Genomic DNA, 49,087 nt, shown 5'->3' with positions numbered 1-49,087 from the left:
GCTAGTCTCGGGGGCTCGGAGATGTGTATAAGAGGCACCCTTCGGGCTTCGCCCGAAGAAGCGAGTCGGGGCGCTCCGCGCCCCGACCGCTCCCGCTCCGCGTGAGCGGATGCGGCTCGCTCCGCTCACCGCCAGGCGGCACGCGCTCCGCGCGACCGCCAACCGCAGGGCAGGCGCCTCGCGTTGCGAGGCGCGGCCGGCCTCCGGCCAGCCGGTGGCCTCCGCTGCGCTCCAGCCACCCACGGTCGACCCGCCAACTCCCCTGCGGGCAAGGCGTGCCACGCTCCGCGCGGCCACCCACCGGGCTCACGCGCAAGCAGCAGCAAAAAGAGGGGAGGTGACGGAGGGTGCGGACCGGGACCCGGGTCAGGAGCGAGGCGATCCGTTCGGGTGACACCCCGTCCTATCTAGTGCTTCATTTTTAAGCACTAGATAGAGTCTGGAACTAGCAGGCCGCACCGCGCACGAGCAAAAGGGAGGCCCCTCACATTTTCGGATGCCGCTTTCTTGGGAAAACCCAGAATATGGGGCTTGAGAATCTGACCTATGAACTGACCCTAGCCACAGAAAGGAACCGCGGATATGGGAAACTCGAAATTCGGCGTGCGGAGGTACCGGAGCCGAACGGCCTCCAGGCCGGGCGGCGAAACCGAGTTCCGACCTCAGCCACGCCTTGCTGCTGCTTGTTCGTCACAGGCCGGCACCACCGAGACTCAGAGCCGCTGGTGCCGCCTACGGTCCGCAGCTGGCAGACGGAGCCGCACGCGAAGCCGCCTCAGCCACGACGGTGCCCGGCCCGCAGGTTCTCGTGCGACATCAGATAGGAGCAGAGCCCGCGTTTCTGCTGGTCACAGCGTTGCGCGTGGGGTGCTTGTGACTCCTCAGCAGTGACACAGGGCCCCTGATATGTCCCTTGTGGGTAGACACATCGCCCTTGAAAGGTCGGCAGTTCTGACGTTGCCACGCGCGGAAGGTCAGGAATCCCGACCTGTTGGCGCGCGGAAGGTCAGCGGTGCTGACTTTCCGCGCCGGAAGCCGAGTCCGCTGTGGCGCCCCCATACATGCCCGGCGCGCGGGAGTTCGTGCAGGAGTTGTGTCACCCCTGGGGGGACACAACACGCGCCGGAAGTCAGTAATGCCGACCTAGAGGTCAGAAGTACTGACCTTCTGCTACGTTGCTGCACGCCCGGGATCTTGGAACTTTGGAGAGCTGCTCGTGTCCGAGTCACAGCCCCGTCGGCGTGCCGCCAGACCCGCGCCCAACCCCGGCCTGGCGCCGGACGATCCGCTGCGGGTCTTCAGTGAGCGGCTCCGGAAGATCGATGGCCTGGACGATCTGGCGCGGGCGTACCCCGGCCGGGAGATCAGCATCGGTCGTCAGCGCCAGCAGCTGGAGTTCTACTCCGACCCGGACCGGCCCAACGCCTTCGCGATGGTGGCGCTGGAGTTCTTCCTCGTGATCGCCCAGTACTACCGCGAGGCGCTGCCGCTGCGGCTGATCCTGCTGCTGATCGCCGGGCAGAGGGCCGGCGGGCGGATCCCACTCACTCAGGACGACATGGCGCAGATCCTGGATGTGCCGCGCCAGAAGGTGAACGAGTCGCTGCGCGAGATCATGAGCCACGGCATCGTGATCAAAATCGGGCGCGGCGTCTACCAGTTCAACCCGCCGTACTCCTACGTCGCGGCCGAACTGGTCCGGCTGTCCGACGGGACTACCGAGTATGTTCAGGTGGACCAGGCTGACGCGCTCGCGGAGCTGCGGGCCGCGGCGCTCCCGGACCTGGTCCGGTTCCCCTCGCTGCAGCACATGCGCGAGGCGATCGAAGAGTTCCGCAAGGAGCGGGCCCGGCAACGCCGGGAACGGCGGGAGCGGTTCGAGGCGATGACGACGCAGAAGGAGGGCGATCGGTGAGCAGGGGCATGTTGGTCACACCGGTCAACGCGGAAGGCGTCGTCGCGGCCCTGGACCTGCCGGGGCCGGCCTACCGCGTCCTGTTCACCCTGCGCTCCCGCAGCGAGCCCGGCGGGCGTGTGGAGATGGGACAGAGCCAGATCGCCGCCCTGCTGGGGCTGAGCCGCCCCAGCGTCACCTCCGGCCTGCGCGAACTGATACTCGCCCGCCTGGTGAAGAAGCAGCGCAACGGTGTGTACCGGATCAACGCGATGCTTGCCGCCTACGAGACACCCGCCGACGCCCGGGCAGCCATCGACGCCATGGACCCCGCGGACCGGATGGACGACCCGCACTTCGTCGCCCGCTACCACCAGGCCGTCGAGGACTACCGCGAGCAGCTCGCCCGCGAACGGCGCAAGAAGCTACGCGTCGCCTGACCTCAGCCCCGGCCGGCACCACGGCGCTGCACCCTGCGGTGCGGCGCCGTTCGTGTGTCTGAGTGTCGGCGTCGACACCAAAGATCCCTGCCAGCGTGGGCAAAGGTCCCCGCGTACGGGGACAACCCGCGCGCTGCGCCCGTGTCGCCGTTACCCGCGCCCGCTGGTCGTGCTGGAGGGCTCCTCGAGGACCAGGCGGTGCGCGCCGCGGCTTCGGAATGTCATCGCTCTCCGGCCGGCCGCATCGGCGGCATCGGCGGCACGGTCACCACAGCCGCCCTCTTCTACCCGCTCGCAACGCAGCAGCGCCCCGGACAAGGGCGGAGCCCGGGGCGCTGCTGCGGGGTTCTCGGGAGGCCCTACGCCTCCACGTACGCGACGATCGTGATCGACCCCAGGGCCGTCACGTAGTAGATCACCCGCACGCCGTCGATGTCGTCGACCTAGTCGCGCAGCAGGGTGCCGGGCACCTCGGTGCCGAGCGCGGGGTTGACGCTGATCGCGACGATCGCGCGGTCCAGGCGGTGCGTCTCGTTGGCGGTGAGCTTCGCCAGCTGGGTGAGCGCGGGCTCCACCAGGATGACCCGGGAGCGCCGCGCGCCGTGCTCAGGCGACACGGGGCTCCCCGTCGGCGAGACGGGCGAGGTGGGCGTCGCGGGCGACCTCCCACGGCACACCGGACTCCGGCGAGGGGTAGCCGTTCTCTGCGATGTCCTCCAGGACGGAGGCGAGGACGTCGACCCGCGCGCGCTGGTCGACGTCCGTACTTGCGAACCGATTCGGCGGCGGATTCGTCGAGCGGCTGGCGGTCGGGCGCGGCGGCCGGCTCCTGGCTCATCGAGGGCTCCCGGGGCGTCATCTGGCGTGTGCTCTCACGGTATCGCCGGGGCGAGGCGCCGGTCTGCGGTACGGACGAAACCCGCCCGATGACACAGATCGGCGCCGATGACACAAACCCCGCGGCCCCGGCTGGACCCAGGACCCAGCAGGCCTACTAGCGGGTCTGACGCTCCTGCCGACTCAGCGGAGGCATCTGGACGACCTGGAGGAACTCCCACACCTCGCCGTTCTCGTCGACGCACTGCACGAGCAGCTCCAGGGGCTCGGCGGATCGCCCGTTGATGCGCACGGGTACCCCGATCGTCTGCCATCGGCGCAGTTGTCGCAGGACAACGCTGTTGCCGGAGCTCGGGTACTCGAAGCTGACGCGACGTGTCTCGCAGGTCAGCCTGCAGTGGGCGAGGTGGCTGGGTTCCAGCAGGCGCAGCCTCAGCCGCCAGGGGAACGCGCCGTTGAGAGGCGGGCCGGGCGCCATTTCCAGCTCGACCTGGGGCGTGCGCTCGTGCCGGTGCCGGGACATCTCGATGCGGGTCATCGTGCGGGCGCTGTCCGCTTGGCGCCGGGCGTACCAGGCGGCGCCCACCGCGACGAACAGGGCGAGCGAGGCGACGACGAGGCTGGCGAGCTCCACCGGTCGAATCTAGCCGAGGCCGGGTGGGCTGGGCAGAGCCCCAGCGAACGCGCGCGACGTTGCCGCCGGAGGCGACGAGGCACCGGCCGCGGGCCCCTAGTAGGGTGCGTGGCTGCCTGAGAAAGCACCGGACCCAGGACCCAGGTTCGTACGGGCAGCTGGGTCCCGGCGGGCGGGTCAGGCCGGGGTCATTGGCCGGCCTTTGAGAGGCCTTCCGCGAGCTGGGTGACGACGTCCAGAATCGACTTCCCGAACGCGGTCGGCGCGATCAGCACCCCGAACGTGAGGCAGATGACCACGGTCATCTTCTCGTCGAACCGGCTCCGGGAGTGGGTAGGGCGGCGCAGCTGCACGACGATGATGATGATGGCGAGCAGCACCGCCACGTTGATGGTCACGATCACGTGCCCGGACCTCCCGTAAGTCCACGACTGCCTTGTGAGCACCGCACGTTCACTCCGGTGTTCTTGTGTAGCGCGAAAGGACCAAGACCGCGCCCGGGTTGACGGGGGTTGGCGGCAAAGCGGCCCTCTTGGCTTGATTGCGCAGGTCAGGGACGCGGCAGGTGCGGGTGAGCGAGGCCTGCGGGAGGGGGTACGGACCGTGAACGGCGCAGCCGGCGCACTTCATACAGAACTGCTTCGGGACGCGCGGGCAGTGGCAGATGGGGTTGTGGTCGGGGTCGTCCTCGCCCTCGAACCATGGTTCGCCCAGCGGGGGCCGGTAGTCGACGTGGACCTCGCCGTCGGCCGTCAGGTCTTCGTACCGGGTGCCGCCGCCGGTCGACGTCACCCACGTGGCCGCGGTCGATGTGCTGCTGCAGCCAGGCGTCCTCGAGCGCGGCCGCGGCCTCCGCGGCGGTCATGCCGGTGGCGCGCCGGCGGACCCAGCCGCGGCCGACCTTCGCCCGGTCGACCGGCTGGCGGGGCGCGGCCGCGCCGGGCGCGGGGACGTCGGCGGAATCGGGGAACAGGGGTGCTCACACGAGCCTCCCAATCGTTGCGGAAACGGTGACGGGAAATCCGGCCCGCGCGGTGGGCGCGGCAGCCGTAGTGTGCCGAGGCACGGCAGTTGTCACCGGCAGAGCTGCTTGAGCTGGTGTAGGAGACCGGTCGAAGCAGCCTGATTGTCACCAGTGAGGCGCGCGGCTTGTCACAGGTCCTCGTTGAGGACCACCGTGACCGACCAGAAACGGCCTCTCAGTATCCCCAGCCGGCGTAGATGGTGACGTTCTCGCCGTTGTTCCTGGCTCCGACGCACACGTCACGCCAGTCGAGCAGCCAGCCGCTGGAGCGGCAGCTCTCCTGCTGGAGGCCCAGTTCGCGGATGATCTCCGGGCGGGACAGGCCGTCCCCGCTGGTGACCGTCGCAACGCGCCAGCAGCCGCCGGAACCGCAGCTGGTGCCTTCGTTGACCATGCTGATGCCTGGCGGCAATGAGGGGAGGGCCTTGGACGGCGGGGCGTCCGAGCCTTCGCTGATCATCAGCGCATACAGGAGGCCGGCCACGAGGGTGAGGGCGAACTGCATCCCCAGGAAGCCGATCGCTCCGTTGCGGCGGGGAATCCATTCCGGGGGAGGGGAGTCCTCGTGCCGGCCTTCCAGTCCCGCACCGCAGGCGATGAGCAGAGGCGCCAGGGCCGTGAACACGAGATGGGCGTCGGGCCCGGGGGCGTGGATCCAGCCCTGCTGGACACTGATCAGCAGACCGGCTCCGGCGAGCAGCGCGCCGCCGATCGCGAAGCCGACAGGGCGGGTGCGGGCGATCGTCGCCCAGACGGCGGCGGGCGCGACGGCGAAGAGTATCCCCAGGACGATCAGCATGCACGGGAGGACGTGCGGCCTCGAGCGCCCGGTTCCACACGGCCGGGGCTCACCTCAGGCCCGCAGGCCGGTCGTTCATGCCGTGTAGTACGGCGAAGTCGTCGTTGCCAAAGTCTCACCCGTGCGCACCTACGGCCTTGCCGGTGACAACGAGCCTGCCTATGTGACAACTATCGCGCTTCGGCTCACGTAGACAGGTTTATAGCAGCCCTGAATTCGGCGTGCCTAAAACTTGATATCGAGCCACTCCACGTCCGCGAATTGCACCTCCAGGCTCGCGCGCCTGCCACCGCCCTGGCGGAAATAGGCGTCCGCTATGGCTTCCGCAACCAGTGCATGCAGATCCTTGTCCGTCGCTCCGGACTCCTGTGCCGCCAGGATGGCGGAGGCGTGGGAGGGCGAGACAGCCACCATGAGGTCCCGCACCCGGCCCGCATCCGAGGTTCCCTCGGGGCCGAATCCGAAGTAGGCGCGGCAGGAGATGACGAACCCGCCAGAGGTGCCCGCGCGCTGCCTCGCCTGTGCCCTGACCTGCGGTTGCCGGTGTGACTCGGTCTCCTGCATCAGAGCCTCCTGGAGGCGCTTCTGCGGCGTCTTGGCTGCACCAGAGCGGTAGCGCTCCACGGTGCGGCGGGAGACGCCCAAGCGCTCGGCTACTGCTTTGGTGGAGCCCTTCGCGCGCGTGAGGAGGAATTTCATCCGGGCTTGCGCTGACTTCGGCGTCGGACGGGTGAACAGGGTCCGTTCCTCGCGTCCGAGGCCGTCGAAGGGCTTGTGCCGGAGCAGGGCCGACACCCTGGCGTGCTGCTGATCATCCATACCGAGCAGCGTCGGGCCCTACCCCTGTGGACAGAGGCCAGCGGCTGAACGAACTCTCGCTGCACGTCGGAGGGTTGACGCCGCAGGTCAATGGGTCTTGGGTGCCACAAGCTGTGATGCGCATCACTGAGCGTTTTCAGCGTTGACGCTCCAAGGTAAGGACGGCAGCGGCGATGACCGTCATGCGGTTGGGGCTGCAGCGGGCTCTGCGGAAGACGCGCCAGGACTTGAGTCTCGCGACGCTTCGTTCGACCGGTGCTCGTGCCGCTGACAGGGCCCGGTTGATCGTCCGTTGGGTCGCGGTGAGGTCCTGGTGCGGAAGACGTCTGATCGGCGTGGTCACCCAGGAGCCGGCCCCGATGTAGGCGCGGTCGGCGAGGATGGGCACGCCCTGGCGTTCACAGATCCGGATGATGCGGTGGGGGCGGGCCGCGGTCAGGTCGTGGGTGCGGCCAGGCAGGGCGGGCGAGATCCACAGCAGCTTGCCCGCAGGGTCGGCAACGACCTGCACGTTCACGCTGTGGCGGCGGTGCTTCTGGGAGAAGTCGGCCCGGCTGTCACCGACCCGGTCGCATTCGGCGAGCGTTCCGTCGAGCAGGACGTGATCGGGATCCGTTTCCCGCAGGACCCGCAGTAGTCCGGGCGCCCGGCGGGACAGATGGCCGACGACGGCGGTGACGTAGGCGTGGGCAGTGCCGACGGATATGCCGAAACCGGCGGCGATCTGGGCGAGGGTGTCGTGCCGGCGAAGGCAGACCAGGCCGACGAGAGCACGCTGGTGAGGCGGGAGCTTGCAGCGGCGGTCACCCTCACGGGTGACGATGAGCATGGTTACCCACTCGACCAGGGCGTGCGGGAGGTCGAGTGCGGCAGGATAGGGAACCAACGAGGTCCCTGCGCTGATGAGTCGAGACGTCGAACACCTCTCTCAACGGCACAGGGGCCTCGTGCGTTGCGGGAGGCCACCTCGTCACCCGACCGGTGGCCACTCTGAAAACGCTCACTCTTTTCCGGAAGCACATCGGCTAAACCCGTTAAACCAACTCCTCAAGGCGGAATCACTGTCGCACGCGTGTTTCTTCCCGCTGTTCCTGTTCCCGCCAGTGAGGTTCGGTGAGGGGAAGTGAGTCTGGCCGAGGCGTGACGGGCTTGAACTCGTCCTTCGTCCGGGCCCACCTGGTCCTCGCGGGAATGCGCACCGCCTCGCCTCCGGCAGCCTCAATGCCGGGGACGAGGCGTCTGCGCCGATCGGGCCTACAGCTCGATGTCGAGCCGTTCCACGTCGGTGAATTCCACGCCCAGCCCGTGCGCGCGGCTGTTGTTGGCGCGGAAGTACATCTGCGCGAGGCCGTCGGCGGCGATCTGCTGGAGCTGCTGCTCGTTGGCGCCCTGCTCGCGGGCGGTGAACAGGCGGTCGGCCCACTGAGGCGGCAGGGCCTGGGTGATGTCGCGGATCCGGGCGTCGTCGGTCGTACCACCGGCGGCTTCGAAGCCGAAACGGGCGCGGGTGGAGACGACCAGTCCACCCGTGGACGCCGCCTTCTTCCTCGCCTTCGCCCGGATCTGCGGCTGCCACCGCTTCTTGACCTCACGCTCTATGCGATCCCGGAGGTCGCGGCGGGGGCGCTTGAGCTTGCCCGCGACGTATCGTTCCACGGTGCGCTGGGAGATCCCGAGCGCCTGGGCGGCGGCCTTGGTGCCCTTGAGCTGCTTGACCAGGTACTTCATCTGCGCCTGGGCGCTCTGCGGGATGCGGCGGGTGAACGCCCCCTCCAGCGCGCGGTCCAGGCTCTCCCCGACCGAGTCGACCATGGGTTACTCCCCTTCTCCGGCGCTCTGGTCGGTCTTGATGAGGTTGGCGATGTTGAACACGCCGCCGCGCTCCTCGAACTGCGATTCCGCCCACAGGACGGTTTGGGTGCCCTGGTGCTTGACCATCCCTGGCGAGACCCCGAGCCGGAACGTGCCCGGCACCGGCTTGCCCTCGTCGGTGAGCGGCAGGATGTCCAGCGGGGACGGGCCGGGCGAGGGGTAGACGATCGCGTCGGTGCCGATCGCGACCGGGTACAGGTCGGCGGCGGCCGCCGTCTTCATCAGCTTGCGGTGCAGGCCGATCCGCTGGCTCGCCAGCACGGCGGCCCGGATGTCGGGACGCCACGTCTCCCGCTCCAGCGCCGGGTAGGGCTCGTAGTACGGCACCTGGCCCCGGCTGCGCTGGCGCAGCTTGCCGATGCCGCCCTTCGCCGTCGCCTTGATCGCGGTCTCCAGCAGCGCCATCGTCGGGTCGACCTGCTTGCGCCGCGCCATCGCGTCCAGGAACTCCTGGCCCCCGAGGCCGGTGGTGACGCCCATGTCGGCCATCGTCGCCACGTACGCGTCGCGCAGCCGCTTGTACCAGGCGTCCAGGTAGCGGCCGGTCTGGGTGCGCACGTACGCCTCGATCGGCGCGACGTCGAAGCCGAGCTCCATTGCGTAGCCGACGGTGGGCGTGGCGTACCAGGCCGGACCCTTAGGCCGTTCACCCTTCGGCGTGAACGGGCTCGGGAGCCGGTCACCGTCGACGGTGCGGCCGTTGATCCGGACGCGGGACAGGTCGACGTGGGACAGGTCGACCAGCCACGAGCCGGGCAGCGACGCGTCGAACTGCGGGTTGCCGGTCAGGTGGGTCGGCCCGTTCAGCCCGACCGTGAGCCCGTTCGCGGCCGCGGCGAACGACATGTTGATGTCGACCGTGACCAGGTACTGGTTCGCGCACTCCTCATCGGTCAGCGGCCGGCACCAGTCATAGGGCTCCTCCATCAGCATCTGGGCCGGGGTGCGCATGTGGTGCCGGGCGAACCTGTCCTTGAGGACCGGGTGTTCGTCGGGAACCTCGCACTCCACCACGGGATACAGGGCGGTGAGTGCGTCGTCGTTGAAGGCCCGCTTGAACTCGCCGGTGGCCTCGTCCTTCTCCGCCCGGGTCGGCGGGCGCAGCGCGACCATCAGCTCGAGGCCGGTCGTCGCGGTGGTGCCACGTGGCGTCATCACCCGCGCCGCGTACAGGCCGAGGTAGCGGGCGAGGTCGGCCGGGTGCATCGTCGGCAGCTGCGGGTCGTCCTTCTTGTCCCACTCCCGGGCGTCCAGCGCGTTCCACGGCAGGATGCACAGCTGGACGCAGCGCCGCTTGGATCCCTCGGGCTCGCGGTAGACGCGCGCCCACGGCCCGAAGCCGCGCTGGGTGAGCTGGAGGCCGGCCCGCTTGATCTGCTTGACCACCTTGTGGCTGTCCGCGATCCGTCCGTGGCGCCGCTCCTCCTCCGACAGGGCGGCGGGCAGGCCATAGCACTCCAGCGCGGACGCGGTGAGGACGAGGATCGGGTCGGCGTCGCGGCCGTTGCGGTGCAGCCGGGCCTGACCGAGCAGGGCTTCGGTCAGCGTCCAGTCGACCAGCGCCGGAATCGTCTTGGTGGGCACGTCCAGGACCAGGCCGCCGACGCAGTACGCCGACACCTGCCCGTCCTGGTCGGCGTCGATGACCGCGAGCGGGCCGTTCTCGAAGCGCGGGTCGACGGCGGCCGCCGTGGTCTTCTTCGCCACCGCCTTCTTCGCACCCGGGCGCCGCGACGACGGGGCGGGCCTGGCGGTGCTGCTCGCCTCCGCCTTCGGGCGGGACGGCGGCGCGGCGGCGGGCGCCGGGGTCGGCTCCGGGGCCGGGCCGGTGAACGCCTGCGGAACCACGGGTGCCGGGGCAGCGGCGGGCGCGTCGGCGGCCGGGGCGGGGAAGCGGGCGGCGAGGCCCTCGAGGAGCCGGGCGTACGCGGCGCGCTTCGGCGGCCGCGGTTCGGTCCGGCCGGTCTCCCAGTTCCCCACGGCCTCCCGGCGGGCGTCCAGCACCTTGGCGATCTGCGCCTGGCTCAGGCCGGCCGCCTCCCGCAGACGCTTACGCTCCGCGGGGACCGGCAGATCGTCCTGCGCGACTTGCTCCAGCAGCGCATCAACGGCGCTGAACAGCTCGTTCTCAGTGGACACAGAGGTCACCTCCGATAAGACATCCTATCCCAATCGCGCATTGTTTCGCGCATTGTTTCGCGCATTGTTTCGCGCGTTAATCGCTCATGAATCGCGCACAGGGGGAGTGCAACACATGCTCCGTACGAGTAGGACAACATCCGTCTGGCGATTCAAGCGAACAGTGCTGCGAGGGCCGCGGTCACGGTCGCGGCGAGAGTGAAGACCGCTGTGAAGGCGGCGGCCCGGGTGAATGCGGTGGGGTACGTGGCGCCCTCCATGCGGGCGAGTTTGCCCGCGGGGGCGGCGGCCAACAGTGCGACCACGATCACGAGCGCGGTGGTCAGAAGGACGACGGCCACGAGGACTCCCGGTAAGTGATGGGGCGTGGCGAGCGTCAAAAACCGTAGATGAAGCTGCTTCTCCAGGGCCGTCAGGCCCACCGGTGGCGTGGTCACGCCGCACATCGTGACGGTTCCCGCCGCGTAGTCGACACGGCGCCCGTCGGCGTAGGTGCGCGTTGGTGCCGGTCTTCTTGACGCCCCAGTCCCATTCCCCGCCCACGGTCCTCGCAACTCCCACAGATCGCGGGTGTTGCGAGGACCGTTAGAACCCAAGGAACCGTCCGGGGCCCTGTGGGTGTCAGCCCGCGCTGCATCACCGTGGTGGTCTTCCCGGCGCTCTTGCTCCCGTAGCGTCAGCATTGCAGGCCGGGCCACGGCCCTCAGCTGAGCAGATCGTCACCTTCCAGGTGCCGCATGGCATGCCCGATCTCTTCTGGGTGGCGATGCAGCCGAGCCATCGCCCCAGCCGTACCTGCATCCATGCCGGGTCTTTGAGTACAACCCACTGCGCGGCCGCCCCTTCTTGTCCGGCTTCGGTGCGGGCTACGTCGCCCCCTCATCCCACCTGATCGTTCCCAAGGGCAGCCCTCTCGGTCTGTACTACATGGGCATCGCCCACGTCGGGAACGACTTCGCCAAGGAACGCGGGGACCTCTTCGAGCAGTACGCGGGACGCCAGCTTGGCCAACTTGCCGATGCCGAGATCCACCCCGAGATCATCTACCGGGACGAGCGACGCAGCGTCGACCGGATCGTCGTCTTCGACGACCTGGTCCTGCTCGTAGAAGTAAAGTCCACGCGCCCTCCCCCCCCCAACAGCTACGTCTTGGCGTGCTGGACCGTACCAGCGCAGCCCTGCGCCAGATCAAGCACGCCTACAAGCAGCTGGAAACCACAGCAGCACTGATCACCGACCGGGAGCCGGGCGAGTGATTACGCCGTAATCACTGCCGGTGGATGCCCTGCTGTGGGTGAGGTGATTACGGCGTAATCAACCGGAGGCCGCCAGCCCCTGCCCACGGCGTCTCAGCGATGGGTGGTCGACCCGACGTCGTCCAGGCCAAGGGCCGGGCAGGACGGCTGCCGAGACTCGAGGGTGGTGTCTGGCGGACATCAGGTGCATTGCCAGGTGAACATCGCCCGGTCAAAGCGTCGATCGACCAGGTCCTGCGGACGGATCAGCCAGTACAACGCACCGCAGTCACCCCACATCATGCCCGCGGCATCCTCACTGTCGAACTGCGCCAGCAGCACCCGGCTGCCCGCCTCGTCCGACAGCCGGGGATCCTCCCAGGGCAGCCTCCCTTCCAGCACAGCTTCTGCGATCTCAATCTCCACCGGATTCTGAACCGAGTGCGCATAGCCGCCGACCTGATGGCCCACTGTGTCGTCGAACTCCCACAGCGCGTCGAGGGACTCCTGAGTGCATACGGGATGGTCGTAGCGCTGCCCGAGCGGAGCACCCGGTGCGAACGTCTCCCGGATATGCGGATGCCAGGGCTCAGCCGCCGTCATCTCCACGCGCGCTGTCAGCGGCACGAGCGGATACGGCTGGAGCTCCCCCGGCGTTTCCCGATCCGGCATATCTGCGCCTTCCGGTACATCTGCGCCTTCCGGTACGTAGAGCACGCGAGCGCCTGCCCAGCTGTTTGCCGAGCTTCTTGATGTCGACGTGCACCAGTTCGCCGGGACGTTCACGTTCGTAGCGGCGTATGACGCGGCCGGTAGCCCGGCCCAGGTGCGTGAGGCGGGCCAGGCCGCAGCGGGTCAGCACACGGTGAACGGTCGAGGGCACCAGCCGCAGCAGGTGCGCGATGCGGGCCGGTCCCCAACGGCGCAGGACACGGGCCTTGATGATGCGCCGCTCGGTGCGGGTCGGCGTTCTGCGCGGGCTGGTGCGCGGGCGGCTGGAGAGGTCGCTCATGCCTGCTTCGTCGAACGTCCGGTAGCGGTCGGCCCAGCGCTGGGCGGTGGTAGGCGAGACCTGGAAGCGTTCGGCAGCCCGGCGCAGGGGCCAGTCGTCCTCAACCACGCAGCGGGCCAGGCGCAGTCGTCCGGTCTCGGTCAGGGGCGCATTACGGTGGGGCACGAGGGCCTTTCGGTCGGTGTCGACGTCGCAATCCACACCGAACTCGAAAGGCCCTCACCTGTTCAAGATCCCTCAGCCGAGACCTGCCTCACCCGTCCACAACCTCTCGGGACAGAACAACTAGCCCGAGTCGTACAGACGGTCGCAACAGCTCCAACCACCTCTCGGCTATGCCGGGAGGCTGGTGTTCGGAGGCGAGGGAGCGCAGAGCATCGGGAGAGCCGTGAATCATGCGTCTGATCATGCAAGACACCACTGCCAGGTACCTTCGCGGCCGTCGGGCGAAGCTCATCAAGTTGGTCTAACTAACGTGTCGATGGTGTAGATGATCTACGACGTTAGTATGGTGTCCTTCATGAGTTCGCCAGCCACCTCCAACGACCGCGAGAAGGTCGTCTCCAAGCTGCCGGGATGGCTCCGGCAGAACCTCAAAATCAGAGCCGCCCAGCACGGCATCGAGATCCAGGCCGCCGTCGAACAAGGCATCACCGACTGGTGCAGCCTTGCCTCCACCCCCGACACCATCGATACCGCCGGCGCCGACTCCTTCTCCACCTTCCTGCCCCCAGGGCAGTGGGAGGAGTTCCGGCAGATCGCCGCCGACCGGCGTGTCTCCCTCATTCAGGGTCTGGCCCAGTCCGTCCAGTTGTGGCTCGACGCCAACCCAGCCCCGGACATCGAGCGCCCCGCGATCACCCGGCGCATCGTCGTCTGCAACCAGAAGGGCGGAGTCGGCAAGACCGCTATCACCGCTGGACTTGGCGAGGCCCTGGCCGAAGACCCCAACAAGCTGCACCCCGTACGCGTCGCCAAAGCCCTCACCAAGGCCCTGCGCGCGAGCGAGACACACACCGACGAACCGGAAGCGGGAGCCGACCCACTCGACATCGAGAACCTGCCCGGCCTCGGACTCCGGGTGCTCCTCGTCGACTTCGACCCGCAGTGCCACCTCACCAACCAGCTGGGCGCCAGCCCGCTGCCGTTGAACGGTGACAGCCTCACCAACCACATGGCCGGTGACCCCAAGGGCGACCTGCGCGACCTCATCGTGTCCGTCGACGACGACGCGTTCGGCGGCCGCCTCCACCTCCTGCCCGCCTGCAACGACGCCTTCCTGCTCGACGTACGGCTGTCCGCCGTCCGGGCCCGGGAAGCCGGACTCGAGAGGGCCCTTGCCCCACTCGAAGCTGATTACGACGTAATCATCGTCGACTGCCCGCCCAGCCTCGGCCTCAGCATGGACGCCGCCGCCTACTACGGCCGCCGACGTGACGGCGAAACGCCCGGCCAGTCCGGAGCCCTCATCGTCGTCCAAGCCGAGGACAGCTCCGCCGACGCCTACGAACTGCTCACCACTCAGATCGACGACCTGCGCGGCGACCTCCAAGTCGACATCGACTACCTCGGCATCGTCGTCAACCTCTACGACTCCCGCCGCGGATACATCGCAACCTCCTCCCTCCAGGGATGGGTGGACATAAAGGATCCGAGGGTGGTGGGCCTCATCGGCGACCTCAAGGAACAGAAGGAAGCCGTCCGTGTGAAGAAACCCCTGTTGTCCTACGCGCCCAAGTCACAGCAGGCCGTCGGCATGCGCGCCTTGGCAAGGGAGGTCTCGTGAGCAAGGCCGACCAACTGGGCTCCGGACGGTTCGGTGGGGGAGTGCGCACAGTCAGCGCACGCCGCCAGGCCGTCGCTGCTGCCACGGGCGTCCCCACTGAGGGCATCGCCGCGCCCTCCGAGCTCCCCGTCCACCGGGTCAGCCTCAACCCTGACAACCCCCGGTCCGACCTCGGCGACCTCACCGACCTCGCGGGCAGTCTGGAGACCCACGGCCAGAAGCAGGCCATCACGGTCATGAACCGCGACGCCTACATCAAGGCCAACCCGGAACGCGAAGCCGACCTCGAGCCGGACACCACCCACGTCGTCGTCGACGGCAGCAGCCGCCTCGCCGCTGCCCGCGAGGCCGGCCTCGCCACCGTCAAGGTCATGGTCAGCGACGACCAGGGCTCCACCCCCGAAGAACTCCTCGAATCCGCCCTGGTCGCCAACATCCACCGCCAGGACCTCGAGGAACTCGACGAAGCCCGAGCTCTCCAGCGGCTCATGGAAATTCACGGCAGCCAGCGAGCCCTCGCCAAACGCCTCCACCGCTCGCAGGGCTGGATCTCCCAGCGCTTGGCTCTACTCAACCTCAGTCCCGAACTCCAAGCCCGCATCGGCGAGGAACGCATCGACCTGCTGCGCGCGGTCGGCAACAAGCCCGCTGACCAGCAGCAAGCCGCCCTGGGAAAGCTCAAAGCGGAGCGGGCGGGGAAGGAAGAGGAGGCGCGCGCGTCGAAGCGCCACTCGCCGCAGCGGCCAGCAGACGCAGGCAAGGACGACACCGCAAACAGGTCCGCCGGTGATTACGGCGTAATCACCACCGGATCCTCGGAAGGCGGCTCAATCCCTGCCAACGGCCAGCGAGAAGCTAGGGGCCACGACGGCGAACCGGCGAACCAGGCAGCATCCGGGGCGGTTCCAGAACCCCGCGCTGACTCCTCCTCACCGGAGAGCAAGAACACCAGCGCGGAACAGCAAGCCCGCCGGGTGCCGTTCGACAGGCCCGGTGAACTCGCGATGCTGCTGGACGCGAGGGTGAAGGTCGACGACGCCTTCTTCACGCTCCTGCAACTGCTCAGCAGCAAGGCACTGGACAGGGACCCGGCGCGGCTCGGTGAACTGGCACGATCCTTCGCTGAGCAAGCCGCCGCGCGGACTGGCTGACGGGTACTCGGCCGATCCCGGCCGCCGTTCCCATCGCCGCCTTGCGCCTTCCGGCCGCCTCGATAACTGCCGTGGCCTTCCCAACCCTGAGGAAGGCGTGCCCCGAGACCTGGGTGGGCCTCACGCCTTGGTCAACGCTAAGAAGCCCGCACCCCTGCGAATACTCCAGGGGGCGGGTCTTCTTACGATTCCTGGGCCTCGCGGCGAGTAGTGAGTTCCCACAAGCGTGTGCACCACTGCTCGTTGTCCGCGGGACCGTCACGGGTCGAGGCCGCCGTCTGCAGTGCGTCGGTGACCAGGCCGGTGCGCATGTGGCCAGCGATGGACCAGCCGGCGACCTTGCGGCTGAAGCAGTCCAGCACGGTCGCGACGCAGAGGAACTCGCCGCCTGCGAGCGGGAGATACGTGATGTCGCCCCGGTACTTCCGCCCTCAGTGGCGGTGAAGTCCCGCTGGAACAGGTCCGGAACGTATGAGGCTGCCGGGCTGGCGGAGCAGCCCGCTGGGGGTCGCGCCTCAGACTGCAGTCACAGAGACCTTCTATTACGCCGTAATAGAAGGAGAGAAGGCACGGCCCGGCAGTCCGGGGGAGCGGTGCACCTCAAACGAGGACAGCGTGCCGTGCCGAGCTCGGCACGCTGGAAGAAGGACGACCGCTTCAGTTTCCATACCCTGCTGCGTACGCGGCGGACCCAGGGGCTCGACCTCCTGCCGACGCAGAAGCCGTCGGACGATGCACTGAGAGGCATGGCTGTGGCGCGTATGGAAGAACTGACTGAAGCACTGCCGGTGCGAGAAGCCGCGCGGGGACTCGGCGGAGAACCGCTCAGCGGACATTCGCCTGTGCGGCGCCGAGGGCTCGTGCTGGCCCTCAGCAGCCTGGCTGGCTTCCTGCTCACGGTGGTGTGGTCCGCCAAGTTCGTGGATCAGACGATCGGCGGCACCATCGCGGAGGGGGTCCTCGGCCACAGTGCGGAGGACGCACCACTCACCTCTGTCGCGGCGGGTATTGCGTTCGCGTTCGCCTCGGGCCTGGCCGGTACCTTCACTGCTTGCAACATCGCAGCCTTCGGCGCCGTCGCCCCGATGATGGATTCGGCCCATGGTCGATGGGAGCGCTTCGCGCAGTCGCTCAGGCCGCTGGGATGGCTCTCGCTCGGCACCGTAGCCGTCTCCGCCCTGTACGGCGTAATCGTCGGCCTGGCTGGTACATCGATGCCCCAGTTCTCGCAGGCTGAGTCGGTGCCTGGCGTTCTTTCGGGGCGCTCCGTCCAGGCAATGATCACTTTCGGGGTGATCGGCCTGGCCATGCTCTACATGGGCCTGGCCGCTCTCGGGTACGTCCGTGATCCGTTCACCCGGCTGTCCGTGAGATTCCCCCATGCGCAGTCTCTGTTCATGGGCATTCTGATCGGTGGCTTCCTCATCGGCCGTCCCTTTCCGTTGTTCCGCCAGCTCTTCAGAGACGCAGCGGAGAGCGGCAATCCCCTCTACGGTGCGGCGGCCTTCGCGCTGCAGTCCCTCGGAAACATCGTGGTCATGGCGGTCTTCTTCTTCGTCCTGACATTCGTCGCAGGTGGCCGACTGCACGCATGGCTGGCGCGGAAGCCGGGCCGGATGGCGGTCGTCACCGCGGCCGCCCTCCTGGTGGCCGGTGTCTTCACCTTGCTGTACTGGGACGTCCGCTTGCTGGCCAGGCGAGAGATCATCCCGTGGTACCCGATCGCCCCGTGGGCGCAGTAACCACCGAGGGGGCAAAGCCTCCCCCAGGGCGATGAGCTGAGCGCGCCGCTGAGGGACCTCGGCTCAGGCGGCAGCGCCAGCACATTCCGGTGGCGGTGGGACGGCCGCAACCGCCGGGCCCTGTGCCCCGGCACTGCGGGTGCACAGCGGCAACCGGATCCGCCGGCAGGGGAGAGGGGCGGCAGTCAGCGCACAGGCCCTTGCCGCCGGCCCGGTAGGGGCGTTCGCATGCGGGACATGTCTCCCGAGCAGGGGCTGGGGCCCGGTGCTCCGGGGCTCGTGGCGACGCCCGAAGATCACCGTGCGGTTCGGGTGCACGCGCTCGTTCGGGCGCAGCACGCACCGTAGTTGCCCGGCGGTCCGCGGCCGCCTCCGCGCAGGCGCGACAGCGCATACCGCTGGACCACAGCACGCCGGACTCGCAGTCGGGGTCGGCGCAGCCCCAGCGGGGGAGTGCCACTCCCAGGAGCCAACGGCCCGGGTCGCGGATGTCCTCGACGATGATCTGGGCGAGGCGCGTGGTGAGCCGGGCTCGCAGCCGCCCGGCCTCGGTGCCCTGGCGCAGCTGGCTGCCGATCTCCCGGCCGATCAGGCGTTGCACGTAGACGTTGGTGCGGGGCAGCAGCCACCGGACGGGCTCGAGTATGTCGTGTACCCGGTGGCTGTAGGTCAGCCGCGGCCCGTGATAGCCGACGCGGGAGTGTCCTGGAAGGCGCACTGATGCGAGAGGAGTGGTGTCCGCGCCATCCTGTGCCGGCCGTGCGGGCGCAGGTGCGGCCGGGGTGCCGCTGCTCGGTACTGCAGACATTCCGCCGGTGGCGCGTACGCCCTTGCGCGTTGGCGCGGTGGAGGGAGGTTCGCCTACGGCGGGTGAGCAAGGCGTGCCCCCGTCGTCAGGTCGGTCAATTCTGTGGTCTTCCTTGAACGCGAGCGATCCGTCACCGGTTGCGGAACCCGATCCCTCATCAACTGTGGGACGTGATCCGCGCGTACCGACGGATTCTGCAGCGGTGCCAACGCCTGTTTCGCTTCCTTCACGGGGGAGTGGCCACGCCCTGTCGGGAAGGCGGAAATGGTGACGTCCCTGCGGGCCGGCACGACGATCCACGACGATCCAGCGCGCCGCCTCCAAGGCGTTCACAATCCGGCTGGCGGCCCCCACGGTGATCGGACTTCCCGCCTGCCTGCCCGAGTGATGGCGCAGGCGCGCTGCCAACTCACCTATGGTCAAGGGGATGTTCCGTATCACGGCATGAGAGATCACAGCCAGGGCGCGCAGCAGGCGGGGACGCAGCTCCTCGCTCGCGTTCAGGGGCAGCCACACAAAGCGCTCCGCGGAAGTCATCGCCCGCACGCGACGGCGTGCCGTCGTCCCGTACCCACCGGGCAGCGACCGCCTTGTACTCTCGGCGAGTTCCACCACACCGTCCGGGGCTGGGTGCCGCAGCTGGGCGAGGCCCCGCTCCACCGTGGACGTGGACAACCTCAGGTACCTGGCCAGGGTGGCCGTTGACGCTGTGCAGCCCTCGGGTCTTCGGCACAGTGCTTTTACCTTCATGTAGACGCTCAGCGCAGCGTCGGAGTAGAACGCCGACTCCACGATCCGCATGGGGACCTTGACCCGGTACTGGCGCCGCGGTGTGGATGAATCGCTCTGAGAGAAGCAGCCTCTGGGGGAAGCCTGTGCGGACTGGGAGGTTTCCAGCCGTCTCCCGTGACCTGGGGCCTGGAGAACAGCAGCGCTTTGCTCCATGATCTGAACGTCTCCGTGAGGAAGGCATGGGGAGGCCGAGGTAGTGCTTCGAGGTTCAGCGGGGCCCGTTGATCGCACGGTCGGGAGGCGCCTCGAAAGGGGGCCTCCCGACCGCCGAGTTGGCCGCCCGGCGGGCTGTTTGTGACGGGTGCCTCCGTGTCGGCACGAGGGACGCACACCTTCGCCCGCTCAGGGTCCTTGCATGCTGCGCGCCCGGGTCGCGTGGTCTGGCACCGAGCCTCGCCGGGTTGCCGAAAAGTCCTGGTAGCTCCTGCCCCCACTCTCGACTCCGCTCGAGCGGGGGCACCCCCAACAGGAGGGGGGCCTTCCGGCGCCTTGCGATGCCCGGCACCAGAACACGCGACCTCATCGGGCGCTCACAGTGCAGGGACCCCTGGGGCATGTGGGTTACTTCGAGTTTCGCCCCGTCTTGGTGGACCAGTCAGGCTTCCGCTGTGGGGACAGTGGTGCCGGCTAGGCCGCCCGCTCGGTGCCACCGGAGACGTGGGCGACCGCGATCCTCGCGGTGAAGGCGGTTCCATCGCCTTGGATAGCTTGTATCCGCAGTTCCTTGTCATGTCCGTCGAGCTGCGAGGTGACCGGGTCGGCGGTGATCCAGCATGGGGTGTTGAGTTCCACGTAGCGGTGGAACGCCACTTCCATCGATACCGGCCAGCGCTCTCCTCCGGAGGGAGGAGCGGCGTGCGCGGCCTGGCGTGCCGCTTCCAGGAGGAGCATCCCGGGTATGTGATCGACGGGATGGTCGAAGAGCACCGGATGCATCGTGTCGACGCGCAGCTGCCAGCGGCGTGGCTGCTCGCACGGCGACAGGACGACGTCCTGGAGGCGGTCGCGTCCGCAGTCCGCCCCGGGCAACGGCGGCGTGGGCTGAGGCGCTTCGGCGAAGACCCGTCCGACGTCACGCCCGCCCCGCAGCCGTTTGTAGACGGCCGTGGGGTGGCAGTTGGAGACGGTGGTGGCCTCACCCAGCAGCGATGCGCCGCGCAGGATCTGGAAGTGCATGGTGAAAGCGGCCGGCAGCTCACGGCGATACCTGACGGCGCAGGTCACCTCAAGCCGCAGTTCGGCCGGGGTGAGCTCGATGCGCATCGCATCGGGATTGACCGTGTATTGGAAACGAGACCAGCTGACCTGCTGCCCGAACGGCACGCCGTATCCAGCGTGGGAGAGCAGGATGCTTGCCTGCCGGACTGTCTCGGACAGCAGCATCGGGTCGTACAGCCCATGTGCGGAGGCGTAGAAGCCGTGACAGCGAGGCCACTGGGCCGTGATCGTGAAGGTGTCCGGTGATGTCGTGGTCCAGTCGGTCAGGAAGACCTCGGCCAGAGCCGCTCTGTGGACGTACTCCTTCGGCACGGTGGTCGTCAGTGCGTTGGGAGTTGATACGGGGCGTTCCGTCGGTACGAGCATGCCTCTCCCCCTGGAGGTGTACGGAAGGGCCTCCTCACGGCCTGTCGGCCGTTGACCCAAGTCTTGAAAATAAAGTATGTTCGTTTTGTTTGTCGATAGAGAGTTCGGATTCCCCCATGGCGCACCTGAAGCAGGACCGAGCAGTGAAGACGCGGCAGACCATCATCTCCGCCGCCGCCGAGGTGTTCGACGAGTTCGGCTACAACGGCGCGAGCATGCGGCAGATCATGCAACGGGCCGGCGTGACGCTGGGGGCGGTGTACTTCCACTTCCCGAACAAGGAAGAACTCGCCCGTACGGTGATGAACTCTCAGCCCGGCACGGTCGTGCCGAGGCTGACGTCGCAAGGGCTGCAACGGGTCGTCGACATGACCCTGGTGTGGTCCTGCCAGCTCCAGCGTGACCCGATTCTGCGTGCCGGTGTCCGCCTCGGTGTGGAGCAGGTAGGGTTCGGGCTGCGCGAGACCGCGTCCTACGAGGCGTGGGAACACCTCATCGAGGACTGCTTCGTGGGCGCCCAGGAGTTTGGGGAACTGCGCGAGCACGTGGTTCCGCGCTCTCTGGCCGAGTTCGTGGTCGGCGCGTGTACGGGAGTCCAGCTCTACTCCGACCTGGTGTGCCAGCGTGCTGATCTTCCGGCGCGCATCGTCGAGATGTGGAAGGTGCTGCTTCCGGGCATCGCCGACGACAGTACGGTTCAGCGCATCGACGCCAGCGTCCAGCGGGCGACCGACTTGGTTGCCTGACCGCCGCCCATCGCCCATGTCGGAGCAAGAGGGCTTTTGCGCACCGGCCGGAGGGCTGGGAGCGGAGCCTGCCGTCGCCTCTCGGAGGTCCTGTGAACGATCCGGTTCCTGTTCGCTCCCCCCTCCCGGCAGCGCTGGCCGGGCAGAACGTTCTGATCGTCGGCGGAAGCTCGGGTATCGGACTGGCGACCGCTCGGCTGCTCGTCGATGTCCGGGCATCGCCCGTCCTCGTGGCTCGGGACACGGCTCGGCTGCAGATCGCAGCAGACTCGCTGGCGGGTGCCGTGAAGGTACGGACCGTGACGGCCGATGTCACCGACGAAGACCGGCTGCCCCGGCTCCTCGAGGGTCTGCGCCCGTTTGACCATGTGCTAGTGACGGCGGGCGCCGGCACGCGTGCTCCCCTGGCGGAGGGGGACCGGTCACGGGTGCAGGACGCTTTCGACGTACGGTTCTGGGGCGGTTACGCGGTGGCCAGAGCCGCGGTAGCCTGCCTGCCTGCGGGCGGTTCGATCACCTACATGTCCGGCATCTACGCCGCGCGCCCCATCTCCCAGGCGGCCGCAGCGGTCGCCTCGTTGGCGGCGTGCGAGGGCCTTGCCAAAGCCCTCGCGGTGGAACTGGCACCGCTGCGCATCAGGGTGAACGCGGTCCGCTCCGGTGTGGTCGACACACCGGCGCTGCGGCGTCGCCTTCTTGCGCGGGACGATGATGCCGACACCGCCCGAGCGGACGCAGCCGTCGCCGTGGCGGGGGAGACGCTACCGCTGGGACGCTACGGGACGGCCGAGGAAGCGGCGGCTGCAGCCGTGTTCTTGATGGCCAACCCCTATGTGACGGGATCCGTCCTGACGGTCGACGGGGGACAGTCGCTGGTGTGATGCCAGGGCACTCCGTCACGCTCGTTGCCGGCTTCCCGGGCGCGACGAGGAACAGATGTGATTTCAGACCCCCGAAGGCTACTCGCAAAATCTTCACATCGCTTACGCTCAGCGTGCACATCTGAGGTTCGATTCTGCACTTCCACACCATGCCAGTGGGCTGCACCTTGCCTACGGCGCAGCCGGAGGACGGGCATGAGCGTACGAGGAATGCTGGACGGCAAAGCGGTTTTCGTCACCGGAGCGTCGAGCGGTATCGGCGCGTGTGCCGCCCGACTGTTCGCAGCCGAAGGAGCAGCAGTGGTCTTGATGGCCCGCCGTGCTGATCTTCTGGAGGGGCTGGTCAAGGAGATCGCCGAGGCGGGCGGGCGCGCGACGGCCGAGCCCGGTGACGTGACCCGCCCCGAAGACGTCAAGAGAGCGGTCGCCACCGCAGTCGAGTCCTACGGGCGGCTGGACGCCGCCCTCAACAACGCAGGCTGGGGGACGGCGGGGACGCCGCTGCACGAAACCGACGACACTCTGTTCGACCAGATCATGGACGTCAACGTGCGAGGCGTCTGGAACTGCCTGAAGTACGAGGTCTCAGCCATGCTGAAGTCGGGCCGCGGTGGCTCTATCGTGAACACTGCCAGCGTTGCCGGAGTCCTTGCCACGGGAGCGGCGGCCCCCTACATCGCTGCGAAACATGCCGTGGTGGGACTGACGAAGGCCGCGGCAGACGAGTACGGGCAGCAGGGCGTGAGAGTCAACTCCCTGATCGTCGGCAGCACCCGGACCGAGCTCATGGAGCAGGCTCTCCAGGACACCCCCGCGCTGGCAGGTCCGTTCACTGCGCGTTCCGTGCAGAAGCGCATGGCCCATCCCTCAGAAGTGGCGCAGGCGGCCCTCTGGCTCTGCAGCGACCGCGCGTCCTTCGTGACGGGAGCCGGGATGGCCGTGGATGGAGGCTGGACGGCCGCATAGCGGTCCGCACAGCGGACCTGATCGTCGTACACCCGGCACCAGCGGCTCTGCTGTCGCTGGGGAGCCAGGTGCCGGTGTGCGGTTGGCGCAGCGGTGGCACCAGGTCTGGGCGGCGAGCGTTCGGGGAGGTGGGCGCCGGCGTTGCGCCGGCGCAGGTGGCGATGCAAGGCGTGGGGTCTGCGCGGAGTGTCTGCGGTGGGGGAGAGCCGGCCAGGTGCCCCCACCACCGTGCCGGTGCGGGGGTGCTCCCAGCGCCGCTTCTCCCTTGCATGGACACAACAGGTCGGCCCGTGGCCCGAGTTCAGCGATTCATTCGGGCGACAGGCCGGGTCCCGCCGCATCCGATGCTCGCAGTACGTGACCTGTTCGCCCTACGAGCGAGATCGTCAGTCCGTTGCACCCGTGGCCTGCGGCAGGACCCCGGTGCAGTTGTTGGACGGTGAGACGCCGGAGAGGACGAGCTCCCAGATGAGTTCCAGCGCTACGTCAGTGCTCGCGGACGACGCGCGGTGCCCTTCCCTGCGCTCGCGCACGTGCATCTCCGTCCCCGCGACCAGGTGCTCGACCAATGCTGTGACGTCTTCCGCGTTCCTACGCAACTGACCTGCCGCGTAGGCCTGGTGAAGCAGTATGCGTACAGGGGGCAGCCACATGCCAGACCATTGCTCGCCGCTCTGCCGCTCCCGTGCGAGACGGACCATGCACCGTACCGTGACCTCCTCCTCCAGCAGGCGGGCCAGTTCGAGGGTCAGCTCGATCACCTGTTGCAGTGCTGAACAGGCACGCTGTCCGAGCGTTGTCAGAGCATCGTGTGTCGTGGCCCGGCCGGCGGTCTCCACGGCGTCCGCCAAGTCGCCCTTGCTGGAGAAGTGGAAGGTCAAGGCGCCCAGAGATATTCCCGCCGCCTTGCTGATCTGCGCCAGCGACGTGCCCGCATAGCCATCGCGGTCGAACTGCTCGGCAGCCGCGAGCACGAGGGTGCTGCGAGTCTTCGCCGCTCTCTCTTGTTTCACCATGTTCTCTCCGGAAATGGCCAGGGGCGGATGCGTAGCGCGGTCCGCTGGACCGGCACGCTGACGCCGGGATCTGTCGCCGGACGCGGGTGGCGGCTGTTCCAGCCTGCTCCGGCCAGGAGGAACTGGGCAACGGGGAGTTGTCCAAGTAGCCGGATTCGGTTCGGTTGGCGTTCCTCCGGCGCGGGGCTCCTACATGGCGAAGTCGCAGCGGAGGCGTCAGCCGCGTACCGCGGGGAGTCCCCGCTGGTAGAAAAAAAGAAATCGTTCGCTATTCTTTTCGGTGTGACCCGGCACAGGTCGGTCCAGGGAGGGACGTGCCATGCAAGCTCACGAACCGACTCGTTCGCAGCCGCCGCTCCTCACGTTCACCGAGCGGGTCTTCAGCAGCCTGCCCCGGATCGACCAGCGGCAATGGGCTCAGGCCTACCTGACTGGTCTGCTCCGCACCGAGGGAAAGAAGTCGGTGCGCCGTCTCGCCGCCGCCGTCTCCGACTCGCCCACCGCGTCCCAGTCCATGCACCAGTTCGTCAACGCCAGTCCGTGGGAGTGGGGCCCTCCCCGAGGGGAACTGATGCGGTGGGCCGAGCAACGGCTGGACCCCAAGGCGTGGATCCTCGACGTGGCGGTGCTTCGCAAGCGGGGGGACCACTCCTGCGGCGTGCATCGCCGCTTCGTCCCGGCATCGGGCCGTTCGGTCAACTGCCAAGTGGGCATAGGGGCTTTCCTGGCGACACAGTCAGACGCGGTGCCAGTCGACTGGCGGCTGTTACTGCCTGGAGCGTGGCTCAAAGACGAACATCGACGCATGCGGGCTCGCATACCTGTCGACGTCCTCCCACGCACCATCGAGCAGCACGCCCTCGACCTCGTCGACGCGCTCACCGAGAGCACGAGCCTCAGCCCATGCCCCCTGGTCGCAGACCTGAGCGCGTACGCCGGTGTCGTCGGACTCGTCCGAGGCCTCAGCGCAAGCGGCTGCAACTTCGTCGTCGCGGTGCCCGGCCGCATGCGAGTGGTTCCGGGCGGCGCGTCGTCCGCGCAGTCCGCCTACACGCGAAACCTGCCGGCGGCCATGGACGCTCAACGGTTCTTCGAGCTGAAGCACAACAGCCACCTCAGGCTGGACACCGTGGCCGTGGGGGACGGACGCCTGGGCAACACCTCTCTGACGACCGGGCTGGTGCGCCTGCCCGACAGCAGCTTCGCCCGCCAGATGCCTTCCCCCACCTACAGGTTGTTCGCGTTGCGCCACATGGCGGGGCGCCGCTCTGACCGCATCTGGCTGACCAACATGCTGAACGGCCGCGCAGAGCAGTTGCTGGCACTGACCCGTCTACAGCAGCGGGCGCGCAGGACCGTGCAGACGCTGGAGCACGACTTCGGTCTGCTCGATTTCGAAGGCCGTTCCTTCCCTGGCTGGCACCACCACATGACCCTGGTCTCCGCCGCGCATGCCTACAGTCAGCTCCGGGCCACGATGCCCGTGGAGCCCACTCGGGCCTACCAGGTGGCCTGATCCGCGCACAGCGGTCCCTGTCTGCCTCGCTCTTGTGCTCAATCCCCCGCAGCACAAGGGCGAGGCTCTTCCATGTGCTCGCCCGCCGAGCGAGGGGCACTGTCGGGGTATCAGCAAATCCGGTCTGCGGCCGGGGCCGGGAAACCTACGACAGGACAGGGCAGCGGGACGCCGGGCGCAGTTGCCCTCTCCACCCGGCGCCGTCAAGCTGTTGCAGGACCGCTCCTCGGGGCAGTACGTGGCGGAGGCATCAGGTGGCGCTTGGCCAACAGGGCGAGGATGCCGTAACCGCCGAGGAGCAGTATGCCCGTGAAGACCCACTCGCGGGATGTTCCGGAGCTGTAGACCCGCCCCGGGCTCCCGATGTCCAGGGCCGCGATCTCCTGGCCCACCTCCAGCGAGTCGCGGCCGCTTCCGTACAGCCTGATGGACTCGCGCACGAGCATGCCGTCGGCGGAGCGGAACGAGCCAATCCACTCGCACGTCTCATGTCCCGGATGCCGTATGCAGGACAGCTCCCCAGCGGTGAACTTCCCCTTGACCCCGTCGGCTGTCGCCGCGCGCATCGCGTTACCCAGATTGGGCAGCGACATCCCCAGCAGGAGACACGCCGTCATGAGCAGCAAAAGGGACACGAAGCCCGATGGCCTCCTGGTCCTCACGCCGTTCAACGGGCCTTCACGCCGTTCATGCCCGCACCGCGCAGGTGCAGCGCGCTGCCGCGTCGTCCGTACGGGTGTGCACCACCATGGCGATCACCATGGGCAGGGTGACCAGTGCGTTGTAGAACAGGTGCAGTTCTACCCGCGGCGCGAGCAGCTGAATGATGCTCGTGGGGACGGCGCGGCCGGCCAGATACGCTCCGGAGAGCGCTTGGATGAGCAGCAGGAGGTGCTCGAAGTGGTGCCAGACCTGGACGCCGAGGGTGATGTTCCACCAGATGCGTGAGGTGCCGCTGAACCCCGGTCGCAGCAGGATGAATCCGACGAGCATGACCAGTGCGTAGCCGTAGTGCATCCACTCCGAGGTGACCAGCCAGGGGAACGGGATCCCGAGGACGCCTCTTGCCTCGGGCACCGGCCAGCCCATGGCGTAGATCTGAACTGCCTGGGTGAGGTGCTCCGCCCAGTGGGCCAGGACAATGACGAGAAAGACCCTCAAGCCGGTCTTGTGCAGCCTACTGTTGAGGCTGTCGATGCCGCCTCGGATCCGGTATGGCGCTGCCGTGCCGACTGACATTGGTAACCTCCGTAGTTCAAGTCCAGGCGCCCATCCCAGCAGTCGGCCTCCGCAGGGTCTTCTCCTTACATGCGCAGTTGAGGTTCCGGGGCAAGTGAGTCCTTTGACGCAACTCAACGGCGCCACGGTGACGGCATGTTGCCACGGACACACGAAGGACAGGACTGCAACCTCGCCCGGTCTCTCGAAGTGATCGGGGACCGCTGGACCTGCTGATCGTCCGCTCGGCGCTGCTGGGGGTCAAACGGTTCGACGGCTTCGTGAGTCATCTGAATATCGCCCGCAACGTACTCACCGTGCGGCTCAGCCGACTGGTCGAGATGGGCATCATGGAGCGGGTTTCCTACCAGGACAAGCCAGTCCGTCACGAGTACCCGCTCACCCGCACGGGCCGCGATCTGACTCGCACCGTCATTGCCTTGATGGAGTGGGGCGGCCGGAACCTGCCCACGGAACAAGGCCCTCCGCGAAGAGCCGAGCAGATGGGCTGTGACGGGCACGTGCACGTCCACCTCAGGTGCGACAGGTGCGACCGCCCCGTGCACGACGAAGAGGTCGTGGTGCGCCCGCTCCGGTGAACTGACCGGCCCTCGGCCCGCGAACACAGGCCTCCCCGAGGGACTGCGCACGACCGAAGATGCCCCTCGCTTCACCGCGCTCGGACTATGAGCCTCCGCCACCACCCCCTTGGTGGTCACGAGAGGAGGCACAGCGTGGCAACCGCATCGGGCGCTTTGCGCAGACTGCTCATGGCCCCGTCCTTGAGCGACGTCACCTTCGCTGAGCGCGGTTTCCCGGTCACCGAGACGGCGGCCACCCGGCAGCTCGAAGCCATCCCGCAGGCTGTCGTCTGTGGATTCGAGTGGGGCATCGAAGCCCGCGACCTCTGGGAGACCGAGCACAGGCTGTCCATGGTGGACGCGGAGGTGCGGGGTTTCGCCTACGAGGGCGCGACCATGGCCTGTGTCATCCGTGACGCGATGGGCCCCGGCCGCGGCAGCCGCACCGGGGAACTTCTGCAGGGAGCCGGGCGGCGGCACATCTTCCTCAACTACATCGGCATCGGCTTCGCCATGGCGCGCCTGCCCAGGCTCCTGTGGAAGAAGGTCATGCCCGACCTCGACGGCGCCAGGTACTACCCGCAGATGAGCTGGCTGGCCGTCGACGGCTACGGCTTCGACCGCGCCTACTTCGACACTGCCCGCTGGGTCGACCAGCAGCGCTTGCCCAAGCCCTACGCCTGGGAGGGGGACCCGGAGTACTTCGCGCGTGCCTTCGACCAGGGCATCGGCCGTGCCCTGTGGTTCATCCACGGCGCCCGTGTCGAGCATGTCGCCGCCGGCGTCGGCAGATTCGCTGCGCGACGCCATCCAGACCTGTGGTCCGGTGTCGGACTGGCCGCCACCTTCGCAGGCTCCTCCACCCCCGGCGATCTGGCCACGCTGCGTGTCACCGCCGGGGAGCACCGCGACCATCTGGCCCAGGGATCTGTGTTCGCGGCAAAGGCCCGCCACTTCTCGAACACCGTGCCTGACCACACCCGCGCCGCCACGCTCGCACTGGCCGGGATCACCGTCGAGTCGGCCGCCGCACTCGCCGATGACTGCGCCGATGCAGCGGTCCCCACGAGCAGCACGCCGGCCTATGAACTCTGGCGCAGGGCAGTGCGCGACCAGATGCCCGTAAAACCGCTTGAGCACTTCTGAAGTAGACGCCCCTGCAGGGCCCTTGGATAGATTCAAATTTCAGCCACGGGAAGCGCAGGGAAATTAATACGAGGGGCGGTTTATTACGTGTCCATCTTGCGTGCGCTGAGGCGCAGACTCCTCACACCCCACCTTCGGGAAACGCAGCTGGAAACACGCGGATTCCATGTGAAAGGCCCGGAGGCGAAGCAACAGCTGGAAACTGTCGGGGCGACCTTCCTCAAGGGTTACGCCTACGCGGTGGAAGCGCGCTCGGCAGCTGAGGCCGAACAGTGGCTGGAGACCGTGCCCAGCGCTTACCGGGGCTTCGCCTACGAGGGCGCCGGCATGGGCGCCGTCATGCTCGACTCGCTGACGGGCAGCACCAAGCGGCTGACTGGGCTACTCAACGGCCAGGGGCAGCACCACATCTACATGGTCTACGTCGGCATCGGCTGGGCGATGGCCCGGCTGCCGCGCTTCCTGTGGCCCGATGTCACCGGGACCGACCCGGTGCTGCGGTGGCTGATCCTGGACGGATACGGCTTCCACCAGGCGTACTTCCGCACTGACGACTATGTCCGCGATCCGCACCGCGAGCACCCCTTCACCTGGGACGGGGGCTCGGCCGCGTACAGCGCGCGGGTCATCGACCAGGGCATCGGCCGCGCATTGTGGTTCGTCGGCGGCACAGCCCCGGATGTGGTCGCCGGCCTTATCTCCGCCTACCCCGAGCATCGCCACGGCGACCTGTACGCCGGCGCGGGACTCGCCTCCACCTACGCGGGCAGCGCCGACGAGGACGAGCTTCGCCGGTTCGCCGAGCACGCAGGCAAGCACCAGCCCCAACTGGCGCAAGGCGCCGCCTTTGCCGCCGAGGCACGGGAGAAGGCCGGGACGACGACCGCCCACACCCACCTCGCGGCCCGCGTCCTGTGTGGCGGTCGCACCCCCGAAGCTGCCGCCCGGGTGTGCACAGACCTGAGGCCCGCAACCTGCGACGGGGGCGACACCCCGGCATTCGAGATCTGGCGGCAGCAGATCGCTGCCACCATCACTCCTTTCCCGCTCGTGCAGAAAGGTGCCATCGCATGACACACCCACGTACCTGGCTGCTCAAGCAGGCGCCCGGAGTTGTTGCTCTCGTTCTTATGGTGAGCACTTTCTACGCGGTAAAGCTGCCTTCGTCGTCTGCGGCTGAGAATGACCGGCTGGCGAGCAACTTCGCCTTCGAACCGATGTCCATATCCATGCCGGGCGGATTCAAGCAGCAGACCGTGCGAGACGTGAACCAGGCGTACAAGCACATCGAGGCCTGGATATCCTCGGTCGGCGCCGCTGTCGCCATGAACGACATCGACGGCGACACGCTGCCCAACGACCTGTGTGTGACGGACCCGCGCATCGACCAGGTCGCCGTCACCCCCGCCCCGGTGCCGGGCCGCCAGAGCGAGACGTACGAGCCGTTCGTGCTCGACCCCGCCCCGCTGCCGGTGAGCAAGACGATGGCCCCGATGGGCTGTGTCCCCGGCGACTACAACGAGGACGGCGCCACCGACCTCCTCGTCTACTACTGGGGCCGTACGCCCGTCATCTTCCAGGCCAAGAAGGCCGACGCGAAGAAGCCGGCCGAGCTTGGCGCCGACACCTTCGAGCCCATCGAGCTGATCGAGGGCAACGCCGGAAGCATCTACACCGGCCCGCTGTGGAACTCCAACGCCGCCGCCGTCGCCGACTTCGACGGGGACGGACACAACGACATTTTCATCGGCAACTACTTCCCCGACAGCCCCGTCCTGGATCCCGCCGAGGACGGCGGCGTCACCATGAACGACTCACTGTCGCACGCCCAGAACGGGGGCGGCGGCCACTTCTTCCGCTGGACCGAGCAGGGCTACAAGAAGGCCGAGGGCGTCCTTCCCAAGGACATCGACAACGGATGGACGCTCGGCGCCTCCGCCAATGACCTCGACGGTGACCAACGGCCCGAGATGTATCTCGCGCACGACTTCGGGACCTCCGCACTCCTCTACAACAAGTCCCGCCCCGGCAAGATCGAGTTCGCCGAGGTCAAGGCCCGGCACACCGCGACTGTCCCCAAGTCCAAGGAGATGGGCCGCAGTTCCTTCAAGGGCATGGGCGTCGACTTCGGCGATCTCGACAATGACGGCCTCTACGACGCGTTCGTCTCCAACATCACCACCTCGTTCGGCATCCAGGAGTCCAACTTCGCCTTCATCGACTCCGCCCGGGACAAGGCCGACCTGCGCGCGAAGCTCCGCGACGGCGAGGCACCCTTCAAGGACAAGAGTGCCCCGCTGAACCTCGCCTGGTCCGGCTGGGGCTGGGACGTGAAGATGGGCGACTTCGACAACAACGGCGACCAGGAGATCACCCAGGCCACCGGCTTCGTCAAGGGCAAGACCAACCGGTGGCCGCAGCTGCAGGAACTGGCCACCTCCAACGACGCACTGGTCAAGGACCCGCTGTGGTGGCCCAACATGCGAGAGGGCGATGACCTGGCGGGCGATCAGTTCCTGCGCTTCTTCGTCAAGAACGAGGACGACGCCTACAGCAACCTGTCCCAGCAGCTCGGCCTGGCCGTCCCGATCCCCACCCGGGGCATCGCCACCGGTGACGCTGACGGCGACGGCCGCTTGGACATGGCCGTGGCCCGCCAGTGGGGTGAGCCCGTCTTCTACTGCAACACGAGCAAAAAGGCCGGAGACTACCTCGGTTTGAAACTCACCGACGCGGCCGGCTCGCCCGTCATCGGAGCGCAGGCCACGGTGACGCTTTCCGACGGCAGCACCCGCCTGGGCCGTGTCGACGGCGGCGGCGGCCATTCCGGCAAGCGCAGCGCCGACGTGCACGTCGGCCTGGGCGCACAGGCCGACGGACCGGTCCAAGTCCATCTGACCTGGCGGGACCGGAACGGCAAGGTACGCAACCAGGATCTTCAGCTGAGCCCTGGCTGGCACTCGCTCCAGCTCGGCACGAACGCCAAGGAGAAGTGACCGTGACCACCAAACAGCCGCCCGGCGCCCCACGGCATGACGCGAAAGTGATCACCGCTCTTCGCCGATTCGCCATCTCGATCACGGTCCTCAACATCGCCGGCTACACGGTGCTCGGTTTCGAACAGCCCTGGCTGTGGCCATTCATCGCCGTGTTCACCGCCTACACGGTGGAAATGGGCCTCGAGGCCATCAGCGCCCAGGTGGACGGTCGCAAGCCCCGCTTCGCCGGCAACGGCGGCCGCGGAGTCATGGAGTTCCTCTACCCCGCACACATCACCGGCCTCGCGGTGAACATGCTCACCTACGTCAACGACCGCGTCTGGGTCATGGTGTTCGGAGTCATCGTCGCCGTCGGCACCAAGTGGGTACTGCGCGCCCCGCTCAAGGGCCGTATGCGGCACTTCATGAACCCGTCGAATTTCGGCATCGCGATCATCCTGGTGCTCTTCCCGTGGGCCAGCATCGCCCCGCCATACCACTTCACCGAGTACCTCTACGGCCCCGCCGACTGGGTCCTTCCGGCGATCATCATCGTCCTCGGCACGCTGCTCAACGCGAAGTTGACCGGCCGCATGTGGCTGATCGGCGCGTGGCTGATCGGCTTCGTCCTGCAGGCCGTCATCCGAGGCCTCGTGATGGGTACCGCCATCCCCGCGGCGCTCGGCATGATGACCGGTGTGGCCTTCGTGCTGTTCACGAACTACATGGTCACCGACCCCGGTACGTCGCCCTCCAAGCGCACTTCCCAGATCGCCTTCGGCGGCGGTGTCGCGGCGATGTACGGCCTGCTGACGGCCCTCGGCATCGCGTACGGCATCTTCTTCGCCACGGCGTTGGTCTGCCTGATCCGCGGCGGCTACCTGTGGGGACTGGACTACCTCCAGAAGCGGGCGGAGCAGACCGCTCAGGTGAACCCCGCACGGCCCGCCGGACCGCTGCCGGCCGTCATCGACAAGCCCGCGGGTGAGCAGCCGGCGAGTGAGAAGAAGGTGGCGGTGTCCGCATGAGCAGAATCGCCATCGTCGGCATGGCTTGCCGCTATCCCGATGCCGCCACCCCACGCGAACTGTGGGAGAACGCGGTGGCCGGAAGGCGCGCCTTCCGCCGGATCCCCGACGTGCGGATGCGCCTGGACGACTACTGGGACCCGGACCCCACGGTCCCCGACCGGTTCTACGCCCGCAACGCCGCTGTCCTGGAGGGCTACGAGTTCGACCGCATCGCGCACAGGATCGCCGGCAGCACCTACAGGTCGACCGATCTCACCCACTGGCTCGCGCTCGACACCGCTACCGCCGCGCTGGCCGACGCCGGCTTCCCGGTGGCCGAGGGCCTGCCCAGGGAACGTACCGGCGTGGTGGTGGGCAACACGCTCACCGGAGAGTTCTCCCGTGCCAATGGGATGCGGCTGCGCTGGCCCTACGTACGCAGAGTGCTGGCCGCCGCCCTCAAGGGGCAGGACTGGGAGGACGAGAAACTGGCCGACTTCCTCCAGGAGGTCGAGAGCGCCTACAAGCAGCCGTTCCCCGCGGTCGACGAGGACACCCTCGCGGGGGGCCTGTCCAACACCATCGCCGGGCGGATCTGCAACCACTTCGATCTCAACGGCGGCGGCTACACAGTCGACGGCGCCTGCTCCTCTTCGCTGCTCTCGGTCACCACCGCCGCCGGCTCGCTGCTCAGCGGCGACCTCGATGTGGCCATCGCGGGCGGTGTCGACCTGTCCATCGACCCGTTCGAGATCATCGGCTTCGCCAAGACGGGCGCGCTCGCCAAAAAGGAGATGCGCCTGTACGACCGAGGTTCCAACGGTTTCTGGCCGGGCGAAGGCTGCGGCATGATCGTGCTCATGCGCGAGGAGGACGCCCTCGCAGGCGGCCATCGCATTTACGCGAGCGTCGCCGGCTGGGGTATCGCCTCCGACGGGCAGGGCGGCATCACCCGCCCCGAGGTCAGCGGCTACCAGCTGGCTCTCAAGCGCGCCTACGAGCGGGCCGGGTTCGGTATCGAGACCGTTCCCCTCTTCGAGGGCCACGGCACCGGCACCGCCGTCGGCGACGCCACCGAGCTCAAGGCGATCATGGGTGCCCGCGCCGAGGCCGACCCCCATGCACCGGTGGCCGCCATCAGTTCCATCAAGGGAATGATCGGTCACACCAAGGCAGCCGCCGGTGTCGCCGGTCTGATCAAGGCCGCCATGGCCGTGGACTCGACGATGCTGCCGCCTGCCATCGGCTGCGTCGACCCGCACGAACTGCTCACCGACGAGCAGGCGAATCTGCGGGTGCTGCGCAAGGCCGAGCCCTGGCCGGACGACGCGCCGCTGCGTGCGGGCATCACCGCCATGGGCTTCGGCGGGATCAACACCCATGTCGTCCTCGACAAGCCCGTGGCCAAGCGGCGCAACGCACCCAGCCGGCGCGCCACCACTCTGGCCGCCTCCCTGCAGGACGTCGAACTGCTGCTCCTTGACGGTGAATCGCCCGAGGCGCTGAGCGAACGGCTCGTCCAGGTCGCTGACTTCGTTGCCCGGGTGTCCTACGCCCAGCTCGCGGACCTGGCGGCCACCCTGCAGCGTGAGCTGCGCGAGCTGCCCTACCGCGCGGCCGTGGTCGCCTCCTCGCCCGAGGACGCCGAGAGCCGCCTGCGCCATCTGACCGACGCAGTGGCCGCGGGTACCACCTCGCTGTTCGCGCCCGACGGCCGCGCTTTCCTCGGCTTGGCCGACGAGGGTGCCCGGATCGGCTTTCTCTTCCCCGGTCAGGGCTCTGGCCAGGGCACCGGCGGCGGTGCCCTGCGCCGCCGCTTCACCAAGGCCGCGGAGATCTACGACAGAGCCGGGCTGCCCGTCACCGGCGACATGGTGGCGACTGATGTGGCCCAGCCGCGCATTGTCACCGGATCGAGCGCGGGCCTGCGCGTCCTGGACTCCCTCGGCGTGGAGGCGGACCTCGCCGTCGGCCACAGCCTCGGTGAACTCTCCGCCCTGCACTGGGCCGGCGCCATGGACGCCGGCACTCTCCTTCAGGCGGCCAGGGTGCGTGGCCGCGCCATGGCAGAGCACGCCGCCTCGGGCACGATGGCCTCGCTCGCCACAGACCATCACAAGGCAGCTGCGCTGGCCGACGGACTGCCCGTCGTCATCGCCGGATACAACGGCCCCGCGCAGACCGTCGTGGCCGGACCCGTCGCCGACATAGAGGCCGTCGCGGCGAAGGCCGCCGCGGCCGGCGTCGGTTGCGCCCGCCTGGCAGTTTCCCACGCCTTTCACTCGCCACTGGTCGCTCCGGCCGCCGACACCTTCGGGGAGTGGCTCGCAGGGACCGCCTTCGCGCACGTGGACCGCCGCGTCATCTCCACGGTAACCGGAGCGGAACTCGCTGCGGACGTGGACCTGTCAAAGACGCTGCGGCAGCAGATCACCGAACCGGTGCTGTTCACGCAGGCCGTCCAGGTGGCGGCCGCCGACGTCGACCTGTTCGTCGAGGTGGGCCCTGGACGGGTACTCAGCGCTCTCACGGCCGCTGCCACCGGTGTACCGGCCCTCGCGCTCGACACCGACGACGAGTCGCTGCGCGGACTGCTCCAAGTCGTCGGCGCCGCCTATGTCATCGGGGCCCCGGTGATCCACGAGCGGCTGTTCCAGGACCGGTTGACCCGGCCGCTGGAGATCGGCGTCGAAGCCAGCTTCCTGGCCAGCCCCTGCGAGCAGGCTCCACGGGTCGACCTCCCCGCGGCGGCCGGCATACGGCCGCAGGGCACCGCCGATGCCACCGCCGCCGACGAGAGTACCGTCGCCTCGGGCGACGCAGCGGGGCAGCAGGCCATCGAGGTGCTGCGCGCGCTCATCGCCGAGCGCGCCGAACTGCCGCCCGAGCTCGTCGATGACGACAGCAACCTTCTCGACGATCTGCACATGAGCTCGATCACGGTCGGCCAGATCGTCAACCAGGCCGCCACGAAGCTCGGCCTCGCCGCAGCCCAGGTACCCACCAACTTCGCCACCGCGACGCTGCAGCAACTGGCCGAAGCCCTCCAGTCACTGGCGGAACAGGGACCGGCGGACAACAGCGCCGCGCCGGTCGTGGCGGGCGCGGCCCCCTGGGCCCGAGCCTTCGCCATCGACCTCGACGAGGTGCCGGTCGGCCCGGCCGCCGCCGGGCAGCAGAGTGGCACCTGGCAGCTCTTCGCCGACGCCGCCCATCCGTTCGCCCAGGACTTGAAGAAGGCTCTGGAAGGTGCCCAGGTCGGTTCCGGTGTCCTGGTCTGCCTGCAGCCGAACTGTCCGCAGGAGCACATCGAGCAGGCGCTGGACGGAGCCAAGGACGCCCTGGCGGGCGACCACCAGCGCCGCTTCGTGCTGGTCCAGGCCGGCCGAGGGGCGGCGGGCCTCGCCAAGACCCTCCACCTCGAGGCGCCGCACCTGAGGACGACCATCGTCCACACCCCCGTCTCGCAGGAGGCCGTCCAGCAGGTGGTGTCCGAGGTCGCCGCGACCACGCGGTTCACCGAGGCGCACTACGACGCGGGCGGCGTGCGCCGGGTACCGACCCTGCGTGCCCTGCCGGTGGACCCCCACCGCACCGACCGCGTCCTCGGCACGTCCGACGTGCTTCTCGTCACCGGCGGCGGCAAGGGCATCACCGCGGAGTGCGCCCTCGCTGTAGCCAAGGACAGCGGTACCAAGCTGGCTGTGCTCGGCCGCTCAGACCCCACCGAGGACGCCGACCTCGCCGCCAACCTCAAGCGCATGTCCGACAGCGGGGTGACCGTGCGCTACGCCGCGGCTGACGTCACCGACCCGCAGCGGGTGCGCGCCGCGGTCGCCGAACTCACCGCAGAACTCGGACCCGTCACCGCCCTGCTGCACGGGGCCGGACGCAACGAACCCGAGGCCATCCACAGCCTCGGAATGGACGCCGTCCGACGTACCTTCGCGCCCAAGGTCGACGGTCTGCGTGCTGTCCTGGACGCCGTCGGAGAGGACAGCCTCAAGCTCCTCGTCACCTTCGGCAGCATCATCGGCCGGGCCGGGCTGCGCGGCGAGGCACACTACGCGACCTCCAACGAGTGGCTGGCCCACCTCACCGAAGAGGTCGCCCGCAGGAGGCCGCAGTGCCGCACCGTGTGTATGGAGTGGTCGGTGTGGTCCGGCGTCGGCATGGGCGAGAAGCTCTCCGTCGTCGAGTCGCTGGCCCGCGAAGGCATCACCCCTGTCTCTCCCGACCAGGGCGTCGAGATCCTGCTGCGGCTGATCAACGACCCGGACGCGCCGGTGACCGCCGTCATCAGCGGTCGGACAGAAGGCATCGAGACCATACGCCGCGATCTGCCGCCGCTGCCGCTGCTGCGGTTCGCCGGCACCCCGCTCATCCGCTACCACGGCGTCGAACTGGTCACCGAGGTCGAACTGAACGCCGGCACCGACCCCTACCTTGCCGACCACCTCCTGGACGGCAACCTGCTCCTGCCCGCCGTGGTCGGCATGGAAGGGATGGCCCAGGTCGCGTTCGCCGCTACCGGCTGGCACGGCGTCCCGGTGATCGAGGGAGCCCAGTTCCTGCGGCCCATTGTGGTGCCGCCGAACGGCACCACCCGCGTCCGGGTCGCCGCAACCGTGACGGGCCCCGCCACCGTAGCCGTGACGATCCACGCCGAGGAAACCGGCTTCGTCGCCGAACACTTCAGAGCCACGCTGCGTTACACGCCCAGCGCCATCCCCGACGGGCCGCCTTCTCAGGTGCCGCCGGGGGTCCCCGAGGCCCCGCTGGACCCGGCGTCGGACCTGTACGGCGGCGTCCTGTTCCAGGGCAAGCGCTTCCAGCGTCTGCGCCGCTTCCACCGGGCCGCGGCCCGACACGTGGACGCGGATGTCGAACTCGCTGCCCCCACAGGCTGGTTCGCGCCCTACCTGCCGAGCACGCTGCTGCTTGCCGACCCCGGCATGCGCGACGCGCTGATGCACGGCAACCAGGTATGCGTACCCGATGCCACACTGCTGCCGTCCGGGATCGACCGGCTGTACCCGCTCGGTGCGGGCACCCTCCCAACGGGGGAGCTGCGCTACAGCGCAACCGAGCGCTACCGCGACGGGAACACCTACGTGTACGACATCGCGGTACGGACGGACGACGGCACCGTTGTCGAACGCTGGGAAGGCCTTACCCTGCACGCCGTGCGCAGGACGGACGGCTCCGGACCGTGGGTCCCGGCGCTGCTCGGCTCCTATCTGGAGCGGATGCTGGAGGACGTGCTCGGCACGCACTTCGATGTCGCGGTCGAACCGGACCGGCTCGCAGAGGCCGCCCCCGCCGGCCCGGCCATCGCCCATGGGAGCGTCGCCGAGCGCCGAGCGGGCACTGCCGCCGGGGTCCAGCGGGCCCTCGGCACGCCCGCCGCAGTGCGCTACCGGCCCGATGGCAGGCCTGAACTCGACAACGGCCGCCCGATGTCGGCGGCGCACGGGCTGGGCGTGACCCTCGCGGTCGTCGCTGAGGGCAAGGTCGCCTGCGACATCGAAGCCGTCAACATCCGCGGCACGGCCGAATGGCAGGGACTGCTCGGGGAACACACCCCGCTCGCGGCGCTGCTCGCCAAGGAGATGGGGGAGGCCCCGGACACCGCCGCCACACGGGTGTGGAGCGCCGTCGAGTGTCTCAAGAAGGCCGGGATCACGGCCGGGGCGCCCCTCACCCTCAGACACCACCGTGACGACAACTGGGTTGTTCTCGGGGCAGGCGACCTGCGCATCGCGACGTTCGCCACCACTCTGCGCCACGCGGTGGAACCAGCCGTCCTCGCCTTCCTGGTCGAAGGCGCCACCGACTTCGGGGGGCGGTCCTAGCGATGGGCGGCTACTTCGAGTACCGGCACACTGTCGCCTTCGCGGAGACCGACCTCAGCGGCGTCGCGGACTATGTCAACTACCTGGTCTGGCAGGGACAGTGCCGGGAGCAGTTCTTGCGCCAACGGATGCGCGAAGCTCTCACCGGCGAGGCGGACAGACCCAGCCTGTTCACGCTGAAAGTGGACTGCGACCTCCTCGCGGACGTCACGGCCCTCGACCGGCTCTCGATCAGGATGCGGGTGCTCGAAGTTCGCGCCACCCAGATCGATCTCGCCTTCGACTATGTGAAGGTGACTGATTTGGGCGAGATGCTGGTCGCCCACGGCAGCCAACGGATCGCCTGCATAAGCGGCCCGCGGCATGCCCCCGCACCCGTCCCCGACGCGTTGGCCGATGCGCTGGCACCCTATGCGGACTCTGTACGTCCCCTCGCCGGGAGGCAGTCATGAGCACACTGAGCGCGCCCGCCGCCGACCCCGTCGACGTCGGGGACCGACGTCGGCTCCGCGGCGTTCTGGGGGAGTTCCCCACCGGCGTCACCGTGGTGACGGTGGGCGGGGACGCCCCCCGGGGGATGACGGCCAATTCGTTCACATCCGTCTCCCTGGCCCCCCCGCTGCTGCTGGTCTGTGTCAACAACGACGCGGTCATGCGCCGCAGACTGGAACTCTGCGACACGTTCGCGGTGTCGGTCCTCGGGTCAGGACAGGAAGCCGTGGCACGCCATTTCGCCGACCACTCCCGCCCCGCCGGCATCGGCCAGTTCGACGCTGTCGAGTGGCGGACCGGCCCGGCCTCTGGCGCCCCTCTGATCGAAGGAGCCCTGGTACACCTCGAGTGCGCCAAGTGGCGGGTCTACGAGGCAGGAGACCACTGCGTGTTCCTGGGCGAGATACACACCGCCACGCAGTGGCCGGGACAGGATCCGCTGCTCTTCCACCGGGGCCAATTCCGGCGACTGGCGGCTGAACACCGCGAGAGCAGGCAGCCGTGATGAAGAAGAATTATCCGCCCGGACCGCCGCTGAGGGCGCTGCCGGGGCTGCTGAAGAAGCTCGCCGTCGACCGGCTCGGCCTGATGCGGGACGCGGCGGCCCTCGGGGACGCGGTCCGCGTCTCGATGGGCCCCAAGAAGCTCTACATCTTCAACCGCCCCGACTACGCCAAGCACGTCCTCGCCGACAACAGCGCCAATTACCACAAGGGCATCGGACTCGTGCAGGCCAAGCGCGCCCTCGGTGAAGGCCTTCTCACCAGCGACGGCGAGGTCTGGCGCGCCCAGCGCAAGACCCTCCAGCCCGCCTTCAAGCCGGGTCGCATCGCCGAGCAGGCGAACGCCGTGGCGGAGGAGGCCACGAAGCTGGTCTCCGTACTGCGCAACCACGAGTCGGCTGGTCCCGTGGATGTCCTGGAGCAGGTCACCGGGCTCACCCTCGGGGTGCTCGGCCGTACGCTCCTCGACAGCGATCTCGGCGCGTACGACTCGGTGGCGCATGCCTTCGAAGAAGTCCAGGACCAGGCCATGTTCGAGATGGTCACCCAGGGCATGGTGCCCAGCCTGCTTCCCCTGCCCGGCGAACTGCGCTTCCGCAGGGCCCGCAGGGAACTGCGCCGTGTGGTCGATCACTTGGTGGCGGATCGTGCCGCGCGGTTGGCCGACGACGAGGTGCCCGACGACGCGCTGGCCCGGATCATCATGGCCGCCGACCGCGAGGGCGATGTGCGCGCAGCGCGAAGGAAGCTACAGAACGAGCTGATCACGCTGCTGCTCGCCGGGCACGAGACCACGGCCAGTACCCTCGGCTGGACCTTCCACCTGCTGGCCGGGCATCCGCAGGTCCGCGACCTGGTCCGCGAGGAAGCCATGACCGTCCTGGGAGACGGCATGCCCCGGGTCGAAGACCTGCACAAGCTGACGTACACCACCAAGGTCGTCCAGGAGGCCATGCGGTTGTATCCGCCGGTGTGGGTCCTGCCCCGGATCGCCCAACAGGTGGACGAGGTAGGCGGGTACACCGTATCGGCCAAGGCTGATGTGCTGGTCTGCCCCTACGTTCTGCACCGCAACCCGGACCTGTGGGACGACCCGGAGCGCTTCGATCCGGGACGCTTCGACCCGCCGCGGGTGGCGAACCGGCCGCGGTACGCCTATCTCCCCTTCGGGGCGGGACCACGGTTCTGCGTAGGCAGCAACCTCGGCATGATGGAGGCCGTATTCGTCACCGCCATCGTCACCCGGGACCTCACCCTGCGTCCGGTACCGGGGCACGACGCGGTGGCGGAACCGATGCTGTCGCTACGGATGCGCGGTGGGCTACCGATGACCGTCCACCCGGCCGGCTGACGAACCGCCCCGCAACCCACCGTCCGTCAGACGGACGCCGGATGCTCCGCGCGCATGTCGTGCAGGGCGAGGAGCACCGGCGGATCCAGGGCGTCCCGGGGACGCAACACGATCTGCAGTGGCATGACGAGCGTGCCGGCGTGCACCGTGACCGGGCCGTGCCGTCCGACGTACAACTCGTCGGACGCGGCCACGTCCGGGCGGTCGAGCGCGGCGTCGGGGGCCGAATGCGCCAGGACGTACCAGCTGCCGGGCGGAACGTCTGCCAGCTCGAAGACGCCAGGTTCCTCCAGCCCAGTGAAACGCACCGGCCGGCCCTGCGGAACACAGCTGGGAAAGAGCCCAACGAAGATGGGGCCCGGCGCGCTTCCCGGTGTACGGACGACCCGGCCGCGCAGCGAACGGCGCTGTGCCACATCGCTGAGGCTTGCCATCGCAGCCGCTCTGGGAATCTCCCGCATGATGCCCCTGCGGTCGCGGAACTCGCTCGGGGGAATGCCGACACACTCCTTGAACCGTGAACTGAAGGTGCCGACACTGCTGTAGCCGACCTGACTGCTGATGTCGGCGACACTGAAATCGGTGCGCACCAGGAGGCGTTTGGCCTCCTGCAGCCGGAGCGCCGAGAGGAACCGACCTGGCGATATGCCTGTCGCGTCCTTGAATATCCGGGTGAAGTGAAACTTGCTGAACATCGCCGTGCGCGCCATGTCGTCGATCGTCAAGTCATTCCCGAGGTTGATGCGCATGTATTCGACAACCTTGCGGATGGCGTGCTCCGTCGTGGTCGAGTTCACGGTCTCTCCCGTGGTTGATAGGCGTCAATGTCGAGATGGCCGAGTTGCTCTCATCTCCGGGTGGACCGGCAGAGCCACGTGGCGCTTCCTGGAAAGCTCATCCGCGAACCTGCGCCAGGAGTCGGCGCATTCCTGGGCAAGCTCCGCCACTGACTCCGTGCAGTGCGGTGGAATCGTGTCCAGACGCTTTCGCCAGGCCTCGTCCATGACGAAGTGGACGTGAATCCATCGAATGAAGTCCCGGCCCGAGTCCGAGTGACGCAGGGAGGGATCAGCGGCAAGCCTGCGCAGCGCATCGAGCGCGCCGCGGGAACGGGGCGTCCTCAGCTGGTGGGCCGACGGGCGGGCGCGCGGCGTCCCCGGGGCGTCAGCGCCCGCGGGGGAACTCGCGGCTTTGGCCGGATCGCCGGTGCGGGCGCCGCCCGCACCGGCCGGACGTGCTCGGCCCGGTCGGCTCTCGGGGACTGGCCGATCTCCCCGCAGCAGCCTCTGCCGTACGTCGTGCGCGGTCCCGAGGGACAGCCCCGTCTCCTTGACGACGGTGCGCAGCGGAAGGCTGGGATCCCTGGTCAGGAGCTCGGCGGCGTGCATACGCTCCGCTGTGCGGTCGAGCGGATACACACGCCCGTCGGCACCCATCCGGGCGTTCAGCGGCGGAGAATCCGCGGCTGAACACTGACGGAGGGCCGCCACGGTCTTCGCGTCGAGGCCCACGTATCCAGCGACGGCACGGTCCGAGAGACTCGGGTGCGAATCGAGGATGCGCTGCGCGGCCGCCTTTCGGTCGGCCAGGGACAGCGGCAGTCCGTGGGACGTGTTCGCCGAGACCGACCGCAGGAAGACCTCCTCTTCGGTGCCGTCGAAGAAGTGGACCGCGACGGAGGTAAGACCGCGGAGCGCGGCGGCTCCTATGCGATGCATACCGTCCACCACGCGCATGGTGGGGCGGTGCACAAGAACCGGGGGCAGGCACGGGTAGATGTCAGCCAGCCTGTGCACATGATTCGTGTCGATTCCGTTCAAGCGCGGAGAATCCGCAGGAACCAGTGCATCGATATGGATGTGGCGAACTGGATCCGTCGATGGGGCGATGGAATGCTCAGAACCGTTCATGCTTCCCCCACACATGAAACCGATGGCACTACCGCGTACGTGCCGCCGTGCCACTGACGAAGGACAATTGCGGGTGGATCGGGAGTGCATCCGGTCGGGAGCGTAGCGATGCCCCACGATGCGGCGGGAATGAGAGGGCCGAGATACGCCGACTTAGGGGAGTCGGTTGCTCAGTAGGACCCACTCTGGAGAGTTTGTCTTCGGCCTAACGCGGTTGCCTGAACGCAGTGATGCGCCATAGCTTCCCTGTCACGCCGAAGGGCGCCCACTCCGATAGACGTCGATGGAGGACGAGTTGCAGGACGGCAAATATCTCCAGACGCCTCTTGGCGAGAACGTCACAATGACCCTTGAGGCCTATGCGGACACCATCATTCCCGGTGCCAAGCGCGGCCCCGGAGACCGGGCGATCGCCGGCGTCGCCACGGGCGGTGGCGCGGTCCAGGCCGGCGCGCTCGAGCTGCTGCAGTGGGACGCCACCGGCATCCACGACGGCCTCGAGGACTTGGCCCGGCGCGTCAACGCACACGCCGAGGCCTACGCCGCGGAACAGGCCTTGCGCCTCGACCCGACGGTGCCCCCGTTCGTGGCACTCGCCTACGAGCACCGTGCGTCGCTGATCCAGCGGTTGACGACGCCGGGGCATCCGGAGAAGGAGTTCTGGGTGCTGCTCGCACTGTTCTGCAACATGGCCTTCGACTCGGCCGCCCATCTGCACACGGCCCAGGCGCTGGCGGACGGCCACCCCGGACTCGTGGCCATGGGCATCCCGAGTCCCGACGCCGACGGCCTGTGGCGCTTCGAAGACTTCGGTTACGGCCGTGCCCTCGCCGACCCCCACCCCGACACCACGCCCACCGGGAGCCCCGCATGAGCAGCGCCGTCGAACATACGGACGTCCTGGTTGTCGGCAGTGGCTTCGGTGGTGCGATCACCGCTTACCATCTGGCGGCCGGCGGTGCCAAGGTCACCGTTCTGGAGCGGGGGCCCTGGCTTGAGAGCAGTGAATTCGAGCACGACTACAAGCTCGGTTCGTCCTACACCCGCGCCTTCGACTTCGTGGTCGGCAACGGGATGAGCGTGCTCGGCGGCAACTGCGTCGGCGGTGGCAGCGTCGTCTACTTCGCGGCCATGCCCCGGGCGCCCCGTTTCATCTTCGACCGGCACGGCTCCATCGGCCGCCGGATGTGGCCTGCGGCGATCAGCCGCGGCACCCTGGATCCCTGGTACGACCGGGTCGCCGAGTCGCTCTCCATCACCAAGCAGGAGTGGAGTGACGTCAGTTACGCGGGCGGGCTGTGGGCGGCAGCCTGCGACCACACGGGCCGCACCGCCAATCCGCTGCCCGTGGCCGTCGACAATTCCAAGTGCGTCAACTGCAACTGGATGATGGCCGGTTGTCGCTTCGAGGCCAAGCAGTCTCTTCTCGTCAATTATCTTCCGGCCGCCCTGGCCCACGGCGCCGAGATCAGGCCCCTGCACGAGGTGCAGCACATATCCCGAACCCCGGACGGCGACTACCGCGTGCACTACAACGTCGTGCACGACGAGGACTACCGCATCCACAACGGCAACGGGGTCATCGAGGCGAAGATCGTCGTCATCGCCGCGGGTGCCGCCGCCACTCCGGTCATCCTGCAGCGCAGCGAGGCGACCCTCGGCATCATGCCGAGGTCGGTCGGCCGATACTTCTCCGGCAACGGCGAGCGCCTCAACACCGCGGTCATCAACGAGGACAAGGCGGCCGAGCTGCTGGGCCTCGACCGCGGCGACGGAGTGGCCTACGCCGCCAACCACATCGGCAAGGGTCCCACCGTGGCCAACTGGGACCGGCTCGATGGGAGCTTGCCCGAGTACTCCCGCTATTCACTGGAGCAGCTTTACTTCCCGCCGGGCCTGGGCACGATCCTCGCCCAGGTACCCGACGCCACCGGGCCCTCATGGTTCGGTACCGGGAAGAAGGAGCTACTTCGGCGCTGGAAGTCCTGGCTGACGATCTTCACGATGATCGAGGACGACAACGAAGGGGTCTTCGGACCGCCGCCGGCGACGGGCAACGCCCACCGCATCTCCCAGCAGATGCTGGGCCGCGGCAACCTGAGCTACAGCCCGGCGAAGACCACGATCCGTGCCTGGGAGCAGTCCGACGCCGAGGTCAAGGAAATCCTGGAGAAGGACGGCCTGGCCGAGGTGATGCCGTGGACCAACGATCTGGTGGGTGCGTACACCGTCCACCCGCTCGCCTCCTGCAGGATGGGAGACGACCCGCACACTTCCGCCCTCGATGACCGCAACGAGCTGCGCGGCCACCCCGGGATCTTTGTCACCGACGGCTCCGCCGTCCCCGGTGCGCTGACCGTCAACCCCGCCATGACCATCGCGGCACTCGCCGAGCGCGCGGTGCCGGGCATCGTTCAGGCGGCCCGGGACAAGGGGGTCGCCGTCAGTTACGGCGCCCCGGCACCCGACGGTTCGCGCGGCGGCCGCAAGAGCGTCCTGCCCCTGCTGCCCTCCCTGGCTCGCCGGTAGGGGCGCCGCGCGGCAGGACGGCTCAGACCCGTGCCGTTCGGCACGTCAGCCGGACAAGTGAGTTGCTTCAAGAAGCCGGACCATCATCCCGACAGCTGAGAGAAGGTCGAAGAGCATGACCGACTACTTCGAGTACCGCCACACCGTCGGCTTCGAGGAGACCAACCTCGTCGGCAACGTCTACTACGTGAACTACCTGCGCTGGCAGGGGCGGTGCCGTGAGCTGTTTCTGAAGGAGAAGGCACCGGCAGTCCTTGCCGAGGTGCAGAAGGACCTCAAGCTCTTCACCCTGAAGGTGGACTGTGAGTTCTTCTCCGAGATCACCGCCTTCGACGAGCTCTCGATCCGGATGCGGCTCTCCGAACTGGGCCAGACACAACTGGAGTTCTCGTTCGACTACGTCAAGGTGGGCGAGGACGGCGGTGAGGTCCTGGTCGCCCGGGGCAGGCAGCGGGTCGCGTGCATGCGCGGGCCGAACACCGCGACTGTGCCGTCCCTGATACCGGACGCGCTGGCCCGGGCCCTCGAACCGTACTCGGCCGGCATCCGGACGCTGGCGGGACAGTCGGCGGCGTGACCGACGCTTCCATCGGGCCTGCTGAGTTGCTTCGGACAACTCCCGTGGCGCGGTCCCGTCACACACTGTGCAGTCCCTGAACACCCGTTTCGTGAGGAGCAACGTATGTCCAGCCTGAACGACGTACTCGCGGCCCTGACCGCCGACATCGACGAAGTCGCCCAACTGGTCGAAAACATCGACGACGCCGCGTGGCACACCCCGACCCCGGCCGCCGGCTGGGACGTCGCCGACCAGATCGCCCATCTGACCTTCATCTTCACGCTGGCGAAGACCGCCGCCGCGGAGCCGGAGACCTTCAAGGCCATGGCGGCAGGGGCCGCACGCGACTTCGACGGAGCCGTCAACGCGGCCCTCGCACAGTACAACGGGCTCCCGCCCCGCGAACTCATCGGCCGCTTCCGAGCCGAGGGTCAGGCCTCCGTGCGGGCGCTGGCCGGCGTGCCCGAAGGGCAGGTTGTGCCGTGGCTGGTCAACCCGCTGCCGCCGGCTGTGCTGGCCAGTGCCGGAATCATGGAGCTGTTTGCGCACGGCCAGGACATCGCCGATGCCCTCGGGGTGCCTCGCCTGCCCACCGAGCGGCTGCGCCACCTGGCCTTCTTCGCCTACCTGACGCGTGACTTCGGCTACCAGTCCCGCGGCCTGACCCCGCCCGCCGAGCCTTTCCGCTTCGAACTCACCTCACCTGCGGGGCAGGTGTGGACCATCGGGCCCGAGGAAGCCCGCCAGACGGTGAGCGGGCCTGCGCACGACTTCTGTCTGCTCGTGACCCGGCGCAGGCACCGCGACGACCTCGCACTGACCGCGACCGGTGAGGATGCCGATCGATGGCTGGACATTGCCCAGGCCTACCGCGGCCCTGCGGGCGAGGGCCGCAAGCCCGGTCAGTTCGCCCCGACCCCGGCCTGACCTCCCCCGGGCGCTGGGCGGCGGATGTGGGCCGGCGAGCCGTCCGTCGCCCCAGGCCACTAGTACCGTGAGGAGGACTCATGACCCCCAGTGCCCTGAACCGGGTCACCGTGATCGGCTGCGGCCCCGTCGGTACCTCCATAGCGCTCGCGCTGACCCGTTCCGGAGTATCCGTGGCTCTCGACGATCCCGACTCCCGAGCACTGGCCGAGGCCCGGAGCAGGGGAGCCGGGACGGGCCTCACACAAGACCTGCCGGCCGCCGACCTCGTGGTCGTCGCCGTCCCGGACAGTGACCTTGTCGACGTCCTGTACGCGGCCCAGGTCAGCAGCCTCGGCCGCGTCTACACCGATGTCGCCGGATCCGACGAGCGGATCCGGACGGAGGCCATGCTGCGCGGCTGCGACCTCCTCGGCCACGTCCCGGGGCATCCCCTGGCGGCCCGGCTGCCGTCCTGCGCGGCCGAGGCCCACGCCGACCTTTTCGCCGGCCGGCCCTGGCTGCTGCGCCCGTACGCCCCCCTGCTGGCCGAGGCACTGGTCGCCGTCCGGGAACTGGTGTCGCTCTGCGGAGCGTACTGCCGGGACGGGTCAGCCGGGATGCCGCAGGGGCGGCACCACGCGATGACTGCCCGCTCGCCCCGGCGCGTCGCGCAGTGCGGGCCGCGCTCCCCGGTGCCTGAGCCGGTGTCCCCGTTGTGCCGGCTGGGACAGCCGCACGGCTGGTACGGGCGAGTACGCGGAAGGCGGTAGGACTGGGCCGTCCTGTGCGACGCCGGAGTCACCAGCCCTCGGTGCCGCGCCATGAAAGAGCCGCAGACGTCCCCGGCGAGACGCGGAAGGCCATCGGCCGGGAATGCTGCGCGCAACTCGCCTCACGGCCCGGGCCGTGAGGGCCGGGAGCCGCTAACGGCCGCGGGGCGTGGCAGGCACGTCAGCCGGCTCCGGGACTGCCCGTGGGGCCCGCACGGGCAGCGGCAGCCATGTACCGATACGCAGGGCTGTCGTCATCGCGGCCCAGGAGGTGAGCTCGATCAGCTCACGGTCGGTCGGGTGGCGGTCGCGGAAGGCGGAGACATCGGCTTCGGTGACTCGGTAGGGGGCATACGCCGTCAGCAGGGCGAGCTTGGCAGTGGGCCGGTCGCTGGTGGGCAGGCCGATGACGGCATCCTCGAACCATCCCGCGGTGGGACCCGCCGGCGCCCCGTTCCACAGGGCGAACCGGTTGTACACCCGCTGCCGCACCTGTTCGGGGACCCAGGCCGCCGACCTGTTCACAGCATGACAGGCCCGGGCGAGGGCGCCCGCGACGGCCGGGTTGCCCTCGGCCCACTCCAGACCGGCCGGAAGCTGCGCCGACGGGAGCAGCTCGAGCGCGGCACCGGGCGCCAGCGGACGGCCGGAGGCGGCGGTCATGCTCCGGGCAACCGTGCGCAGTATCGGGCCGCGTGCCAGGTCGGGGGCCTGCGCCGGCACGGGTGAGTCAGCGAGGAAGACGCTGACCATTCGGTTGAGGTAGTGGAACGTGACGGCCACGCCGCAGAGTTCGGGAGCCTCAAGGGCAGTGAACGGCGGCGGGCCGCACTCCTGCGTCGGGCCGGGCGACGGCCGACAGGTGCGAGCCCAGTCGGCCAGGTCGGCGTGCTCCCCCTGGGGCGCGGCAGTAAGGGTCTCGGCCGCGGCTTGGTGGACGTCGACACAGTACGGGCAGGAGTTGGCGCGGGAGACCTCCGTGGCGACGACCTCCTTCGCTGCGCGGCTCACCACGCCCTCGACCAGCAGAGTTTCACGCAGCAGCAGCCAGCTCGCGGCGAGCACGGCGGGGGCGGGGGAGTGCAGGGCCAAGGGCGGCGCCAGCACACCGAAATCGCGCTCGGCCTGCGCGTACACCTGAGCCACCTGTCCCTGCGCCCTGCCCGGCGGGACGGCGTCGACATGGCGGATCTGATGCAGCGAGCTGCGCAGCACCGCTCGTACGAGAGACCTCATTGGGGCGTACCTCCTGGACCATGCGGAACCCGCACGCCGCCGGCGTCCGGACTAACCCACACGAGTCTCCCCAGCGGGCCCGACTCGGCGCATCTTCACAACTGCTGCTCCGGCAGCTGAATGCGGCCGACCGGTGCACGAGTGTCCGCTTTCCTGCCGCTCTTGTGCCGCACCGCCACCCGGCGGGTGATCTCACCCATCAGCTGGACAGACGGGGCACCCGGACCGGAAGAGGCCGGGGACTGTCCCCGCCGGGCCTCTGCGAGGGCGACAGCTGCCCGGATCCTGTCCCAGTCGATCGGCTCGCCCGCGAGAGCGGCAACGCTGTCCGGGGCAGGGGCAGGGGC

Annotated in this window: 42 protein-coding genes and 2 pseudogenes; 24 read left to right on the top strand and 20 right to left on the bottom strand. The window is 68.6% G+C overall.

The annotated features are described in order from the left end of the window. Nucleotides 1-1,216: 1,216 nt before the first annotated feature. The gene (locus C1J00_RS03600) at nucleotides 1,217-1,915 is read left to right on the top strand and encodes a helix-turn-helix domain-containing protein (RefSeq protein ID WP_102907566.1); all 699 of its coding nucleotides are present in this window, start codon (nucleotides 1,217-1,219) and stop codon (nucleotides 1,913-1,915) included. Next, on the top strand, nucleotides 1,912-2,334 hold the full coding sequence (locus tag C1J00_RS03595) for a MarR family transcriptional regulator (RefSeq protein WP_234379763.1): 423 nt from the start codon (nucleotides 1,912-1,914) through the stop codon (nucleotides 2,332-2,334). The genes C1J00_RS03600 and C1J00_RS03595 overlap by 4 nt, the downstream gene beginning before the upstream one ends. A gap of 443 nt (nucleotides 2,335-2,777) precedes the next feature. On the opposite strand, the gene C1J00_RS03590 is transcribed toward C1J00_RS03595, so the two are convergent. The 9 genes from C1J00_RS03590 to C1J00_RS03535 form a co-directional block, all read right to left on the bottom strand. Continuing rightward, a complete protein-coding gene (locus C1J00_RS03590) occupies nucleotides 2,778-2,951 on the bottom strand; it encodes a hypothetical protein (protein ID WP_245936174.1) in 174 nt (57 codons plus the stop codon). A gap of 377 nt (nucleotides 2,952-3,328) precedes the next feature. Then, nucleotides 3,329-3,805, bottom strand: coding sequence for a hypothetical protein (locus C1J00_RS03580; protein WP_102907565.1), 477 nt, complete (start codon nucleotides 3,803-3,805; stop codon nucleotides 3,329-3,331). A gap of 188 nt (nucleotides 3,806-3,993) precedes the next feature. Further along, entirely contained in the window at nucleotides 3,994-4,209 is a 216-nt protein-coding gene (locus C1J00_RS03575; protein ID WP_102907564.1) for a hypothetical protein, read from the bottom strand. 795 nt (nucleotides 4,210-5,004) lie between these two features. Continuing rightward, nucleotides 5,005-5,628, bottom strand: coding sequence for a hypothetical protein (locus C1J00_RS03560; protein ID WP_102907561.1), 624 nt, complete (start codon nucleotides 5,626-5,628; stop codon nucleotides 5,005-5,007). 225 nt (nucleotides 5,629-5,853) lie between these two features. Next, nucleotides 5,854-6,447 (bottom strand): telomere-protecting terminal protein Tpg, encoded by a 594-nt coding sequence (tpg, locus tag C1J00_RS03555; RefSeq protein ID WP_102907560.1) that lies wholly within the window; start codon nucleotides 6,445-6,447, stop codon nucleotides 5,854-5,856. Between the two features lie 136 nt (nucleotides 6,448-6,583). After that, on the bottom strand, nucleotides 6,584-7,333 hold the full coding sequence (locus C1J00_RS03550) for a transposase family protein (protein ID WP_102907559.1): 750 nt from the start codon (nucleotides 7,331-7,333) through the stop codon (nucleotides 6,584-6,586). A 368-nt stretch (nucleotides 7,334-7,701) separates the two neighbouring features. Then, the gene (tpg, locus tag C1J00_RS03545; protein WP_102907558.1) at nucleotides 7,702-8,259 is read right to left on the bottom strand and encodes a telomere-protecting terminal protein Tpg; all 558 of its coding nucleotides are present in this window, start codon (nucleotides 8,257-8,259) and stop codon (nucleotides 7,702-7,704) included. A 3-nt stretch (nucleotides 8,260-8,262) separates the two neighbouring features. Continuing rightward, nucleotides 8,263-10,458: a telomere-associated protein Tap gene (gene tap, locus C1J00_RS03540; RefSeq protein WP_102907557.1), complete on the bottom strand. Its 2,196-nt coding sequence runs from the start codon at nucleotides 10,456-10,458 to the stop codon at nucleotides 8,263-8,265. Between the two features lie 152 nt (nucleotides 10,459-10,610). Continuing rightward, the gene (locus C1J00_RS03535; protein WP_245936173.1) at nucleotides 10,611-10,895 is read right to left on the bottom strand and encodes a hypothetical protein; all 285 of its coding nucleotides are present in this window, start codon (nucleotides 10,893-10,895) and stop codon (nucleotides 10,611-10,613) included. A gap of 409 nt (nucleotides 10,896-11,304) precedes the next feature. Here C1J00_RS03535 and C1J00_RS44575 point away from each other — a divergent pair, with 409 nt between their 5' ends. Beyond that, nucleotides 11,305-11,688 (top strand): hypothetical protein, encoded by a 384-nt coding sequence (locus C1J00_RS44575; RefSeq protein WP_146046124.1) that lies wholly within the window; start codon nucleotides 11,305-11,307, stop codon nucleotides 11,686-11,688. Between the two features lie 206 nt (nucleotides 11,689-11,894). Here C1J00_RS44575 and C1J00_RS03525 read toward each other — a convergent pair whose 3' ends face one another. Both C1J00_RS03525 and C1J00_RS03520 read right to left on the bottom strand, forming a co-directional pair. Then, nucleotides 11,895-12,410: a DUF1963 domain-containing protein gene (locus C1J00_RS03525; protein ID WP_342751653.1), complete on the bottom strand. Its 516-nt coding sequence runs from the start codon at nucleotides 12,408-12,410 to the stop codon at nucleotides 11,895-11,897. A 19-nt stretch (nucleotides 12,411-12,429) separates the two neighbouring features. Then, nucleotides 12,430-12,870: pseudogene (locus tag C1J00_RS03520) on the bottom strand (helix-turn-helix domain-containing protein); the annotation flags it as partial. 355 nt (nucleotides 12,871-13,225) lie between these two features. Between C1J00_RS03520 and C1J00_RS03515 the strand changes: the two are divergent. After that, entirely contained in the window at nucleotides 13,226-14,491 is a 1,266-nt protein-coding gene (locus tag C1J00_RS03515; protein ID WP_102907570.1) for a ParA family protein, read from the top strand. Continuing rightward, nucleotides 14,488-15,642, top strand: a complete 1,155-nt coding sequence (locus C1J00_RS03510; RefSeq protein ID WP_102907555.1) for a ParB/RepB/Spo0J family partition protein — start codon at nucleotides 14,488-14,490, stop codon at nucleotides 15,640-15,642. The genes C1J00_RS03515 and C1J00_RS03510 overlap by 4 nt, the downstream gene beginning before the upstream one ends. Before the next feature lie 257 nt (nucleotides 15,643-15,899). Here the strand turns inward: C1J00_RS03510 and C1J00_RS03505 are convergent. Beyond that, nucleotides 15,900-16,111 (bottom strand): annotated as a pseudogene (locus tag C1J00_RS03505) (DDE-type integrase/transposase/recombinase); the annotation flags it as partial. A gap of 151 nt (nucleotides 16,112-16,262) precedes the next feature. Between C1J00_RS03505 and C1J00_RS03500 the strand changes: the two are divergent. After that, nucleotides 16,263-17,384, top strand: coding sequence for a hypothetical protein (locus C1J00_RS03500; protein WP_146046123.1), 1,122 nt, complete (start codon nucleotides 16,263-16,265; stop codon nucleotides 17,382-17,384). 2,227 nt (nucleotides 17,385-19,611) lie between these two features. Here C1J00_RS03500 and C1J00_RS03490 read toward each other — a convergent pair. After that, nucleotides 19,612-20,568: a ScbA/BarX family gamma-butyrolactone biosynthesis protein gene (locus C1J00_RS03490; RefSeq protein ID WP_102907552.1), complete on the bottom strand. Its 957-nt coding sequence runs from the start codon at nucleotides 20,566-20,568 to the stop codon at nucleotides 19,612-19,614. Nucleotides 20,569-20,684: 116 nt separating this feature from the next. Between C1J00_RS03490 and C1J00_RS03485 the strand changes: the two genes are divergently transcribed. The 3 genes from C1J00_RS03485 (at nucleotide 20,685) to C1J00_RS03475 (ending at nucleotide 23,161) form a co-directional block, all read left to right on the top strand. Continuing rightward, nucleotides 20,685-21,314: a ScbR family autoregulator-binding transcription factor gene (locus C1J00_RS03485; protein ID WP_180989388.1), complete on the top strand. Its 630-nt coding sequence runs from the start codon at nucleotides 20,685-20,687 to the stop codon at nucleotides 21,312-21,314. Continuing rightward, entirely contained in the window at nucleotides 21,224-22,195 is a 972-nt protein-coding gene (locus C1J00_RS03480; RefSeq protein WP_342751652.1) for an SDR family oxidoreductase, read from the top strand. The genes C1J00_RS03485 and C1J00_RS03480 overlap by 91 nt, the downstream gene beginning before the upstream one ends. 210 nt (nucleotides 22,196-22,405) lie before the next feature. Continuing rightward, complete coding sequence (locus tag C1J00_RS03475) at nucleotides 22,406-23,161, top strand: SDR family NAD(P)-dependent oxidoreductase (RefSeq protein ID WP_245936170.1); 756 nt, start codon at nucleotides 22,406-22,408, stop codon at nucleotides 23,159-23,161. A gap of 386 nt (nucleotides 23,162-23,547) precedes the next feature. Here the strand turns inward: C1J00_RS03475 and C1J00_RS03470 are convergent, their stop codons facing one another. Beyond that, on the bottom strand, nucleotides 23,548-24,177 hold the full coding sequence (locus C1J00_RS03470) for a TetR family transcriptional regulator (RefSeq protein ID WP_102907550.1): 630 nt from the start codon (nucleotides 24,175-24,177) through the stop codon (nucleotides 23,548-23,550). A 319-nt stretch (nucleotides 24,178-24,496) separates the two neighbouring features. Between C1J00_RS03470 and C1J00_RS03465 the strand changes: the two genes are divergently transcribed. Continuing rightward, a complete protein-coding gene (locus tag C1J00_RS03465; RefSeq protein WP_102907549.1) occupies nucleotides 24,497-25,693 on the top strand; it encodes an IS701 family transposase in 1,197 nt (398 codons plus the stop codon). Between the two features lie 203 nt (nucleotides 25,694-25,896). Here the strand turns inward: C1J00_RS03465 and C1J00_RS03460 are convergent, their stop codons facing one another. Both C1J00_RS03460 and C1J00_RS03455 read right to left on the bottom strand, forming a co-directional pair. Further along, entirely contained in the window at nucleotides 25,897-26,310 is a 414-nt protein-coding gene (locus C1J00_RS03460) for a hypothetical protein (protein WP_102907567.1), read from the bottom strand. A 70-nt stretch (nucleotides 26,311-26,380) separates the two neighbouring features. Continuing rightward, entirely contained in the window at nucleotides 26,381-26,854 is a 474-nt protein-coding gene (locus tag C1J00_RS03455; RefSeq protein WP_245936169.1) for a hypothetical protein, read from the bottom strand. Nucleotides 26,855-27,192: 338 nt separating this feature from the next. Here C1J00_RS03455 and C1J00_RS03450 point away from each other — a divergent pair, with 338 nt between their 5' ends. The 9 genes from C1J00_RS03450 (at nucleotide 27,193) to C1J00_RS03410 (ending at nucleotide 40,827) form a co-directional block, all read left to right on the top strand. Beyond that, entirely contained in the window at nucleotides 27,193-27,510 is a 318-nt protein-coding gene (locus tag C1J00_RS03450; RefSeq protein ID WP_245936168.1) for a winged helix-turn-helix transcriptional regulator, read from the top strand. A gap of 135 nt (nucleotides 27,511-27,645) precedes the next feature. Then, the gene (locus C1J00_RS03445) at nucleotides 27,646-28,638 is read left to right on the top strand and encodes a DUF1702 family protein (RefSeq protein WP_219728316.1); all 993 of its coding nucleotides are present in this window, start codon (nucleotides 27,646-27,648) and stop codon (nucleotides 28,636-28,638) included. Between the two features lie 87 nt (nucleotides 28,639-28,725). Next, nucleotides 28,726-29,712 (top strand): DUF1702 family protein, encoded by a 987-nt coding sequence (locus tag C1J00_RS03440; protein WP_102907546.1) that lies wholly within the window; start codon nucleotides 28,726-28,728, stop codon nucleotides 29,710-29,712. Beyond that, on the top strand, nucleotides 29,709-31,634 hold the full coding sequence (locus C1J00_RS03435) for a CRTAC1 family protein (protein WP_180989387.1): 1,926 nt from the start codon (nucleotides 29,709-29,711) through the stop codon (nucleotides 31,632-31,634). The genes C1J00_RS03440 and C1J00_RS03435 overlap by 4 nt, the downstream gene beginning before the upstream one ends. Next, the gene (locus C1J00_RS03430) at nucleotides 31,631-32,644 is read left to right on the top strand and encodes an enediyne biosynthesis protein (protein ID WP_439333378.1); all 1,014 of its coding nucleotides are present in this window, start codon (nucleotides 31,631-31,633) and stop codon (nucleotides 32,642-32,644) included. The genes C1J00_RS03435 and C1J00_RS03430 overlap by 4 nt, the downstream gene beginning before the upstream one ends. Next, nucleotides 32,641-38,481 carry a type I polyketide synthase gene (locus C1J00_RS03425; RefSeq protein ID WP_102907543.1) on the top strand — a complete coding sequence of 1,947 codons (5,841 nt, stop codon included), beginning with the start codon at nucleotides 32,641-32,643 and terminating at the stop codon, nucleotides 38,479-38,481. The genes C1J00_RS03430 and C1J00_RS03425 overlap by 4 nt, the downstream gene beginning before the upstream one ends. Nucleotides 38,482-38,483: 2 nt before the next feature. Beyond that, complete coding sequence (locus C1J00_RS03420) at nucleotides 38,484-38,933, top strand: acyl-CoA thioesterase (protein ID WP_102907542.1); 450 nt, start codon at nucleotides 38,484-38,486, stop codon at nucleotides 38,931-38,933. Beyond that, nucleotides 38,930-39,478 carry a flavin reductase family protein gene (locus C1J00_RS03415; RefSeq protein ID WP_102907541.1) on the top strand — a complete coding sequence of 183 codons (549 nt, stop codon included), beginning with the start codon at nucleotides 38,930-38,932 and terminating at the stop codon, nucleotides 39,476-39,478. Before C1J00_RS03420 ends, C1J00_RS03415 begins: the two co-directional genes overlap by 4 nt. After that, the gene (locus tag C1J00_RS03410) at nucleotides 39,478-40,827 is read left to right on the top strand and encodes a cytochrome P450 (RefSeq protein WP_102907540.1); all 1,350 of its coding nucleotides are present in this window, start codon (nucleotides 39,478-39,480) and stop codon (nucleotides 40,825-40,827) included. The genes C1J00_RS03415 and C1J00_RS03410 overlap by 1 nt, the downstream gene beginning before the upstream one ends. 26 nt (nucleotides 40,828-40,853) lie before the next feature. Here the strand turns inward: C1J00_RS03410 and C1J00_RS03405 are convergent, their stop codons facing one another. Next, nucleotides 40,854-41,624, bottom strand: a complete 771-nt coding sequence (locus tag C1J00_RS03405) for a helix-turn-helix transcriptional regulator (protein ID WP_102907539.1) — start codon at nucleotides 41,622-41,624, stop codon at nucleotides 40,854-40,856. A gap of 24 nt (nucleotides 41,625-41,648) precedes the next feature. After that, nucleotides 41,649-42,737: a ParB N-terminal domain-containing protein gene (locus C1J00_RS03400; protein WP_102907538.1), complete on the bottom strand. Its 1,089-nt coding sequence runs from the start codon at nucleotides 42,735-42,737 to the stop codon at nucleotides 41,649-41,651. 283 nt (nucleotides 42,738-43,020) lie between these two features. Between C1J00_RS03400 and C1J00_RS03395 the strand changes: the two genes are divergently transcribed. From C1J00_RS03395 to C1J00_RS03375, 5 genes are all read left to right on the top strand, one after another. Further along, a complete protein-coding gene (locus C1J00_RS03395) occupies nucleotides 43,021-43,611 on the top strand; it encodes a DUF5987 family protein (protein WP_102907537.1) in 591 nt (196 codons plus the stop codon). Next, nucleotides 43,608-45,266 carry an FAD-dependent oxidoreductase gene (locus C1J00_RS03390; RefSeq protein ID WP_102907536.1) on the top strand — a complete coding sequence of 553 codons (1,659 nt, stop codon included), beginning with the start codon at nucleotides 43,608-43,610 and terminating at the stop codon, nucleotides 45,264-45,266. The genes C1J00_RS03395 and C1J00_RS03390 overlap by 4 nt, the downstream gene beginning before the upstream one ends. Nucleotides 45,267-45,381: 115 nt before the next feature. Further along, nucleotides 45,382-45,843 (top strand): acyl-CoA thioesterase, encoded by a 462-nt coding sequence (locus C1J00_RS03385; protein WP_102907535.1) that lies wholly within the window; start codon nucleotides 45,382-45,384, stop codon nucleotides 45,841-45,843. 105 nt (nucleotides 45,844-45,948) lie between these two features. Next, nucleotides 45,949-46,752: a TIGR03084 family metal-binding protein gene (locus C1J00_RS03380; RefSeq protein ID WP_102907534.1), complete on the top strand. Its 804-nt coding sequence runs from the start codon at nucleotides 45,949-45,951 to the stop codon at nucleotides 46,750-46,752. Between the two features lie 80 nt (nucleotides 46,753-46,832). Continuing rightward, complete coding sequence (locus tag C1J00_RS03375) at nucleotides 46,833-47,504, top strand: prephenate dehydrogenase/arogenate dehydrogenase family protein (RefSeq protein WP_102907533.1); 672 nt, start codon at nucleotides 46,833-46,835, stop codon at nucleotides 47,502-47,504. Nucleotides 47,505-47,657: 153 nt separating this feature from the next. On the opposite strand, the gene C1J00_RS03370 is transcribed toward C1J00_RS03375, so the two are convergent. Further along, nucleotides 47,658-48,740, bottom strand: coding sequence for a carboxymuconolactone decarboxylase family protein (locus C1J00_RS03370; RefSeq protein ID WP_102907532.1), 1,083 nt, complete (start codon nucleotides 48,738-48,740; stop codon nucleotides 47,658-47,660). A gap of 95 nt (nucleotides 48,741-48,835) precedes the next feature. Further along, nucleotides 48,836-49,087 (bottom strand): hypothetical protein (locus tag C1J00_RS45855; RefSeq protein WP_219728315.1); only part of this gene is annotated, 252 nt, incomplete at its 5' end.

The sequence above is a fragment of the Streptomyces cahuitamycinicus genome (genome assembly GCF_002891435.1).
GTDB classification, from domain to species: domain Bacteria; phylum Actinomycetota; class Actinomycetes; order Streptomycetales; family Streptomycetaceae; genus Streptomyces; species Streptomyces cahuitamycinicus.
This window is presented reverse-complemented; position numbering and strand designations above follow the sequence as displayed.

Bases quoted from the DNA above. Each gene is read 5' to 3' on its own strand.
- C1J00_RS03560 (WP_102907561.1), bottom strand. From the start codon at position 5,628: ATGCTGATCGTCCTGGGGATACTCTTCGCCGTCGCGCCCGCCGCCGTC.
- tpg (WP_102907560.1), bottom strand. From the start codon at position 6,447: ATGGATGATCAGCAGCACGCCAGGGTGTCGGCCCTGCTCCGGCACAAG.
- tpg (WP_102907558.1), bottom strand. From the start codon at position 8,259: ATGGTCGACTCGGTCGGGGAGAGCCTGGACCGCGCGCTGGAGGGGGCG.
- C1J00_RS03515 (WP_102907570.1), top strand. From the start codon at position 13,226: ATGAGTTCGCCAGCCACCTCCAACGACCGCGAGAAGGTCGTCTCCAAG.
- C1J00_RS03490 (WP_102907552.1), bottom strand. From the start codon at position 20,568: ATGCTCGTACCGACGGAACGCCCCGTATCAACTCCCAACGCACTGACG.
- C1J00_RS03485 (WP_180989388.1), top strand. From the start codon at position 20,685: ATGGCGCACCTGAAGCAGGACCGAGCAGTGAAGACGCGGCAGACCATC.
- C1J00_RS03475 (WP_245936170.1), top strand. From the start codon at position 22,406: ATGCTGGACGGCAAAGCGGTTTTCGTCACCGGAGCGTCGAGCGGTATC.
- C1J00_RS03470 (WP_102907550.1), bottom strand. From the start codon at position 24,177: ATGGTGAAACAAGAGAGAGCGGCGAAGACTCGCAGCACCCTCGTGCTC.
- C1J00_RS03465 (WP_102907549.1), top strand. From the start codon at position 24,497: ATGCAAGCTCACGAACCGACTCGTTCGCAGCCGCCGCTCCTCACGTTC.
- C1J00_RS03460 (WP_102907567.1), bottom strand. From the start codon at position 26,310: ATGACGGCGTGTCTCCTGCTGGGGATGTCGCTGCCCAATCTGGGTAAC.
- C1J00_RS03435 (WP_180989387.1), top strand. From the start codon at position 29,709: ATGACACACCCACGTACCTGGCTGCTCAAGCAGGCGCCCGGAGTTGTT.
- C1J00_RS03425 (WP_102907543.1), top strand. From the start codon at position 32,641: ATGAGCAGAATCGCCATCGTCGGCATGGCTTGCCGCTATCCCGATGCC.
- C1J00_RS03420 (WP_102907542.1), top strand. From the start codon at position 38,484: ATGGGCGGCTACTTCGAGTACCGGCACACTGTCGCCTTCGCGGAGACC.
- C1J00_RS03415 (WP_102907541.1), top strand. From the start codon at position 38,930: ATGAGCACACTGAGCGCGCCCGCCGCCGACCCCGTCGACGTCGGGGAC.
- C1J00_RS03410 (WP_102907540.1), top strand. From the start codon at position 39,478: ATGAAGAAGAATTATCCGCCCGGACCGCCGCTGAGGGCGCTGCCGGGG.
- C1J00_RS03400 (WP_102907538.1), bottom strand. From the start codon at position 42,737: ATGAACGGTTCTGAGCATTCCATCGCCCCATCGACGGATCCAGTTCGC.
- C1J00_RS03395 (WP_102907537.1), top strand. From the start codon at position 43,021: ATGGAGGACGAGTTGCAGGACGGCAAATATCTCCAGACGCCTCTTGGC.
- C1J00_RS03390 (WP_102907536.1), top strand. From the start codon at position 43,608: ATGAGCAGCGCCGTCGAACATACGGACGTCCTGGTTGTCGGCAGTGGC.
- C1J00_RS03385 (WP_102907535.1), top strand. From the start codon at position 45,382: ATGACCGACTACTTCGAGTACCGCCACACCGTCGGCTTCGAGGAGACC.
- C1J00_RS03380 (WP_102907534.1), top strand. From the start codon at position 45,949: ATGTCCAGCCTGAACGACGTACTCGCGGCCCTGACCGCCGACATCGAC.
- C1J00_RS03375 (WP_102907533.1), top strand. From the start codon at position 46,833: ATGACCCCCAGTGCCCTGAACCGGGTCACCGTGATCGGCTGCGGCCCC.
- C1J00_RS03370 (WP_102907532.1), bottom strand. From the start codon at position 48,740: ATGAGGTCTCTCGTACGAGCGGTGCTGCGCAGCTCGCTGCATCAGATC.